This window comes from Pseudomonas sp. BP01, from assembly GCF_022760795.1.
GTDB classification, from domain to species: domain Bacteria; phylum Pseudomonadota; class Gammaproteobacteria; order Pseudomonadales; family Pseudomonadaceae; genus Aquipseudomonas; species Aquipseudomonas putida_Q.
The window spans coordinates 1-55,210 of the sequence record NZ_JAFBKA010000003.1; the positions used below are offsets into that span (position 1 = coordinate 1).

General features: G+C 60.8%; 57 protein-coding genes and 2 pseudogenes (1 of these 59 cut by a window edge). 39 read left to right on the forward strand and 20 right to left on the reverse strand.

Annotated elements, in window-relative coordinates; all coding sequences use genetic code 11:
* Together JOY50_RS03590 and trbK are read left to right on the forward strand one after the other, a co-directional pair.
* On the forward strand, positions 1-109 hold a 109-nt coding region (locus JOY50_RS03590), incomplete at its 5' end, for an IS3 family transposase (protein ID WP_135192744.1).
* Between the two features lie 583 nt (positions 110-692).
* Complete coding sequence (gene trbK, locus JOY50_RS03595) at positions 693-941, forward strand: entry exclusion lipoprotein TrbK (protein WP_138736050.1); 249 nt, start codon at positions 693-695, stop codon at positions 939-941.
* Positions 942-1,056: 115 nt separating this feature from the next.
* On the opposite strand, the gene JOY50_RS03600 is transcribed toward trbK, so the two are convergent.
* Positions 1,057-1,326, reverse strand: coding sequence for a DUF3077 domain-containing protein (locus JOY50_RS03600; protein ID WP_243054787.1), 270 nt, complete (start codon positions 1,324-1,326; stop codon positions 1,057-1,059).
* A gap of 21 nt (positions 1,327-1,347) precedes the next feature.
* Entirely contained in the window at positions 1,348-1,590 is a 243-nt protein-coding gene (locus tag JOY50_RS03605; RefSeq protein ID WP_243054788.1) for a hypothetical protein, read from the reverse strand.
* A gap of 404 nt (positions 1,591-1,994) precedes the next feature.
* On the opposite strand from JOY50_RS03605, the gene arfB reads away from it, so the two are divergent.
* Positions 1,995-2,408: an alternative ribosome rescue aminoacyl-tRNA hydrolase ArfB gene (gene arfB / locus JOY50_RS03610; protein ID WP_060517119.1), complete on the forward strand. Its 414-nt coding sequence runs from the start codon at positions 1,995-1,997 to the stop codon at positions 2,406-2,408.
* 68 nt (positions 2,409-2,476) lie between these two features.
* Here arfB and JOY50_RS03615 read toward each other — a convergent pair.
* Positions 2,477-2,551, reverse strand: a pseudogene (locus tag JOY50_RS03615) (hypothetical protein); the annotation flags it as partial.
* A gap of 135 nt (positions 2,552-2,686) precedes the next feature.
* On the opposite strand from JOY50_RS03615, the gene JOY50_RS03620 reads away from it, so the two are divergent.
* The 4 genes from JOY50_RS03620 (at position 2,687) to JOY50_RS03635 (ending at position 4,022) form a co-directional block, all read left to right on the forward strand.
* Positions 2,687-2,845: a hypothetical protein gene (locus JOY50_RS03620; RefSeq protein WP_243054789.1), complete on the forward strand. Its 159-nt coding sequence runs from the start codon at positions 2,687-2,689 to the stop codon at positions 2,843-2,845.
* Positions 2,846-2,862: 17 nt separating this feature from the next.
* The gene (locus JOY50_RS03625; protein WP_132841750.1) at positions 2,863-3,087 is read left to right on the forward strand and encodes a DUF2188 domain-containing protein; all 225 of its coding nucleotides are present in this window, start codon (positions 2,863-2,865) and stop codon (positions 3,085-3,087) included.
* Positions 3,084-3,512 (forward strand): DNA methylase, encoded by a 429-nt coding sequence (locus JOY50_RS03630; RefSeq protein WP_243054790.1) that lies wholly within the window; start codon positions 3,084-3,086, stop codon positions 3,510-3,512. Before JOY50_RS03625 ends, JOY50_RS03630 begins: the two co-directional genes overlap by 4 nt.
* A gap of 309 nt (positions 3,513-3,821) precedes the next feature.
* Complete coding sequence (locus tag JOY50_RS03635; protein WP_243054791.1) at positions 3,822-4,022, forward strand: hypothetical protein; 201 nt, start codon at positions 3,822-3,824, stop codon at positions 4,020-4,022.
* Positions 4,023-4,049: 27 nt separating this feature from the next.
* Here JOY50_RS03635 and JOY50_RS03640 read toward each other — a convergent pair whose 3' ends face one another.
* The 4 genes from JOY50_RS03640 to JOY50_RS03655 all read right to left on the reverse strand — a co-directional run bounded on the left by JOY50_RS03640 (position 4,050) and on the right by JOY50_RS03655 (position 6,032).
* Positions 4,050-4,286: a hypothetical protein gene (locus JOY50_RS03640; RefSeq protein ID WP_019471971.1), complete on the reverse strand. Its 237-nt coding sequence runs from the start codon at positions 4,284-4,286 to the stop codon at positions 4,050-4,052.
* A complete protein-coding gene (locus JOY50_RS03645) occupies positions 4,261-4,602 on the reverse strand; it encodes a hypothetical protein (protein ID WP_243054792.1) in 342 nt (113 codons plus the stop codon). Before JOY50_RS03645 ends, JOY50_RS03640 begins: the two co-directional genes overlap by 26 nt.
* A gap of 198 nt (positions 4,603-4,800) precedes the next feature.
* The gene (locus JOY50_RS03650) at positions 4,801-5,181 is read right to left on the reverse strand and encodes a helix-turn-helix domain-containing protein (RefSeq protein WP_243054793.1); all 381 of its coding nucleotides are present in this window, start codon (positions 5,179-5,181) and stop codon (positions 4,801-4,803) included.
* A gap of 164 nt (positions 5,182-5,345) precedes the next feature.
* Entirely contained in the window at positions 5,346-6,032 is a 687-nt protein-coding gene (locus JOY50_RS03655) for a hydrolase (protein ID WP_243054794.1), read from the reverse strand.
* Between the two features lie 207 nt (positions 6,033-6,239).
* On the opposite strand from JOY50_RS03655, the gene JOY50_RS03660 reads away from it, so the two are divergent.
* Positions 6,240-6,701: a RidA family protein gene (locus tag JOY50_RS03660; RefSeq protein WP_138736057.1), complete on the forward strand. Its 462-nt coding sequence runs from the start codon at positions 6,240-6,242 to the stop codon at positions 6,699-6,701.
* A gap of 19 nt (positions 6,702-6,720) precedes the next feature.
* Here the strand turns inward: JOY50_RS03660 and JOY50_RS03665 are convergent, their stop codons facing one another.
* On the reverse strand, positions 6,721-7,707 hold the full coding sequence (locus JOY50_RS03665) for a LysR family transcriptional regulator (protein ID WP_243054795.1): 987 nt from the start codon (positions 7,705-7,707) through the stop codon (positions 6,721-6,723).
* A gap of 394 nt (positions 7,708-8,101) precedes the next feature.
* Here JOY50_RS03665 and JOY50_RS03670 point away from each other — a divergent pair, with 394 nt between their 5' ends.
* The 3 genes from JOY50_RS03670 to JOY50_RS03680 all read left to right on the forward strand — a co-directional run bounded on the left by JOY50_RS03670 (position 8,102) and on the right by JOY50_RS03680 (position 9,871).
* Positions 8,102-8,668 (forward strand): TetR/AcrR family transcriptional regulator, encoded by a 567-nt coding sequence (locus JOY50_RS03670; protein WP_207911607.1) that lies wholly within the window; start codon positions 8,102-8,104, stop codon positions 8,666-8,668.
* 53 nt (positions 8,669-8,721) lie between these two features.
* Positions 8,722-9,198, forward strand: a complete 477-nt coding sequence (locus tag JOY50_RS03675) for a nuclear transport factor 2 family protein (RefSeq protein ID WP_132841733.1) — start codon at positions 8,722-8,724, stop codon at positions 9,196-9,198.
* A 196-nt stretch (positions 9,199-9,394) separates the two neighbouring features.
* On the forward strand, positions 9,395-9,871 hold the full coding sequence (locus JOY50_RS03680) for a nuclear transport factor 2 family protein (protein WP_243054796.1): 477 nt from the start codon (positions 9,395-9,397) through the stop codon (positions 9,869-9,871).
* 146 nt (positions 9,872-10,017) lie between these two features.
* Here JOY50_RS03680 and cynR read toward each other — a convergent pair whose 3' ends face one another.
* Positions 10,018-10,905 (reverse strand): transcriptional regulator CynR, encoded by an 888-nt coding sequence (gene cynR / locus JOY50_RS03685; RefSeq protein ID WP_132841729.1) that lies wholly within the window; start codon positions 10,903-10,905, stop codon positions 10,018-10,020.
* A 110-nt stretch (positions 10,906-11,015) separates the two neighbouring features.
* Between cynR and JOY50_RS03690 the strand changes: the two genes are divergently transcribed.
* The 11 genes and pseudogenes from JOY50_RS03690 to JOY50_RS03740 all read left to right on the forward strand — a co-directional run bounded on the left by JOY50_RS03690 (position 11,016) and on the right by JOY50_RS03740 (position 22,909).
* Positions 11,016-11,675, forward strand: coding sequence for a carbonic anhydrase (locus JOY50_RS03690; protein ID WP_132841727.1), 660 nt, complete (start codon positions 11,016-11,018; stop codon positions 11,673-11,675).
* 39 nt (positions 11,676-11,714) lie between these two features.
* Positions 11,715-12,185 carry a cyanase gene (gene cynS, locus JOY50_RS03695; protein WP_019471981.1) on the forward strand — a complete coding sequence of 157 codons (471 nt, stop codon included), beginning with the start codon at positions 11,715-11,717 and terminating at the stop codon, positions 12,183-12,185.
* 110 nt (positions 12,186-12,295) lie between these two features.
* Positions 12,296-12,553: a DUF2790 domain-containing protein gene (locus tag JOY50_RS03700; protein WP_132841725.1), complete on the forward strand. Its 258-nt coding sequence runs from the start codon at positions 12,296-12,298 to the stop codon at positions 12,551-12,553.
* Positions 12,554-12,598: 45 nt separating this feature from the next.
* Complete coding sequence (locus JOY50_RS03705; RefSeq protein WP_243054797.1) at positions 12,599-13,615, forward strand: alpha/beta hydrolase; 1,017 nt, start codon at positions 12,599-12,601, stop codon at positions 13,613-13,615.
* Positions 13,616-13,891: 276 nt separating this feature from the next.
* Positions 13,892-14,322: pseudogene (locus tag JOY50_RS03710) on the forward strand (hypothetical protein).
* A gap of 44 nt (positions 14,323-14,366) precedes the next feature.
* The gene (locus JOY50_RS03715; protein WP_132841721.1) at positions 14,367-15,254 is read left to right on the forward strand and encodes a LysR substrate-binding domain-containing protein; all 888 of its coding nucleotides are present in this window, start codon (positions 14,367-14,369) and stop codon (positions 15,252-15,254) included.
* A gap of 150 nt (positions 15,255-15,404) precedes the next feature.
* Positions 15,405-18,083, forward strand: coding sequence for an aconitate hydratase AcnA (gene acnA, locus JOY50_RS03720; RefSeq protein WP_132841719.1), 2,679 nt, complete (start codon positions 15,405-15,407; stop codon positions 18,081-18,083).
* A gap of 255 nt (positions 18,084-18,338) precedes the next feature.
* A complete protein-coding gene (locus JOY50_RS03725; protein WP_132842079.1) occupies positions 18,339-19,391 on the forward strand; it encodes a lactonase family protein in 1,053 nt (350 codons plus the stop codon).
* Positions 19,392-19,451: 60 nt separating this feature from the next.
* Complete coding sequence (locus JOY50_RS03730) at positions 19,452-20,768, forward strand: MFS transporter (RefSeq protein ID WP_019472011.1); 1,317 nt, start codon at positions 19,452-19,454, stop codon at positions 20,766-20,768.
* Between the two features lie 141 nt (positions 20,769-20,909).
* Entirely contained in the window at positions 20,910-22,163 is a 1,254-nt protein-coding gene (locus tag JOY50_RS03735; RefSeq protein WP_243054798.1) for an OprD family porin, read from the forward strand.
* A gap of 20 nt (positions 22,164-22,183) precedes the next feature.
* The gene (locus JOY50_RS03740; RefSeq protein WP_138736061.1) at positions 22,184-22,909 is read left to right on the forward strand and encodes a transporter substrate-binding domain-containing protein; all 726 of its coding nucleotides are present in this window, start codon (positions 22,184-22,186) and stop codon (positions 22,907-22,909) included.
* A 308-nt stretch (positions 22,910-23,217) separates the two neighbouring features.
* On the opposite strand, the gene JOY50_RS03745 is transcribed toward JOY50_RS03740, so the two are convergent.
* Positions 23,218-23,859: a 3-oxoacid CoA-transferase subunit B gene (locus JOY50_RS03745; RefSeq protein WP_003251131.1), complete on the reverse strand. Its 642-nt coding sequence runs from the start codon at positions 23,857-23,859 to the stop codon at positions 23,218-23,220.
* Between the two features lie 8 nt (positions 23,860-23,867).
* The gene (locus tag JOY50_RS03750; RefSeq protein WP_010954768.1) at positions 23,868-24,563 is read right to left on the reverse strand and encodes a 3-oxoacid CoA-transferase subunit A; all 696 of its coding nucleotides are present in this window, start codon (positions 24,561-24,563) and stop codon (positions 23,868-23,870) included.
* 1,904 nt (positions 24,564-26,467) lie between these two features.
* On the opposite strand from JOY50_RS03750, the gene JOY50_RS29195 reads away from it, so the two are divergent.
* Both JOY50_RS29195 and JOY50_RS03760 read left to right on the forward strand, forming a co-directional pair.
* Positions 26,468-27,118, forward strand: coding sequence for a methyl-accepting chemotaxis protein (locus JOY50_RS29195; RefSeq protein WP_371113225.1), 651 nt, complete (start codon positions 26,468-26,470; stop codon positions 27,116-27,118).
* A gap of 129 nt (positions 27,119-27,247) precedes the next feature.
* Positions 27,248-28,126: a LysR family transcriptional regulator gene (locus JOY50_RS03760; protein ID WP_138736063.1), complete on the forward strand. Its 879-nt coding sequence runs from the start codon at positions 27,248-27,250 to the stop codon at positions 28,124-28,126.
* A 188-nt stretch (positions 28,127-28,314) separates the two neighbouring features.
* Here JOY50_RS03760 and JOY50_RS03765 read toward each other — a convergent pair whose 3' ends face one another.
* On the reverse strand, positions 28,315-29,532 hold the full coding sequence (locus JOY50_RS03765; RefSeq protein WP_138736064.1) for an amidohydrolase family protein: 1,218 nt from the start codon (positions 29,530-29,532) through the stop codon (positions 28,315-28,317).
* Positions 29,533-29,815: 283 nt separating this feature from the next.
* Between JOY50_RS03765 and JOY50_RS03770 the strand changes: the two genes are divergently transcribed.
* Complete coding sequence (locus JOY50_RS03770) at positions 29,816-30,970, forward strand: MFS transporter (RefSeq protein WP_019472017.1); 1,155 nt, start codon at positions 29,816-29,818, stop codon at positions 30,968-30,970.
* Between the two features lie 36 nt (positions 30,971-31,006).
* On the opposite strand, the gene JOY50_RS03775 is transcribed toward JOY50_RS03770, so the two are convergent.
* From JOY50_RS03775 to JOY50_RS03785, 3 genes are all read right to left on the reverse strand, one after another.
* Positions 31,007-31,900: an SMP-30/gluconolactonase/LRE family protein gene (locus tag JOY50_RS03775; protein WP_138736065.1), complete on the reverse strand. Its 894-nt coding sequence runs from the start codon at positions 31,898-31,900 to the stop codon at positions 31,007-31,009.
* Between the two features lie 26 nt (positions 31,901-31,926).
* Entirely contained in the window at positions 31,927-32,745 is an 819-nt protein-coding gene (locus JOY50_RS03780; protein ID WP_132841705.1) for an NAD(P)-dependent oxidoreductase, read from the reverse strand.
* Between the two features lie 74 nt (positions 32,746-32,819).
* Positions 32,820-33,545, reverse strand: a complete 726-nt coding sequence (locus JOY50_RS03785) for an oligogalacturonate-specific porin KdgM family protein (RefSeq protein WP_019472020.1) — start codon at positions 33,543-33,545, stop codon at positions 32,820-32,822.
* A 342-nt stretch (positions 33,546-33,887) separates the two neighbouring features.
* Between JOY50_RS03785 and JOY50_RS03790 the strand changes: the two genes are divergently transcribed.
* From JOY50_RS03790 to JOY50_RS03830, 9 genes are all read left to right on the forward strand, one after another.
* Positions 33,888-35,042 (forward strand): mandelate racemase family protein, encoded by a 1,155-nt coding sequence (locus JOY50_RS03790; RefSeq protein WP_138736066.1) that lies wholly within the window; start codon positions 33,888-33,890, stop codon positions 35,040-35,042.
* A 69-nt stretch (positions 35,043-35,111) separates the two neighbouring features.
* On the forward strand, positions 35,112-36,722 hold the full coding sequence (locus JOY50_RS03795; RefSeq protein WP_019472022.1) for an ABC transporter substrate-binding protein: 1,611 nt from the start codon (positions 35,112-35,114) through the stop codon (positions 36,720-36,722).
* A gap of 66 nt (positions 36,723-36,788) precedes the next feature.
* The gene (locus JOY50_RS03800; RefSeq protein WP_019472023.1) at positions 36,789-37,826 is read left to right on the forward strand and encodes an ABC transporter permease; all 1,038 of its coding nucleotides are present in this window, start codon (positions 36,789-36,791) and stop codon (positions 37,824-37,826) included.
* A 55-nt stretch (positions 37,827-37,881) separates the two neighbouring features.
* Complete coding sequence (locus JOY50_RS03805) at positions 37,882-39,492, forward strand: ABC transporter substrate-binding protein (protein ID WP_243054799.1); 1,611 nt, start codon at positions 37,882-37,884, stop codon at positions 39,490-39,492.
* 62 nt (positions 39,493-39,554) lie between these two features.
* Entirely contained in the window at positions 39,555-40,472 is a 918-nt protein-coding gene (locus tag JOY50_RS03810; protein ID WP_405045963.1) for an ABC transporter permease, read from the forward strand.
* An 11-nt stretch (positions 40,473-40,483) separates the two neighbouring features.
* Positions 40,484-41,323 (forward strand): ABC transporter ATP-binding protein, encoded by an 840-nt coding sequence (locus JOY50_RS03815; protein WP_024717435.1) that lies wholly within the window; start codon positions 40,484-40,486, stop codon positions 41,321-41,323.
* A 10-nt stretch (positions 41,324-41,333) separates the two neighbouring features.
* A complete protein-coding gene (locus JOY50_RS03820; RefSeq protein ID WP_243054800.1) occupies positions 41,334-42,110 on the forward strand; it encodes an ABC transporter ATP-binding protein in 777 nt (258 codons plus the stop codon).
* Between the two features lie 69 nt (positions 42,111-42,179).
* Positions 42,180-42,548: a 5-carboxymethyl-2-hydroxymuconate Delta-isomerase gene (locus JOY50_RS03825; RefSeq protein ID WP_132841695.1), complete on the forward strand. Its 369-nt coding sequence runs from the start codon at positions 42,180-42,182 to the stop codon at positions 42,546-42,548.
* Between the two features lie 63 nt (positions 42,549-42,611).
* Positions 42,612-44,426: a glycosyl hydrolase family 28 protein gene (locus JOY50_RS03830; protein ID WP_243054801.1), complete on the forward strand. Its 1,815-nt coding sequence runs from the start codon at positions 42,612-42,614 to the stop codon at positions 44,424-44,426.
* Positions 44,427-44,431: 5 nt separating this feature from the next.
* Here the strand turns inward: JOY50_RS03830 and JOY50_RS03835 are convergent, their stop codons facing one another.
* Entirely contained in the window at positions 44,432-45,178 is a 747-nt protein-coding gene (locus JOY50_RS03835) for a FadR/GntR family transcriptional regulator (RefSeq protein WP_132841691.1), read from the reverse strand.
* Between the two features lie 96 nt (positions 45,179-45,274).
* On the opposite strand from JOY50_RS03835, the gene JOY50_RS03840 reads away from it, so the two are divergent.
* Both JOY50_RS03840 and JOY50_RS03845 read left to right on the forward strand, forming a co-directional pair.
* Positions 45,275-45,994 carry a FadR/GntR family transcriptional regulator gene (locus JOY50_RS03840; RefSeq protein WP_243054802.1) on the forward strand — a complete coding sequence of 240 codons (720 nt, stop codon included), beginning with the start codon at positions 45,275-45,277 and terminating at the stop codon, positions 45,992-45,994.
* A gap of 170 nt (positions 45,995-46,164) precedes the next feature.
* Positions 46,165-46,803, forward strand: a complete 639-nt coding sequence (locus tag JOY50_RS03845; protein ID WP_016487984.1) for a TetR family transcriptional regulator — start codon at positions 46,165-46,167, stop codon at positions 46,801-46,803.
* 3 nt (positions 46,804-46,806) lie between these two features.
* On the opposite strand, the gene JOY50_RS03850 is transcribed toward JOY50_RS03845, so the two are convergent.
* From JOY50_RS03850 to JOY50_RS03865, 4 genes are all read right to left on the reverse strand, one after another.
* Positions 46,807-50,370 carry a molybdopterin cofactor-binding domain-containing protein gene (locus JOY50_RS03850; protein ID WP_243054803.1) on the reverse strand — a complete coding sequence of 1,188 codons (3,564 nt, stop codon included), beginning with the start codon at positions 50,368-50,370 and terminating at the stop codon, positions 46,807-46,809.
* Complete coding sequence (locus JOY50_RS03855) at positions 50,367-50,840, reverse strand: (2Fe-2S)-binding protein (protein ID WP_019473719.1); 474 nt, start codon at positions 50,838-50,840, stop codon at positions 50,367-50,369. The genes JOY50_RS03850 and JOY50_RS03855 overlap by 4 nt, the downstream gene beginning before the upstream one ends.
* A gap of 133 nt (positions 50,841-50,973) precedes the next feature.
* Complete coding sequence (locus tag JOY50_RS03860) at positions 50,974-51,450, reverse strand: MarR family winged helix-turn-helix transcriptional regulator (protein WP_132841682.1); 477 nt, start codon at positions 51,448-51,450, stop codon at positions 50,974-50,976.
* 70 nt (positions 51,451-51,520) lie between these two features.
* Entirely contained in the window at positions 51,521-52,573 is a 1,053-nt protein-coding gene (locus JOY50_RS03865; protein WP_016498883.1) for a 2,5-dihydroxypyridine 5,6-dioxygenase, read from the reverse strand.
* Between the two features lie 323 nt (positions 52,574-52,896).
* On the opposite strand from JOY50_RS03865, the gene nicC reads away from it, so the two are divergent.
* The 3 genes in view from nicC to JOY50_RS03880 are tightly spaced (at most 13 nt apart) and all read left to right on the forward strand, a layout consistent with a single transcriptional unit that may run on beyond the window.
* On the forward strand, positions 52,897-54,045 hold the full coding sequence (gene nicC / locus JOY50_RS03870) for a 6-hydroxynicotinate 3-monooxygenase (protein WP_028613314.1): 1,149 nt from the start codon (positions 52,897-52,899) through the stop codon (positions 54,043-54,045).
* Positions 54,042-54,848, forward strand: coding sequence for an N-formylmaleamate deformylase (nicD, locus tag JOY50_RS03875; RefSeq protein ID WP_243054804.1), 807 nt, complete (start codon positions 54,042-54,044; stop codon positions 54,846-54,848). The genes nicC and nicD overlap by 4 nt, the downstream gene beginning before the upstream one ends.
* Positions 54,849-54,861: 13 nt before the next feature.
* A protein-coding gene (locus JOY50_RS03880) for a maleate isomerase (RefSeq protein WP_028613312.1) crosses the window boundary here: on the forward strand, positions 54,862-55,210 show its 5' portion. Its footprint extends 404 nt past the window's final position; only the first 349 of its 753 coding nucleotides appear in the window; the start codon lies at positions 54,862-54,864; its stop codon lies off the right edge, out of view.

The following is a 55,210-nucleotide window of genomic DNA, read 5'->3' on the forward strand; positions in this document are numbered from 1 at the left end:
CGATTACATCGAGATGTTCTATAACCCAAAACGTCGACACAGCAGTGCTATGCAGCTGTCTCCAGTAGAGTATGAGAAACGCTATTTCCTGAGCTTGGAGAGTGTCTAGGAAACCAGGGGCGATTCAGTCAGATCCATTCATAAGCCTACAGTGCGAGACTCTAACGGTGGCTCGTCGCTCCTAGGACAGAACTTCGACGTCATGAATTGCCCTGAGGGTAGGCCCAACCATCCTACGGAATAGGGAAAGTGACCACGTCGTTAGGCGCTGCTAGGGATGAGCGCTGGCGATCTTGATCGCAAAGGATTGCCGTGGGGGAATGGCATTATTTGCCCTTTGTCTGTCTACCTAGATCTCGCGCTCCCCATTGAGTCGGACTCACATAACCCGGGGCTTATTGAATTAGGAGAGCGTACTCCTGGCTGGAGCCGATACGGCAAGCGTGCATCTGACTGCATGCTTGCCACGCCAGTGAGCAATTGCGGAAAAGGCCCGGATTTGTTAAACTTAACGGGCATTAGCGGTAAGGGATAAAGGACGCCAAAATCCCTGAAAAGGGGGAGGGCCTTGGATAAGGGTTCGAATCTCTACGCTTCCGCCATATTCAAAGCCCTGATTATTCAGGGCTTTTTGCGTTTTTGGGGCCTGTAAAGCGGGCTTCTGGAGCGGGTCAGTTCAAAGGAGTGAGTGAATGTCCATTGTGCCTTTTGCACGTCTGGTTGCAGCGCTTGGCGTTGCCGTGAGCCTTACAGCCATTGCCGAAGACAGGGTGCCTGAACCCAACGAAGCGAATTGCTCGGGTGAAACCTATGAGCAAATCTTGGCGAGCCTCTCCAAGGAGTGGGACCGCAATGAGTTCATCGCCAACTGCAAAAGCTTCCATGCGGCCAGAAAGATGACCGAGTGGAAGTTCGAAAAGAGCCCACCTGACAGCTTCTGAACCTAGCCAAAGCCCCGGCATTGATGCCGGGGCTTTATGCATTGGGTTGGAGCCGTCGGTGCTTATCGAGCGAACGTCAGGGGCTTTTTGTACCCCGCCTGGCTGGCCAGGCAAATCAGCGGATCATGCCCAGCTCGGCATCATCCATCAGTGCCTTGGCCAGCGCACTCAGATAGTGAGCAGCCCAGATCATCATCGGTTTCTCTTCCATCAATCCGATAATTGTCAGCTCCCGCACGTACCCCATCAACTCCGAAGATTGCTCCCGGGCACTTTTGCAGGGAATCCCGGCTTCGATGCGAAACAGTGGATGGGTCTGGTTTTCACCCAGGTAGAACGTGGTCTTGCCTACAGTGGTTTGTTCGTTCGATTCGTCAGTAGTCATGGGTCCGTCTCCCTGATCGGCTCAGTGCTGCATTTGCAGCTCGTTCGGCACCTGTACCTGAATCAATGCGGACTCAAGTAACGAGCGCAGGGACTCAAGTTCATGGGTCGTCGCCATCATCAGCACCGCTGCAGGTGACTTGGGCTGCATCAGCATCGCTTGTTGCGAAATGGCTAGCGCGCAGACGGCATATTCCGCGGCTTGGATGAGGGTATCTTCGAGGGAGTGGAGCGTGTGGTGTGGGTCGGGGACCATCTTGAGCATTGTTCAATTCCCTATTGGTGCTGCCACCTCTCAGCCGTCAAGCAAAAGGGTGGCAGCTGTACGAGGGTTGACGGACCGGCGGAATTGAGAAACTCCGGCGCACGCAAGCGTGCCCGCACGTACAGCCACCATAAATAGGTGCCATAACTCAAAACCATCGCGGCCCGTCAAAGCCGTGTCGCTGATGAGCAGCGACCGGCCCAGACTAGAGCCCCAACAGGGCACCCGCAACGGAAAATAGGCGGCAACAGTATCTTTGGGAAATGCCCTACAAGAAAGCGAAAAATTCTGATTTTTCAACACAGATAGACATCATCTTGGGTGGGGATAGCAAGAAATCGTGCATTGTTCTATGGGCGCGCGGCCAAGGCTGTGATAATGGCGGCAATGACAAGGGCCATACCATGCTGACCATCTCCAATAACGTGCATCTGCCGGATGCCGAAATCGAACTGACCTATATCCGCGCGCAAGGCGCGGGTGGGCAGAATGTCAACAAGGTGTCCAGCGCCGTACACCTGCGCTTCGACATCCCGGCCTCGTCGTTGCCCGAGTTCTACAAGGAGCGGCTGCTGGCGCTGCGTGACAGTCGCATCACCGGCGACGGTGTGTTGATCATCAAGGCCCAACAATACCGCACCCAAGAGCAGAACCGTGCTGACGCACTGGCGCGTCTTGGCGAGTTGATCATCGCTGCCGGCAAGACCGAGAAGAAACGCCGCCCCACCAAGCCGACCCTTGGCTCAAAAACCCGCCGCCTCGAAGGCAAAGCCAGGCGGAGCACTGTCAAGGCCGGTCGGGGCAAGGTGGATTTCTAGTACTGGTGTCGGACCGTCGCTGGCAAGTCTGAGCATCTGATGATGCCAGCGCGGCTAGTCCAACCCAATCAGCGCATCATGCCCAACTCGGCATCCTCCATCAGTGTCTTGGCCAACGCACTCAGGTAATGCGCCGCCCAGATCTCTCTTCCATGGCCCCGATAATCGTAAGCGTTTTGGGAAGTCACATCCTCGAACGCCCGCCAGAACTCCGGCGCACTACGGCTGAACGCTTACTCATAGCCGGACTCCAAATTTGACCGGTTGGAGGAAATATCATGCAGCTAAAAACCGAAGGACTTGAAGAGCAGGGGCCGAGCGGTGTGCCCTTTATCAACGACCCTGAAAAGCCCAGCTCACCGCCGCTCAATGATGCCGACGCCACAGATGCCGCTGAAGCCGAGGAAGACATCCAGGACGACGCAGAGTCAATATAGACCGGAGGAGCAGCGCTATGGACAACTACCACCTGAGCCCAACCGCTGATGGCTGGGAACTCAAAAAAGCCGGCGCTGAACGTGCGTCTAAGCGAGCGGCCACGAAGCAGGAGCTGGTCGGCTCGCTGGCGGACTTTTTTGACGGCAAAACGGCATCGGTGAAGATTCACAAGGCTGACGGTACCTTCGAAGAAGAGCGCACCTATCCACGTTCCGCCGATCCGAGACGTTCAAAAGGGTGACGCCTATCACTGCAGCCGAGCTTGGTATCGCTTTCAGCCAGCCGACCGGCCACGGGCTTTACAAGTGGCTGCTCGCGAGCTTTCTGATCGGGAAGAGGATTCGTTCCTCTGTCGCGTTTGAAGCGTATCGAAATCTGGTTGATCGCCATGGGTTGGATACGCCTGAAAAATTGGCTGGCTGCGCCCATCGGGATCTCGTCAGGCTCCTGGGCCAGGCAGGTTATGCGCGGTACGACGAATCCACTGCGACCCGATTGCACGAGCTAGGTGTTGGCCTGGCTGCCGAGCTGGAATCTCGAACGAATGCGGTAGAGAGCGGGTCAATGAAGTCAGCTGAGTTTGACGCGTGGCTGCTCAGCTTCAAGGGCATAGGGCCGAAGACATTGGAAATCTTCAAGCGTGAAGCTGTTCTGGGAGAAAAGTAATGCGTGTAGTCGGATGGCTTCTTACCGCGCTTGGCAGCGTTGGACTTTTGGTGGCTATGGGGCTGCTAGCCTTGTCCATGATGGGTGGCCTTAAAAGCCCTGAGCAACAGTTAATGGTGCCCCTGGGCACTGGTGCTTTCGCCGGCATATTAATCTTGGCGGGAAGACATCTCCGGTCTCGAAGTAAGCCACTCCTGCCAATTCTTCTTGCATCCTGACAGTTATCGCTTCAACGTTGCCAGGGCGATATGCCCCTTGGGTCAGCTCAATAACAGGTCTCACGACGAGACACTGGACGACGGTGCGACCATGGACATTCAAGTGCGACTGTCGCGCACGGGCAACACCCAATTGTTCATCGGGGTGTATGCCGGAGCCGGTATGGCACTTCATGAAGAAGCTTTCCTCTCGCGCCCAGGTGAATCGATGACACGGGCCCTGGCGTGGGGTGTGGGACGCGCCCGATGCCTTGCAACCCATCAGCAGCCTGTTGAACGGCAGGTGGCCTAAGCTTCCGGTTGAAGAAGTGGCGGCGACCTAATGGCCGCCACCCAGGTGATTCCACTCGCTATATGCCGACTTCAGCACTTGGGGAAGGCGAGGAAGCTCACGTCTGATTTCGCTCAACGCTTCAGGGCTTCGAATCCACTCCGTCAACCACGCGATCAGCATCGGTCGAGTAGTGGGGCAGGGCGCTACCTGCTGTTCAAGTTCGTCGGCGATCTGGGCAAGGAGCTCCAAGTAGGCATCAAGCTCTGCAATCTGATTTGCCATGGGCAACCACCTGTTTCACTTTCTGATGGGAAATTGCACCACTTCCGTCTGTACCAATTTCAGCCAGGGCGCGTCCTCTGCCTGTCCCCCACACCATCGCCCGCGTAACCGTCTCGCCAGGCCGCTTGGCGTAGGCTTCTTCAATCCGGGCAAGGCCAGAGCGCTCATAAATCCCAATGAACAACTGTGTGTCGCCGGTACGTGAAAGCCTGACTTGGACATCTAGGCGTGCTCCGTCCGCGAGCACTTCTTCATGAGAATGGTGTTGCAGGCTCGGATCGGCCCAAGCCCAAAATACTGCTCCACGATGTCGCATCCTTGCCTCCTATTTCCATCTCCATCTAGACAGCCTAGCCCGTTTCGTTTGTTCCAGGGCTTTCAATCATCTCGGGACATTTCACGGCCAGTTCACCACCAGTTCGGGCGGAGGCGGAGTACGACTGTGCAAGTCGCAATAGCCAGGAAGGTGCTAGCGGTGCTTGCCTAGTAGGATGGGGATAGCACACCGATCTTGCTAAATGGCCTGTTGCTTCCATGCTTGAGGCGTAATCCCTTCGGATCTCATAAACGTCCGACAGAAATGCGGCTGGTCGTAGAAGCCGCACTCCAGGGCAATCTCGGCGAGCATCATCGACGATGCTTCCAGCAGTTCCTTACTCTTCCTGAGCCGTTGCTCACGCAACCATTGCTGCGCAGAAACCTGTGTGGCTTCTTTGAACATTCGCGAGAAATGACTACGTGACAGACCGCATGCTTCGGCAAGTGCGGTGACAGATATACCGGTATCCAGATGATCCAGCATCATCTGCTTGGCCGTTGTGACTTGCCAGGGTTTGAGCCGCCCCGTCGACTGAATCGCGACGGTGGCTATAACGATGCCGTTAGCTCTGTTCATGGGGATCAATTCATCCTGAAAAATCTGAAGATGGTTGATCCGGGCAGCACGGATCGCTGAAACCTCTCCCGACGCTTCAGTACACTCCGTCTCGATTCGCTAGCCCGGATCAGTTCGTGCCAGCCCCGCTTTTGATCCGAAACCAAGGCTGGGCTGATGAGGCCTTAGATCGATGCAGCCACGGGCGCCAAGGTGGGGCCGTGCTGAACGCGCTCAGGTGCTTTGTGCACCATGGTGTACGCGTAGTCGACGCCCATGCCGTAGGCGCCAGAGTGCTCCTTGACGAGTGCCATCACGGCATCATAGGTGTCGCGATTTTTCCAGTCGCGCTGCCATTCCAGGAGCACCTGCTGCCAAGTCACGGGCACAACGCCTGCCTGGATCATGCGCTGCATCGCGTAGTCGTGGGCCTCTTTGGTCGTACCGCCGGAGGCATCGGCAACCATGTAGATCTCATAGCCTGCATCGTGCATGGCGGATAGTGCGAAGGTGGTGTTGCAGACCTCTGTCCACAAGCCCGAGACAATGATCTTGTTCCGACCATTCTTTTTCAGCGTGTCACGAACCTTCTGGTCGTCCCAAGAGTTCATGGACGTGCGCTCGAGCAACGGAGCATCCGGGAAAACCGCGAGCAGTTCGGGGTAGGTATGCCCGGAGAAACTCTCGGTTTCGACCGTGGTGAAGACGGTCGGCACATTGAAGATCTTGGCTGCTTTGGCCAAACCTACGGTGTTGTTCTTCAGCGTCTGCCGGTCAATGCTCTGTACGCCAAAAGCCATTTGCGGTTGCTGATCAATGAAGATCAGTTGGCTGTTGAGCGGGGTCAGGACTTCAGTGTGTGGATTGCTCATTGTTCTTCCCTTTTGCTGAACGGTAGCGAGAGGTTTTCGGCGGGTCGTCGCCGAGTGCCATCACAAGATAGCGAAACACTCACCGAAGTGGTGGCGCACTTTTGCGCCCTTGGAATCGCATTAATGCACCACAGAAGGCGTCCAATCCGGTGCTAGGATCTCGGCCAGTCGGATCACGTCGATCCATTTTTCGCCGAGGAGAAACCAATGGCCGCTTCACGACCTTTCAACGACGACACCGCCTACTGGGGTGTTTCATGGGAAGAGGCCTATGGCTATCCGCAAGCGCGACGAGTTGGGAACGAGATCTTCATCTCGGGACAGTTCAACCATGACGAAGAGGGCAATCTGGTAGCACCGGCGCCACTGGATGCTGACGGTCGTCCGAGCGATTTCTCGTCGATGGGCGAACAGATGCGGGTGTCCTACGACAACATTGCCAAGTTGTTGGCCTTGTATGACGCCACGATGCAGGACGTCGTTGAAGAGACGCTGTATGTATTGGACATGGATGCAGCCTTTGCCGTTGTCGGCAAGGTGCGCAAGGCGGCGTATGGCACCGAGCGCCCGCAGGCGGCCAGCAATATCATCGGCGTATCGCGGCTCGCTCAGCGTCCACAACTGATCGAGATTGTGTGCCGTGCGGTGATCGGTGCCCAGGCCAAGTGACCTGCGCTCCGGGTTTCAGCTATGAAGCCGGGATGGCCTGCTGACCTTCGACCAGCGGTTTGAGGTCGGCCACGGCAGCCGCACAAAATGTCATGAATGCCTTCACCCGCCAGGACTTCCTGATGTCCTGGTGGGTAAGCAGCCAAAGCTCGTCCTGAAGCTCCTGCACCACTGGGCCTGCCCGAACCAACCCAGGGGTCATATCGCCCAGCATGCAGGGGAGGAAACCAAAACCGAGGCCCGCCGCAATTGCAGCGCTCGCTGCTGCGACCGAATCGGTGCGATAAGAGATTTGCTCCGGGGGCACCCGACATTCGACGTAGCTCGTTGCCTTCAAACCGCACAGGCCTCCCGAGTAGGACACCCACGGCTGGCCCTCAGCGAAGGGATCGGCAATTGCCGCCTGCTTGACGCTGCCATATGGCGCCCAGGCGATGTTGGCGAGCTTGCGACCCACAAGGGCATCTGCCGGTTTCTTGGTCGCGCGCACCGCGATGTCCGACTCGTCTCTCGCCAGGCTCAACGTCTGATTGCCGACCAGCACTTCAATCGTGATCCCCTCATTGGCGGCTTTGAAGTCCGCGATGATCGGCGTAAGAAAGTACAGCAGCAGCGAGTCGCTGGTGGTAATTCGCAGTTTCCCCAAGGGGCCTTGGCCGGCACGAGAAACCCTGCGAGTGACACTGACGATGTCCAGCTCAACGCGCTCGGCCAGTGCACGCAGCTCTGCACCTTCGGCGGTTAGCAAATACCCCGCCTTGCGATGATCGAACAGCGCAACCCCCAGCGTCTTCTCAACCTGCGCAACCCGCCGCGAGACGGTGGAGACATTGATGCCGAGCCTCTTGGCGGTAGCGGCGCGATTGCTACAGTCGCTCAGCGTTTTGATGATCCGCAAGTCGTCCCAAGACAGCTGGCTGACAGCTTCACCGACATCCCACTTAGGGCCATTGGCATTTTCAGGGACAGGCTGGGCACTTCCAGGTGACGGCTTCACGTAAATCATTCCGGGTAGGGAGGGCTGATGATACGAGAAGGGGCTTAGCCAACCAAGGTGTAACTTGGGGCATGTCAGGGGGGAAAAAGAAAACCCGTCGCTAGGCCTGTGCGAGCAGCGGATTATCAACCTTGCCCATACCCTCGCGGTGAGATGCCCCGTCGCTTTAATGCCTCCCTACACAAATCATCAGCAGGTTGACTGAGGCACCGCCTAAGACCGGAGCCAGGTAGGGTGCTTCGGCAGCCTCGGTAATCGAGGCTTTCGATCCTCTCGAATGGCGGGCGCACATTGGAGCGCAGGCTCGATTGAAAACCCTTCTCACACGTACAATCAAAAAAATTCAGAAGAGATGCTTGACCAGGTAGAACGACCGTTCTACTCTGGCTACATGGATAAGCCAATGACCGATACACGTGAAAAAATTCTGGCTACTGCCGAAAAGCTGATTTACGAAAATGGGATCCACGCCACTGGCATGGATCTCCTGGTAAAGACCTCTGGCGTAGCGCGTAAAAGTATTTATCGCTATTTCGCGAATAAAGACGATGTCGCAGCAGCGGCACTGAATGCGCGTGATGTACGCTGGATGCAGTGGTTCAGGAGTGAATGTGAAAAGGCGCAAACTCCACAAGAACGCATCCTTAGCATTTTTGATGTCTTAAAGTCCTGGTTTGAGTCTGAAGGTTTTCGCGGCTGTGCTTTTATTAACACTGCCGGAGAAGTGGGCGATGCAGATGACCCTATTCGGCAAATCGCAAAGCTGCATAAACAAAAGCTACTTGACTACACGCTAGAGCTTACTAAAGATTTAGGCGTCAAAGATCCGATTGTTTTGGCTAAGCAGTTTTTCGTGCTTATAGAGGGCACTATAACCGTGGCCCGGGTAATGGGTGATTTCACCGCCCTGGATAGTGCTAAAGAAATCGCTAACATTTTGCTCAAAGAAGTACCGCGCACAAGCGCTTAACGTTCCAGAACCGCTAATTCCACTGAACGATCCAAATGATTGGAGGCACCCTCATGTCCAACGAAACTGCTCGTCCGCCACTTCCTCCGTTCACTCGCGAATCGGCCATTGAAAAAGTCCGACTCGCTGAGGATGGTTGGAATACCCGCGAGCCCGAAAAAATCGCGCTCGCCTACACGCTGGACACCCAATGGCGAAACCGCGCCGAGTTTGCGACCAATCGCGAAGAAGCCCAGGGTTTCCTCACTCGTAAGTGGAAGAAGGAGCTGGACTACCGTCTGATCAAAGAGCTTTGGGCCTTCACCGACAACCGCATCGCCGTCCGTTATGCCTACGAGTGGCACGACGATTCGGGCAACTGGTTCCGCTCCTACGGCAACGAAAACTGGGAGTTTGAGGCAGATGGCTTGATGCATCGCCGCTTCGCCTGCATCAACGACATGCCCATCAAGGAAAGCGAGCGCAAGTTCCACTGGCCACTTGGGCGCCGTCCGGATGATCACCCAGGTCTGACTGAACTGGGTCTGTAATCGCTACACCTGCTTCAATATTGTAATAAGCCATTAGTGCAGGAATGTTATTTCTGATGCTAAGGGTGGTTTTCAGTCGCTCTCTTTTAATTCGTTTCACGTCTTTGAATATCGCTTCAGGCGGGCCTGGCTTCATTGGCCTGATTTAACGTCCTGCAATCAAATTTGTTTATCCACTTAATTTGGAGGCATCACCATGTCCAACGCACAAGCTCGCCCGCCACTTCCTCCTTTTACTCGCGAATCGGCGATTGAAAAAGTCCGGCTCGCTGAAGATGGCTGGAATACCCGCGAGCCTGAAAAAATTGCGCTCGCCTATACCCTGGACACCAAGTGGCGTAACCGCGCCGAGTTCGCAAACAATCGCGAAGAAGCCCAAGGTTTCCTAACTCGCAAATGGAAGAAGGAGCTGGACTACCGTCTGATCAAAGAGCTTTGGGCCTTCACCGACAACCGCATCGCCGTCCGTTACGCCTACGAGTGGCACGACGATTCAGGCAACTGGTTCCGCTCCTATGGCAACGAAAACTGGGAGTTTGAAGCAGATGGTCTGATGCACCGCCGCTTTGCCTGCATCAACGATATGCCTATCAAGGAAAGCGAGCGCAAGTTCCACTGGCCACTGGGTCGCCGGCCAGATGATCACCCAGGTTTGACTGAACTGGGTCTCTGAGCCATGCAGAACGTGATCCTTCACAGCGGAAGGATCAGGTTTTTTGCGTCCCCACGGCGTCGACATGGTAGTCGCGCCGAAACCCACCGCAAGTGCCGTCTCCCTTCCCTGAGCGCCGAGCCGCGCCATCAGCCCGCGTGGCTACTTCACCCATCAAGACCGCTGGACACTTCTTTAGCCAGCTCGATGAAAACCCCCACCGCTGCACTCAGATAAGCTTCCTTTCGCCGTAAAAGAACGCCAGTTCGCTGCAAACGTTCTGGCTCCAGGGTGATGGCCACTAGGTCGTCATGAGCCAACGCAATTCTGGCAGGCAGCAACGTCGAAAGATGCGTTCGTCGAACGATCTCAATCACTGCCCCAAGCGCATTGACCTCCATCTGCACCTGAGGGCGAATCTCGTGTTTGCGGCAGTAGCGGTCGATTTGTTCACGAGTGGCAAACTCTGTACTGAGCAGAACCAGAGACTCAACACTCAGGGCGTGCGATGTTATTGCCCGCTCCCCGGCCAAGCGGTGTTTTCGGTTCACCACTAGAGCGAGCGTTTCGTTCAGCAAGGGGATGGCTTCAATGTCCGGTGTGTTTATTTCATCGAACGCGATCCCTACGTCCAGTTCTCCTGCCAACAGCAATTCCTCGATGCGCTCCTGGGAGATCTCTTTCAGGTTGACGGTGATTTTGGGATGCCTGGAGTGAAATGCCTCGATCAGCGGCCCCACCAGATAGGTCGTGAATGTCGGGGTTACGGCAATGCGCAATGAGCCACGGCTGAGGTCGCTCACGTCATGGATAGCGTTCTTAGCTTCCCGCAACTCCTGATGCGCACGGCGTGCATAGAGAAGGTAGACATCGCCTGCGTCTGTCAGCCGCGTTGTGCGCCCTGAGCGGTCGAACAATTGGGCTCCAAGACTTTCTTCCAACTGCCTTACTTGCTGCGAAAGGGCCGGCTGAGAGACATGCAGAGCCGCTGCAGCTTTCGTGAAACTGAGATGTTCAGCAACCGCCAGGAAATACTGGATGTGTCGAGCGAGCATAAGTTGACCCATAAGATTATCTGATCTACCGCATAATAAATGAGACTTTTACCTTATGTCATGGGTTGCTTAATCTTTGTCTCACACCCAGCGACATTGAGACAGCAACCATGAAAGCGATCATCGACGGTTTTCTGAAATTCCAGAAAAACGCCTTTCCTGAGCGGGTCAAACTGTTCAAGGACTTGGCCAACCAGCAGAGCCCGAAGGCGCTGTTCATCTCCTGCTCAGACAGCCGACTGGTGCCTGAACTGGTCACTCAGCGCGAGCCAGGCGATCTGTTTGTAATTCGTAACGCCGGCAACATCGTGCCGTCGTATGGCCCGGAGCCTGGCGGCGTTTCGGCCTCGGTCGAATACGCGGTGGCCGGACTCAACGTCGCAGACATCGTGATCTGCGGTCACTCGGACTGCGGAGCGATGACCGCTATCGCAACCTGCAAGTGCCTGGATCACATGCCTGCTGTAGCCGGTTGGTTGCGTTACGCCGACTCGGCCAAGGTAGTTAACGAAGCCCGTCAGCACCTCGATAAGCCCAGCAAAGTCGCTTCCATGGTGCGCGAAAACGTCATCGCGCAACTGGCCAACATCCAGACCCACCCATCCGTTCGCCTGGCGCTCGAAGAAGGTCGCGTCACGCTGCATGGCTGGATCTATGACATCGAAACCGGGCGTATCGATGCCTTTGATGGCAGCACCGGCACCTTCGTGTCTCTCGCCGAAAACCCTGAAGTTCACGCCGTGTCCCAACAAGCCAGGCACGTTGCCTGAAACCTATACCTGCACCTTTACCTACCCAGGAGATTCACCATGATCCAGACTCAAGCTACTCGCACCGCTCGCCAGGAACTGACCGAAATCATCATCCTGGCCAAGGCCCGCAAGGATCTTTCCTTCGCCGAAATCGTTGATGGCACCGGCCTGTCCGAAGCCTTCGTCACTGCAGCCCTGCTTGGCCAGCACCCACTGCCTGAAAGCGCCGCCAAGGTCGTAGGTGAAAAGCTCGACCTCGATGCTGATCAAGTCACTCTGCTGCAATCGATGCCAATTCGTGGCAGCTTCTTCGACGGCGTACCGAGCGATCCGACCATCTACCGCTTCTACGAGATGATGTCGGTGTACGGCACCACCCTCAAAGCGCTGGTTCACGAGAAGTTCGGTGACGGCATCATCAGCGCCATCAACTTTAAGCTGGATATCAAGAAAGTCGAAGACCCGGACGGTGGCCACCGCGCTGTGATCACCCTGGACGGCAAGTACCTGCCTACCAAGCCTTTCTGATGCCACTCAGCCCGGCGTCAGAACTGCGCCGGGCTACCCCCAACCCTTTACTCCGACCGAGCGCCGTATGAGTGCGCTGGCCTTCTTACGCCCCAATACAGGTGATTGCTATGAAGCTGTTACTCGTTTTGTTCCTCGGCTGCCTTGGTTCTGTCGCTATGGCCGACGACCAGGTTACTCAGACTGCGCAGCTTACGGTGGAGCCCTATCGCTACGCTCAGCACCTCGATATCGCGCACGTTGTGGCTGTTACCCCGGTACCTAATGTCTGCGATGTGGTGCCAATGCAGCTGACTTACGACGATTCCAAAGGCGACCGTCACATCATGGAGTACCGCGTTATAGGGAATGGTTGTTCCAACAACTAACCCACGACCCAACGACTACCGGCCCATCGCCAAGGAACGTAAACCATGAAGTTGTCACGCACACTCACCGCCGGACTTCTTGCCATTGCCGTTAACGGTGCATTCGCTGCGGGTGGCCCTGGTGTCGAAACCACCACCCAGGCGTTTCTTCAAGCCCTGGAAGCAGGCGGTGGTAAACCGCTGGAAACCCTCTCGCCGAAAAACGCCCGCGCCGTGCTGAGCGGTGCCCAGGCCAGCGTGAAGGTGGATCTCGCGGGTATCCAGGTCGAGCGTCGGAGCATCGAGATAGAGGGCAGAAGCCTGGATATTCGGGTTATACGTCCAGAAGGGGCAGAGGGCGACTTGCCTGTGTTCATGTTCTTCCATGGCGGGGGTTGGGTGCTTGGTGATTATCCCACCCATGAACGCCTGATCCACGACCTGGTAGTAGGGTCTGGTGCGGCAGCGGTTTATGTCGACTACACGCCGTCGCCGGAAGCGAAGTTCCCCACAGCGATCAATCAAGCTTACGGCGCCACACGGTGGGTTGCCGAACACGGTAAGCAGATTGGTGTCGATGGAAGCCGTCTCGCGGTTGTGGGAAATAGTGTCGGTGGGAACATGGCCGCTGTGGTTGCGATCAAGGCCAAAGAGGCCGGCACCCCCAAACTGCGTTTCCAGGCGCTCTTGTGGCCGGTGACGGATGCAGACTTCAGCAGCGGCTCTTACAACCGCTTTGCCGAAGGTCACTTCCTTACTCGTGGCATGATGAAATGGTTCTGGGACAACTACACCACCGATCCGGAACAGCGACGCGACATACACGCCTCACCACTGCGCGCTACCTTGGAGCAGCTGCAAGGCCTACCACCAGCTTTGGTACAGACTGCCGAAATGGATGTACTGCGGGACGAGGGTGAAGCTTACGCCCGTAAACTCAATGCGGCAGGCGTGCCGGTTACTGCCGTTCGATACAACGGCATGATTCACGACTACGGCTTACTCAATGTACTCGCTCAGGTTCCCAGCGTCCGTGATGCGATGAGTCAAGCCGCTCAGGCGATCAAGCAGCACCTGAAGTAATCGCAAAAAAATCAGTCGAAGACAGCCAGTCAGATAGCGAATGCTACTGCTCCGCTTGGCCTCCATGTGTGAACTAGGCAGTAAGCGGAGCGCACCGGCCCCGGAGGGGCGAGAGGCGTGCAGAGGGCCGCAGCCTTGCGGTTCGAAGGCTTCGCGCTTCGAGAACACACTGTTGACCGCTCGATAATTCTCAGAAGAGTGGCAGCCCTTTACGATGGCTCACGCATCCTAGATGCAACCCAAATGGACAAACGTTATGAATAATGGAGCGCCCCAATGCTCAACTTCAACGCGCACCTAGGTTTTCAGTTCACTGAGCTACCTTTTCTCCAGCGCTTCGCTGCAGCCTCCCTAGTAGGCTCCAAAGCGGTAGAGTTTCCTTCCCCTTATGCCTACGACGCTTCGGTGCTAGGCGATCTCCTTCAAGAGCACAAGTTGAAGCTTGTTCAGTTCGCAGCCCCCGCTGGTGAGACGAAGGGCCTTGCAGCCGCTCCGGGGAAAGAAGACGAGTTTCGTCATGGCCTGAAGGTTATCTGCACAGAAACTGCGCTAGGTTACTTCTTTTCGGATTTCCACAAGGCGCAGGACGCTCTTGAGCGTTTTTGCAACAGCTTGACTATAGCGGCTGGGTGGGCTGCGAGTACCATCCTTCTGGTGTGACTACGGACACGCTTGGATGGATGAGTCGATTCAAGAGCGATCTGTGACCGCCTTCGCGGAGCTTGAAAAGCTACCTACCAGGAATTGACCATTGCGCTACGACCTTACCAGCCTTGACCTTTTCATCACTGTTGCCCAGGAGCGGAACCTCACGCGTGCCGGTCGAATCAAGCATGTCGCAGTTTCGGCCATCAGCAAAAGGATCACTGAGCTCGAGGCGCAGATCGGCTCCCCGCTACTGCTGCGTAATGCTAGAGGGGTAGAGCTGACCCCAGCAGGTCAATCCCTGTTGTTTTACGCCAGGCAACTCAAGCAAACCATGGCCCAGCTCGACACCGAATTGAGTGGGTATGCCAGCGGGGTCAAGGGGCATATCCGCATCCACGCCATCACTTCCGCGCTGTCCCAATTCTTGCCACAGGACGTTGACGGCTTTGCCCAGCTGTACCCACAGATCAAGTTTGATATCGAGGAACGAGTGGGTTCTGCGGTGATTCGAGCAGTGGCCGATGGGCGAGCTGATCTTGGGATCATTGCAGCACAAACAGCCTCAGAGGGGCTTGAGGCGCTGACCTACAGGCATGATGAGTTGACCTTGGTGGTCCCCAGTGGTCATGAGCTAGCCACGCGTAAGGTCATCAAATTCAAGGAGGTGCTGGAGCATGAATTCGTTGGCCCTCACCTTGAAAGCTCGATGCACACCTTGCTGACAGCGGAGGCCGCCAAGCTGGGTATGAGCCTCAAGTTACGTATTCGGATTAGCAGCTTCGACTGCATGTGCAGGATGGTGTCTGCCGGGCTGGGTATCGCTGTGCTGCCTCGTAGTGTCATCAACCAGTATCTGCGCAGCCACAAGCTCAAGGCTGTGACCCTGGATGAGCCATGGGCACACCGCACGCTGTTACTGGTGGTCAGAAAGTACGAAGCCGCATCCCCCACGCTCAAAACGTTCATCGATCACCTGAAGCTACCAGAGTAGAGCAGTCCGTCAGCGTTCTCGTTTGGAGAACGCTGTTGTGGTAATTGACCAATTTTCATCCCCGCAGACTGCTCTTAGTATCGGCTCAACCGCCCAAGGCATGGCTCCGTGCATGCCTGCTAGCACTATAAGAAGCCGAGCGAAATGAGCATGACCGAGACTGCCTGCGACCTCTTTACTCCCCTGACAATCAACGATGATTCGTTCACGATTGTCGATCTGCGCAAGATGCTTGATCACAGCCAGCTGGCAGAGCTGCCGTATTCCATTCGTATCCTGCTGGAGAACGTTGCACGCTGCTCTCCGGAAGCCTTGCCGTCAGTGTTGGCGAGAGCTATCGGGCAGGGCCCGGACTGCGAAGTACCTTTCCAGCCCAACCGCCTGATGTTCCATGACACCACCTGCCTGCCTGCTTTGGCCGATTTCGCCGGCATGCGTGATGTTGTCGCCGAGCTGGGTGGCGATCCACAGGCGATGAACCCGCTCATCCCCGCTGTACTGACTATCGACCACTCGGTGATCGTCGAGCGCTACGCCGAGTCGAACGCGGTCGAGCAGAACCTGGACATCGACTTCCGCCGCAACAGCGAGCGCTACCGTTTCATCAAATGGGCTCAGAAGAGCCTGGACAACTTCGGTGTGATCCCACCGGGTACCGGCATCATTCACCAGATGAACATGGAGGCGTTGGCCCAGGTCGTTTGGGAAAGTCGCGCAGCGAACGGGGAGCGCCTGCTCCACCCTGACGACATGGTCGCCACCGACAGCCACACGCCGATGATCAATGCCATTGGTGTGCTGGGCTGGGGCGTTGGTGGGCTGGAAGGGCAGGCCGCCATGGTGGGTGAACCGGTACCGATCAGCTTCCCGAAAGTGATCGGTATCCGCGTGACCAATGCCATGCGCCCAGGTGTAACAGCCACCGATTTGTCCCTGCATGTGGCAGAAATTCTGCGCAAGCGCTCGGTCGTGGGCAAGTTCGTGGAGTTCACTGGGCCAGGCCTCTCCACGCTTAGCTGGGCAGCACGTGGCACAGTCTCCAACATGGCGCCCGAGTACGGGGCGACGGTTGTGTTCTTCCCGTTCGACAACGAGACGTTGGCCTACCTGGAGCTCAGCGGTCGTTCGGCCAAGTTGCGCGAGCAAGTCATCGCCTACATGAGCGCCCAGCCGCTGTGGCGCCGTGACGAATTGGCCGAGCCGGAATTCGACGAGCTCATCGAGCTTGATCTGGCGAGCATCGAGCCGAGTGTTGCAGGCCCGCACCAACCGCACCAACGTCAGCCACTTTCCAAAGCCGCAGCGTCGTTCCAGGATGAAGTGCTGGGCGGCGGCAAGCTGATCACAGCCCCGCAAGAGCAGCGCTTCTTCGAGCCTTCTTTTGGTGAGTCGATCACTCACGGCGCTGTGGTGATGTCGGCTATTACCAGCTGTACCAACACCGCAAACCCGGCGCAGATGATCCAGGCGGGTTTGCTGGCCCGTAAGGCCCGGAGCCTGGGCCTTCAGCGTAAGCCGTGGGTCAAGACGTCGCTCTCGCCTGGCTCGCAGGTGGTCGCAGACTACTTGGCTGAAGCCAACCTGCTGGAAGACTTTTCTGCATTGGGCTTCGATCTGGCGGGCTTCGGTTGCATGACATGCATCGGCAACTCGGGGAAGCTCCAAGAGCACGTTGAGCATTTCGCCGATCAGGGCCTCAAAGGCGTGGTCGTGTTGTCCGGCAACCGAAATTTCGAAGGCCGGGTGAACCCTAAAGTACCGGCAGGCTATCTGGCATCCCCGGCGTTGTGCGTTGCCTACGCCATCGCCGGTACCATCGATATCGACCTGACTTCGCAGCCGCTTGCCACGGATGCTGAGGGCCAGCCGGTATTCTTGCAGGATCTGATGCCAAGCGATGCTGACATTGCCGATGAGGTCGCCAAGGTGGTCAAGCCGGAGTTCTTCCAGCATCGCCTGGCAACTGTCTGGGAGGGTACGCACCATTGGCAGGCGCTTTCTGCCGAGGGTAGTGTCCAGTTTCCCTGGAGGCCCGAGTCTACCTACCTGCGTCGTCCGCAATACCTGGCGGATATCCAGGCGCAGCCCAAACCGTCCCTGGCTATCAATGGTGCTCGGGCGCTGATGGTGCTTGGCGACAATGTCACCACTGACCACATCTCGCCAGCAGGCGCGATCCCTGCCAATAGCTTGGCCGGGCAGTGGTTGCTCGAACGTGGTGAGGATCCACAGGACCTCAACCAGTATTCCACGCGTCGCAGTAACCATGAAGTGATGCTGCGTGGTGCCTTCACCAACAAATCAGTTAAGAACCGTCTCCTTGGCGATCAGCAGCCAGGGCTTGGCGCCTGGGCGTGGAATGCTGACCACAGCGAATGCTTACCGCTGTACGAGGCCGCCAAAAGCTATGCCCTGCAAAAGACACCGATGGTGGTTTTTGCAGGTATCAACTACGGCGCTGGCTCCAGCCGTGACTGGGCCGCGAAGGCACAGGCCCTGCTTGGGGTGAAGGCGGTGGTTGCGCAAAGCATCGAGCGTATTCACCGCAGCAATCTGATCGGCATGGGCGTACTGCCTCTGGTCTTCAAACCTGGCCAAAGCGTTGACGACCTTCGTTTGGATGGCAGCGAGCAGTTCGATTTCCTGGGCCTTGATGAGCTGGTTGTAGGCGAGAACCTGATCAAGCTGATCGTTCATCGCGCCGATGGCCGTCGTGATGAAGCCGAGGTTATTGCGCGTGTGGATTCGCAGCAGGAAGTGCGCTACCTGGCCAACGGTGGTGTGCTCCCGTTCGTGATCCGCAAGGTTGTTGCCCGCACTCGGGCTTGATGTTTAAAGGCCCCATGCGGGGGCCTACTTGGCCAAAACAATAAGAAGGACTCGTCCATGGATCGCGAACAATCCAACGTTGTTGCGCCTGACCTCGCGAGCGTCACGCACGCAGGGTTATGCCGTCGCACGCTGATCAAGCACTTAGGTGCAGCCACCGGCCTCGGTATCCTGGGCTCATTGCTACCTGCAGGGTTGGTCAGCGCCGCGAGTGCCATGTCTTCAAACAATTCTGCAAGCGGGAGTAATACCCCAATGTTCGCATATGTCGGATCGCGCACAACCCGGGAGCGCAATGCCCGTGGTGATGGCATCACGGTCTATCGGTTGAATCAAGACGCCGGCACGCTGGAGCAGGTGCAGTTGGTCGACGACTTGGTGAATCCCTCGTTTCTTGCCCTCAATCGCGCCGGTGATCGCCTCTACAGTGTTCATGGCGACCGCAGTGAGGTCAGTGCCTTCAGCGTCGACAAGGCAAGTGGGAAGCTGACATTCCTCAACCGCCAAAGCTGTGAAGGAAAGAATCCGGTGCATTTGGCGCTGGATCCGAGCGAGCGGTTCCTGGTGGTTTCCAACCATATTACCGGCACCTTGGCAGTGCTCAATGTGGAAGAAAATGGCGCCTTGGGCGGTATCAATCAATTGCTCAAGCTTGAAGGCCCCACTGGCCCTCATCGGGTTGAGCAGCCATTCGCCAAGCCGCATTTCAACCCGTTTGATGCAACAGGGAACTACGTTCTGGTACCGGATAAAGGCCTGGATCGAGTGTTCAGCTTCCGCTTTGACAACGGCAAGCTGCACCCTGCCGACCAGCCATTCGCTGTTGCCCGGGAGGGTTCTGGCCCGCGTCATATCGCAATGCACCCCAAAGCCGGTTTCGCCTATGTGATCAACGAGCTGGACTCAACCGTTACCAGCTACCGTTTCGACTCGCGCAGTGGTGCCCTGCAACCGTTCCAGGTATTGCCGTCGCTGCCGGCGAGCTATACCGGCAACAGCCGCGCGTCCGAGATCGAAGTGGACCGCAGCGGGCGTTTCCTCTATGCCTCCAATCGCGGTTACGACAGCATCGCTGTGTTCAAGATTGATCAAGGAAGTGGCCTGCTGAGCCCTGTCGACTTCGTGCCTAGCGAAGGGAAAACGCCGCGTTTCTTCAGCCTGACGCCAAATCAGCGTTTCCTGTTTGCACTCAATGAGGACAGCGACAGCATCGTGTCATTTGCTGTCGATCCGCATACCGGTGGTTTGAGCAAGACAGATTTTTCGATTTCGACCGGCAGCCCGGTCTGCATGATCTTTTCCGCCTGATACCTGCTGCAACGATAACAATTAAAGGGCGAGCTACGGTTCGCCCTAGATGAGGTCTCTATGAACAACAACAAAACTGTCGATGAGCAGGCTGTCGTTCGCAAGGTTACCTTGCGGATCATCCCGTTCATGTTCTTGCTGTACATCGTCTCCTACCTGGACCGCGCCAATATTGGTTATGCCGCGCTGGAGATGAACAAGGAACTCGCCCTGACCAGCGAGGCGTTCGGTTTCATTTCCGGGATCTTCTTCATCGGCTATTTCCTGTTCGAAGTGCCGAGCAACGTGATGCTCAACAAATACGGTGCGCGGGTCTGGATAGCCCGAATCCTGGTGACCTGGGGCCTGATTGCTGCCGCTACCGCCTTCGCCCAGACCGCCAACCAGCTTTACGTGCTGCGCTTTTTCCTGGGCGTGGCCGAGGCGGGCTTCTTTCCGGGCGTGATCGTCTACCTGACCTACTGGTTCCGCTCGAAGGAGCTGGCCACGACCGTCGCGCTGTTCACGGCGGCAATCCCGGTCAGCTACATCATAGGCGCGCCGCTTTCGACCTGGATCATGGACAACATCAAGTGGCTCGACTGGAGCGGCTGGCGTTGGATGCTGTTCCTCGAAGGCGTCCCGGCCGTGTTCCTTGGCATAGCCTGCTTCTTGTTCCTGACTGACAAACCGGAGCAGGCCAAATGGCTTACCCAGCAGGAGAAAGACTGGCTGCTCGCCGAGCTCGAGCGTGATCGCCAGAGCCGCAAGAACGTCAAGCGACTGGGTGTGTTCAAGACCATGGTCAACAAGAAGGTGCTGTACCTGGCCTTCATCTATTTCGTGTACCAGTGCGGCAGCCTGGGTGTGGGTTACTGGATGCCGCAGATCATCAAAGGCTTCTCCAGCGAGCTCACGCACACGCAAATCGGTTTGATCGCAATGCTGCCCTATATCGTTGCGACGGTAGCGATGGTTATTTGGTCGCGAAGCTCTGATCGACGAAACGAGCGCAAGATGCATTCTGCGATCCCCCTTGCAGTGGCGGCCTTGGGCCTGGTGGGGGCGGGCATGTTGTCCAGTCCTGTGGCCTCGATGGCGATGATCTGTGTGGCATTGTCGGGTCTCTACAGCTTCAAATCCCCGTTCTGGGCACTGCCCACCCTGTTCCTTGATCGTGCTACCGCAGCGGTATCCATCGCGGTAATCAACTCCATCGGCAACCTGGGTGGCTTCGTTGGCCCATCAATGATTGGCGTGGTTAAAGGCAACAGCCAGAGCGCCGCTACCGGCCTGCTGTTCCTCAGCGCACTGCTGCTCATCGCGTTCCTGATGACTGCACTGATGCGTGTGACCAACAAAGAGCCCGATCAGCCAGTAGCCGCTTCAGCCCACTGACCTGCTGACAGAGTCGCTCTTACAGGGCATTCCAATCTTTGTAAGGGCGGTTCCAGACCGCGTAGCAATCCCCGTAACGAATAATTTCTTCCTGGCCCGTTCCGGGTCGGGCAGCGTCATGCCAAAAAATGGAATCGCCAGATGCACAACAACAAAAACATCCTGCGCACCCTGATCACTCTGTCCCCGTGCCTGGTCGTCGGTACCGCCGGTGCAGAAGGTTTTGCCGAGGACAGCAAGGCAAGCCTGCAACTGCAAAACTACTACTTCAATCGCGATTTTCGCGAGGGTGCCGGCCAGTCCAAACGGGAAGAATGGGCCCAGGGATTCCTCTTCGATTTCCGCTCTGGTTACACCCCAGGCACTGTGGGCTTTGGCCTTGATGCGTTGGGAATGCTGGGTATCAAGCTGGATTCAAGCCCTGACCGAGCCGGTTCCGGCCTGCTGCCGGTGCATGATGATGGGCGCGCTGCCGATGAGTTCAGTCGTCTCGGCCTGACCGCCAAGGTGAAGGTTTCCGAAAGCGAGCTCAGGTACGGAACACTCATCCCCAAGCTGCCGACCGTGCAGGCCAATACCGGGCGGATACTGCCGCAGACCTTCGAAGGTGGCTTGATGACCAGTAACGAAATCGAGGGCTTCACGCTGACGGGTGCACGCTTCAATCGCGTGACTGATCGTGACTCGACCGACGCTCAGAAAATCACCCTGAACAACAAGAACCGCAGGTTTACCGGTGCTGTGGAAGGTGATGATTACTGGGTGGGCGGATTTGATTACGCGGTTAACAAAGGGCTGACACTTAGCTACCAGTACGCCGAACTGCAGGACGTGTACCGACAAAACTTTTTGGGTATCAATAACACGTGGAGCATTGGCCCCGGTAAGCTCAAAAGCGATTTGCGCTACATGCTGAGCGACGACGCTGGCAACGCGAATGCTGGCGCCATCGACAGTGGTGCGCTCAGTGGGTTGTTCACTTATAGCCTGGGCGGCCATGCATTTGGCCTAGGGCTACAGAAAATGAACGGTGACACTTCGATGCCATTTCTCAATGGCACGGATCCGTACCTCACCAACTATATCCAGATCAACGATTTCGCCGAGCCTGGCGAACGCTCCTGGCAGCTGCGTTACGACTACAACTTCGCCGCCATCGGCATCCCTGGGCTGACGTTCATGAGTCGCTATGTCAAAGGCGATCACGCTGATGCAGCTACCCATGCCGGGGAAGGCCGTGAGTGGGAGCGCAATACTGATATTGCATACGTATTCCAGTCCGGGGCATTGAAAAATGTTGGTATCCGTTGGCGCAATGCGGCCTACCGCGCGAACCTTGCGCGTGGCGCGGATGAGAATCGCTTGATCGTTTCGTATACCTTGCCAATCTGGTAAACCCTTTTCAGGAGATCCCTATGACCACCATCACCCCCGCGGTACTCGATGACTTGGCTCCAGGTGGCGTCATGCACGCTGCCATCAATTTTGGTAACCCCGTGCTCGCTCAGCGTGGCCCGAATGGCGAGCCACAAGGCGTATCCGTTGCACTTGCCAAAGCCCTTGCGCAAGAACTGGGGGTGAAGCTGGAAATGCGCACTTTCGATGCCGCAGGCAAAGTCTTTGCCGCTTTGGACGAGGGGGTATGGAGCCTGGCGTTTCTGGCTATCGAGCCGGTGCGTGAGGCGCAGATCTCGTTCAGCGAACCCTACGTCATTATTGAAGGCACGTACCTCGTTGAGCGCGATTCCCCCTTCCAGTCGGTGGTGGATCTGGACCAAGCCGGGCTGAAGCTGGCAGTGGGCAAGGGGGCTGCCTACGATCTGTTTCTGACCCGTACCCTGAAGAACGCCGAGCTTGAACGCGCGGACACGTCCGCAGGGGCGGTTGATCTGTTCCTTGAGCAAAAACTCGATGCGGCTGCGGGCGTGCGCCAACCCTTGCAGAAGGTAGCTGATCTCGACCCGCGCTATCGCGTGCTGGATGATGCCTTCACCTCAATCCGCCAGGCAATGGCGGTGCCACGTGGACGGGATGCTGGCGCGGCATACGTAAGGGCATTCGTTGAGCGAAAAAAAGCTGAAGGTTTCATTCATGCAGCTCTGGCTCAGAGCGGCCAGGCGGACGTGACCGTCGCACCTTGAATCGTGCCAGGAAAGCGATAGTCTCGGGCTGAAGTGGGGTGATGCCTGGGATAGTGGCTGTTGGTCGGGGCCATGGGGGCTGCTGTGCAGCCCATCGCAGGCAAGCCAGCTCCTACAGGTATTGCACAGCTTTCGAGGCTGGTGCATCAACTTGTAGGAGCGGCCTTGTGTCGCGAAAGGGCCGCAAAGCGGCCCCCGGATTTTGGCGTTACATCAACTGGTGCTGGGGCTGCTTTGCAGCCCTTTCGCGGCACAAGGCCGCTCCTACAAAGGTCCGCGTAAGGCAACAGACTGTGTAAGCCGGAAGATCACTTTATCAGCGGCACACCGCTCAGCTTCTGCAACTCGTCAAAGTCGATATCTGCACAAATCTCGACCACTTTCAGCCCTTCAGGCGTCACTTCCAGTACGGCCAGGTCGGTGTAGATGCGGCTGACGCACGCAATGCCGGTCAGCGGGTAGGTGCACTCGGGCACCAGCTTGCTTTCGCCGGTCTTGGTCAGGTGGTCCATCATCACGAACACCTGGCGGGCGCCGGTGGCCAGGTCCATCGCGCCGCCTACGGCCGGGATCGAACCTTCGGCGCCGGTGTGCCAGTTGGCCAGGTCGCCCTTGACCGAGACCTGGAAGGCGCCCAGTACGGCGATGTCCAGGTGGCCGCCACGCATCATCGAGAACGAGTCGGCATGGTGGAAGAAGGCACCACCGGTCAGCAGGGTGACGTGCTGTTTGCCGGCGTTGATCAGGTCATCGTCTTCCTCGCCCGGCGCAGGGCTTGGGCCCATGCCCAGCAGGCCGTTCTCGCTGTGCAGGAACACTTCCTTGTCGCCCAGGTAATTGGCCACCAGGGTCGGTGCGCCAATGCCCAGGTTCACGTACGCGCCTTCCTGGATGTCTGCGGCCACGCGCTGGGCCATCTCGGTGCGGGAGAGCTTTTTGGTGATGGTCATGGCAGGCCTCAGACAGCTTTGGCGATCGAAGAAGCGGCAGCGCCGGTGACGGCAACCACGCGCTGGACGAAGATACCCGGGGTGATGATGTGCTCCGGGTCCAGTTCACCGAGTTCGACAACCTGGTCGACCTGGGCGATGGCGGTCTTGGCGGCCATGGCCATGATCGGGCCGAAGTTGCGCGCGGCCTTGCGGTAGGTCAGGTTGCCCCAACGGTCACCCTTGTGCGCCTTGATCAGCGCAAAGTCGGCGTGCAGCGGCATTTCCAGCACGTACATGCGGCCGTCGATTTCACGGGTTTCCTTGCCTTCGGCCAGCAGGGTGCCGTAGCCGGTCGGCGAGAAGAACGCACCAATGCCCGAACCCGCTGCGCGGATGCGCTCGGCCAGGTTGCCTTGCGGCACCACTTCCAGCTCGATCTTGCCGGCGCGGTACAGTTCGTCGAACACGTAGGAGTCGGACTGGCGCGGGAACGAGCACACCACCTTGCGCACGCTGCCCGCCATGAGCAGGGCGGCCAGGCCGATCTCGCCGTTGCCGGCGTTGTTGCTGATAATGGTCAGGTCGCGGGCACCGGTTGCGATCAGGCCATCGATCAGCTCGGACGGCATGCCGGCTGTGCCGAAGCCACCGACCATGATGGTCGAACCGTCGGTGATCCCTTCCACCGCGCTGGCGATGGACTCGTACGTTTTATTGATCAAGGCGAGCTCCTGGTTGTTCCTGGAGTATGGTTGTCGGGCTGGCCGGCGCGTTTAAGCGATGAGGCCTGTCAGCGCTTGAAATTGTTTGCTGACTTTCGCTATAGCGTGCCGCAAGATAGGGCAACAGTAGAGGGGGTTTAGCGGAATTTGTGCGATTATCGAACTGTTGTGCGATGTGCGAGCAGTTCTGGCTGCTATTTGTCACATTCCGGATGAGGGCCTGATTTCATCTGGTTTGCGCCTCGTTGGTGCATTCAGGGCCTGCCCATAACCTTTCTTGCACAAGTGCTGTGCATTCAACGACTTGAATTCCCCATTTATCACCGCTCCCGCCGTTGGCGTGCGACTTGCTATCAGATTGCCATCCGATGTCGCGTATGGTGAAGATAATGTCGCTTTCCAGTGGTTCCATGGAGTTGTCATCGAGCGAGAAGGGCTGGCTGCCCTGGCTGGGTAAAACCGGAAAGCTCAGGATGGGCTGGGCATGTCACCTTAACCGGGCGAATTACCCGCAGATCGAGCAAACTTTCGAAGCCATTGCCCAGACCCGCGTGCGGTTGTTGCATGATTGGGCGTGCGAGCACTGGGAGCACTTGGCGGAACTAGCGGAACAACTCGCGCAAGGGTTCGCTCAACCCGACAGCACGCTGCTGCGGGACAAGCTGGCGCAGGCCGAAGACTTTTCCGAGTTGTTTGTCGTCGATGCTGCCGGCAGCATCATCGCCTCCACCTGGCCACAACTTGGTACGCCGCGTATCGAGCAGACTGCAGCGCTGGCCCAAGGGCTGAAGGCGCCGTTCCTCCATGGCCCCTACAGCGACCCGCTGACCCTGCGCATTGGCCCGTCGTCCTCACGCTTCCACGATGAAGTAACGCTGATGTTCTACCAGCCGGTGAAGGCCGGTGGCAAAGTGCTCGGCTGCCTGTGCGGCCGGGTGCCCAACGATGTGCTGGGTGACCTGATCCAGCGCGAGGCCGGGCATATTTTCGCCGAGTCGGGCGACAACTACCTGTTCATGGCGCAGTCGCGCTTCGACCCGGCGATCCAGCCCGGCACGGCGCTGTCGCGCTCGCGCTTCGAGGACGGCACCTTTACCCACGGCGAAAACCTCAAAAGTGGTGTGCACACGCCCTGGACCACCGTGCAGGTCCAGCGCCATACCGAGCTGGAACTGCGCTTCACCGACCCCTCCACGCGCGAACTTCACCCCGGGGTGAGGGAAACCATCAGGCGTGGTGCCAACCTGTTCGTGACCTACCCAGGTTACTCGGACTACCGCCACGTGCCGGTGGTCGGCAAGGGCGTGACGTTCCAGTTGCCGGGCTCACCCGACCGCTGGGGCATGATGTGCGAGGCCGACCTGGAGGAGGTCTACCGACGCCGCTCGCTGAGCTATGGGTTGATGAAACCCTATGTGGCGACCATGGCCGGGTTGTTCGGCTGCAACTACCTGGTGCAGCACTATGCCGGCCTGCCGCAAGGGCTGAATGACGTGATTCTGGCCGTGAGCATGCTCGGCGCCACGCTGGTATTCGGCGTGTTCGGGCCCAAGCGCCTGGCAGCCAGGTTGAATGGCATGAGCGGCGTACTGCGCACCATTGCCGAGGGTGAAGGCAACCTGCGTCAGCGCCTGGACACCAGCACCCTGGGCAACGATGAGAGCGGCGACATGGCGCGCTGGATCAACAGCTTCATCGACCGCCTGGACGCTGTAGTGGGGCAGGTTGTGAAGGCCAGCCGCACGGTCGGCAGCACCAACCAGATGATGCTCGGGCGCAGCCAGGAGGCTAGTGTGAGCTCTGCCGATGTGGCGGACGCCGTGCACCACATGATGATCATCATGGAGGAGCAGCTTGGTGAACTGCAGCAGGCCTCGGTCAGCGCCGAGCAGATGAAGCAGGCGATGGACGAGGTGGTCAGCCGTGCCCGCGAGCAGTTTCTGGCGGTGCAGGCAGGCACCCAGTCGATTCGCGATGTGGTGGCGCGTTCGTCCTCCAGTGTGCAGCGGCTCGACAGCCGCATGGTCGAGATCGACAATATCACCGGGTTGATCAGCGACATCACCAACCAGACCAACCTGCTGGCGCTCAATGCTGCCATCGAGGCGGCGCGTGCCGGCGAGCATGGCCGTGGCTTTGCGGTGGTGGCCGACGAGGTGCGCAGCCTGGCCGCGCGAACCGCGCGCGCCGCCGAAGACATCCGCCACATGGTCGAGAGCCTTCAGGGCGAAACCCGCCAGGCCGTCAGCTTCATGGAGCAGGGCGTACAGGACGTCGACAACAGCCTGCGCCTTGCCGAAGACGCCTCGTCCGAGAACGTGCAACTGCACCAGGCCGTGGAAGGCATGTTCGCGATAATCCAGCAGCTCAACCGGCGTAGCGTGGAATACGGCAAGACCATCGACCAGGTCAACCAGTCCTCCAGCGAGATGCGCCAGACGGCGGTGGTGCTGCAGAGCAGCGCGCAGAAGGTGCGGGTGGATGCCGGCAAGTTGCAGAAGCTGGTGGGGCAGTTCGAGGTCAGTGGCGAGGGGAAGGGGGCCGCTGCAGCTTGAGCAAAAGACTGCATCCGCGAAAGGGTTCGTGCATGCGTACAAGGCATGCCTTGCCCTCTGGCATTGCATCATGCACGCCAGCTTCAGGCATCATGTACCCAGCCCCATCCACTAAAGCTGAACCCGCAGATGCCTGACTCCATCAAACCCAACCGTGCCATCTATGACCTGGACATGCTCCGCACCGTGGTCATGGTGGCCGACTGCGGCAGTTTCACCACCGCTGCCGCGCGCCTGCACTCCACCCAGTCCACGGTCAGCCAGAAGGTGCGCCGGCTGGAGGAAATGGTCGGCCAGCAACTGCTCGACCGCAGTAACCGCGAGGTGCATCCGACCGATGCGGGGGAAATACTGTTGGGGTATGCGCGGCACCTGCTGGCGGTGAGCAGCCAGCTGACCGAGGCCATGTCGGGCGGGGTGACGGTGACCGTGCGCATCGGCCTGCCGGACGATTTTGTCGCGGGCAAGACGATGCAGGCGCTGGCGGCGTTCAACCGGCGTAATCCGACGGTGAAGCTGGAGATTACCGGTGGGCTTAGCCGGGACTTGATGAGCACCTACGACCGTGGCGAGCTGGACCTGGTGTTGATCAAGCAGCGGCGCCATAGCCGGGAGGCCAATGCGTGCCAGCCGGAGCGCATCGAATGGATCGACAGCGCCCAGTACCCGTGTTTCGCCCAGGACCCGATTCCCTTGGTGACCTTTCCGCCGCGGGGGTTGTACCGGGATGACATGATCGGTGCAGTCGAGGCAATGGGGCGCAGTTGGCGGATCGCTTTTACCAGTTCGAGCCTGGCGGGGATTCAGGAAGCGGTGGCCAATGGGTTGGGGGTAAGCCTGTTGCCGTCGCGGGTGGTGACGGGTGGGCATCTTGTGCTCGGGGCGGAGCAGGGGTTCAAGCCTATCAAGGTGTTTGAGGCGGCGATTTTTCATCGGCCTACGGCGGACCCTATGGTCATGGCGCTGGCTGAAATTCTGATCGGGATCTTGCGGGCTGAGGCGGAATGAGCCTGCGCAGCCCATTGGCTGCGCCTTCGCTCAGCGTACAAAGCTCGAAACCGTGCCGCGTACCCTGTGGGAGCGGGTTTACCCGCGAAGAAGACAACGCGGTGTATGGCACCGGCGCTGCCGGTGTTCGCGGGTGAACCCGCTCCCACAGGGGCCGAGCAGGGCTGAGATCTGAACTTCGCCTGCGGTTAACGGCGCAGTTCGGTAGCAAACTGCGCAGCTTTCAACTGCAACTGCGCAGGCCCGCCCCAGAAAGCGCCGTGGCGCACGATCACCCGTTCATGAATGGCCGCCGCCACCGCCGCAGCAGCATTGGGAGCCTTGAACAGCACGAAGCTGGCTTCGTTACCAACCTTCAAGCCGTAATCCTGTTTGCCCATCACCCCGGCACTGGCTTCGGTCGCCATTTCCAGCGCAACTCGCAGCTCCTCATCGGTATTGAAGCCTGAGCGGTAGCTGACCAGCATCGCCCGCTGCAGCATGTCGCCATTGCCGTAGGGCCACCAGGCGTCCTGGATGTTGTCGTTGCCGGTAAATACCCGCACGCCGCCGTTACGCAGGCGCAGCACGGGAGGGAACGCATGTTCGCCGGGGGCGTTGGTCATGATGGAGATGCCTGCGCCGGCCAGCACTTCGGCGGTGCGGTCTACTACTGCATCGGATACGTCGCCCAGGCCATAGGCGTGGCTGACCGCCACCAGGCCTTGCATGCCCAGTGCCTGGGTGCGTGCCGCAATGCGCTCGAGCTGGGCGATGCAGATATCGCCCGGCTCGTGCAGGTGAACGTCGACCTTCACGCCATGCCGTTCGGCGATGCCGAAGACAATGTCCAGCTGGGCGTCGGCGTCGCCGTCCAGGGTGGTCGGGTCGATGCCGCCGACCACCTGCACGCCTTCGCGGATGGCCGCTTCCATCACTTCAGCCGTACCGGGGCAGGTCACCACACCGGCCTGGGGGAAGGCCACCAGCTCGATGTCGAGCAGGTCTTTCCACTTGTCCCGGGCTTCGAGCATGGCGTGCAGATTGGTCAGGCCGGTGGTGGCGTCCACGTCCACGTGGCAGCGCATCGCCAGGGTGCCGAACGAGGCGGCTTGGCGCATCAGCGCATCGGCGCGCTCGACGATGGGTGGAGCACTGGCCAGTTCGCGTTTTTCCACGGCCAGGCGCTCGCGCAGGCTGGCCACGGGTTGGTGCGGTCGCCAGCGGTCGCCGACAAAACTTTTGTCCAGGTGGATATGGCCGTCGACAAAGCCCGGCAGCACCAGCAGGCCTTCGAGGTCGATGGTTTCACGGGCTGGGGTGCTGGCGCGTTGCGGGCCGATGTGGGTGATGCGGCCGTTGGTTGCGGCAATGTGCAGGGGCAGGCCATCGGCGTCGATGGCGTTGATGAACTCACGGTCGTTCATGATCGGGCCTTTTCTACTGAGGCTTGGGTGACGTACCACGGTAGGGGGGATGCGGGTATGTCTCCAATTAATTATCAGGATCGGGTTCAGTGCATTTATGGATGCAGGCCAAGGCAGTTTGGCCTGCATTAAAAAGCCCACTGATATCGATGCCGATAATTAACTTTCAAAGCCTTCGATCTCGGCCCACGATTGCCCACCAGACCCGCCCAGCCGCCAGCTACGGCGCCTTCCAGGGCAGGTCGCCACACACAATAAAAACAAATGCCGTGTCGGGGTCCCCATGACGCAAGATTCCAAGCTGCTGCGTGCCGCGCTGATTTTCATTGCCTGTACTTCCTTCATCGTCTGTGGCGTGCAACCCATCTTCATGGGTTTGGTCACAGAGCAACTGAGCCTGTCACTCGATCAGCAGGGCTGGGTGGTGTCGGTCGAGATGATCGGCATGACCCTGGGCACCTTACTGTGCCCGGTGCTGATGAAGCGCCATGGCGGGCGCAGCCTGTGCCTGATCGTGGGCGCACTGTGCGTGGCCTTGAGTATCGCGACCGCCTTTGCCACCACCAACACCCTGCTGCTGATCGTGCGCCTGGCGGCCGGCACCTGTGCGGGGTTGGTGTATGCCTATGCGGTGTCCACGCTTGGCCGCTTGCCCAACCAGGACCGTTCGTTCGGGTTGATGCTGTTGCTGCAAACGCCCGAGTACTCGCTGTTTTCGGCAGCGTTGCCGCTGCTGGCCGCGCAAAGTGGCACGGTGACCGCCTTGTGCGCGTTCGGCCTGTGGTACTTGCTCATCTGTGGCGCCAGCCTGGTGCTGCCGCGTCGCCCGGCGGCGTTGCTGGCCAGTGGCGAAGCCTCGCCTGCCCAGGGTGGTTCGGCGCGCACGGGGCGCACTGCGTTGGTGGGCATGCTGTTCATGCAGATCGCCATCTACTGCGTGTGGGGCTTCATCGACCAGTTGGCGCGAGACCAAGGTATCAGCGGGGTGGATATCGGCTGGGCGTTCGGCCTGTCGGCCCTTGGTGGTTTGCCGGGTGCGGGGCTGCCTAGCCTGCTGGGTGCGCGGGTCAATCGCCAGTTGATGATCGCCGTGGGGCTGGTGGCGGTGTTCATTTCCATCGCCATGCTCACGGGCCATACCCGCACGCCAATGCAGCTGTTCGTCGCGTTGTTGCTGATCAACTTTGGCTGGGTGCTGTCTTTGTCGTACTACATGGCGCTGATTACCACCAACGACCCGACTGGCAAGCTGACGCCTTTGGTCAGCATTACCTTGATGGGGGCTGCAGCGGTGACGCCGGCACTGATTGCCATGCTGGTGGAGGGCTCCAACCAGCAGCTGATTTTCCTGTTGGGTACCGGGGCGTTGGTGATTGCCTTTGCGGTCACTTGCCTTGGGGCAGGTCGCAGGGGGATGTCCAGCAAGGCTGCTTACTGAACATACCCTTGGTGGCAGCTATTGCCGGCCCAGGCTTCAGCCCCCGGCAATCGGCTCCGCCAAGCCTTTTACGCCGGGGTTGAGCGCGAACACGCCGCCGGCCAGTGGCTGGTCGCTCAGGTCGATGCCTTGTGGGCGAATCGACGTCACGAACAGCGTATCCAGCTGCGGGCCGCCGAATGCGCACATGGTCGGTTTCTTTACCGGTAGCGGCAGGGCGCGGTCCAGCTTCCCTTCAGGGGTAAAGCGCAGTACCTGGCCGGCATCGATCGCGCAAATCCAGTAGCAACCTTCGGCATCTACCGCAGCCCCGTCCGGTCGGCCGGGGTGCTGGTTCATGTCGACGAATATTCGGCGGTTGTGCGGTGTGCCGCTGTCGATGTCGTAGTCGAAGGCCCAGATCAGCTGAACGCTGGGGTGCGAGTCGGAGACATACAGTGTTTTGCCGTCCGGGCTGAACGCCATGCCGTTGGGCACGATCAGCTTGTCCAGTCGTGCTTGCATTGGCTTTACCGTTGCGTCCGCCGTCGCGTCATATCGGTAAAGCGCACCCACCGGCTCGGCGCCCATGTTTGTTTGCATCGTACCGGCCCAGAACCGTCCTTGGCGGTCGCAACGCCCGTCGTTGAATCGCATGCCGGGCCTCGCGTGTTCGACGCTGGCGCGCTTGTCGGCAACCAGGCGACCGTCAGCCTGGGGGGTGAGGTGGAAGACCCCGCTCTCCAGGGCCCCAAGCCAGTTGCCTTGCTGGCTACGGACGATGCAGCCGAGCATTTCGTCTGCGGCCCAGTGCTGGGTCTGGCCGTCTGGTTGCCAGCGGTGCAGGCGGCCTGCCGGTATATCCACCCAGTACAAGGCATTTTCCTGCGGGTGCCAGACCGGGCTTTCGCCTGTGGCATTGCGTGCATCGGTAATCAGTTCGGCTGTCATGGAAAAATTGCGCGCTCCATCAGGGTTTAGTCGCCAAAAGGGCCGGCAGCGGTGAAGGCGCCACCTTGCAGGTGGGCCGTCGGGTCATCTGTAGCGGGCTTTGGCTGCTGCTCCAGGGCCGGGCGGAAGCGCTCGGCACTGTCCTTCGGATTGAAGTCCAGGTGTGCGGCGTGGCGGTTGCTCCACCAGAGGTCGCGGTTGGCCGAGACGCCGTATACCACGGTATGGCCGACGTTTTCGGCAAGCAATGCGCGCTCCACCAGATGCGCCAGGTCGCCGTAGCTGAGCCAGGTGGACAGCATGCGCACATTGCGTGGTTCGGGGAACGAAGAGCCGATGCGCAGGCTGACGGTTTCGATGCCGTAGCGGTGGAAGTAGAACGAGGCCAGGTCTTCGCCGTAGGCCTTCGACAGCCCGTAGTAGCAGTCTGGTCGGCGCGGCGAATGCGCATCTACCTGTTCGCCTTGAGGGTAAAAGCCGGTGACATGGTTCGAGCTGGCGAACACCACGCGCTTGATGCCGTGCTTTCGGGCGGCCTCATAGATGTGGAAGGTACCGACGATGTTGGCTTGCAGAATCTCTTCGAAGGCACGCTCGGTGGAGATGCCGCCCAGGTGCACGATGGCGTCCACATCCTGGGCCAGGGCCAATACGCCGGCCTTGTCGGCCAGGTCGCAGTTGATGACTTGCTCATGCTCGCCTGCAGCCGCTGCCATGGGGCTGATGTCTGATACGCGCACGATGTTGGCGTGTGCTTGCAGTGCTTCGCGAAGCACTTGCCCGAGCCCGCCGGCGGCGCCGGTGAGCAGCAGGCGGTTGAAGGGTTTGCGGGTGGTCGTGGTCATTGTCGGATGCCTTTTGCTGAAACTGCATGAGGGTGCCGTGGTGCAACGACACCGGCATGGTCGGGCGGTTGCCCTTACAGGAAGTTGTACTGGATACCCAGGCGCCAACGGGCCTGGCGATCGTCCGTGTAGCTGTTGACCTTGATGTCACCCACTTCCATAAATGGCGCCCACTGTTTGTTGAGCTTGTACTTGATGATCAGGTTCTGCTCGTAGTCGCGCTTCTTGTTGTCGTAGCGGATGTAGTCGGTGGTGAAGTGGATGTACTGGTATTCGAATGCCCACGGGCCGCTGGGGGTGTAGCCGAGCCAGCCTTCAAGGCGGGTGGTGTTCTGGTTGTCCTTGGCGCGGTCCGCCTTGCTGTGGTCGATCTGGTCGCGGTCGAGGCTGCGTGCGTCGTGGCGTACGCGCGTGGCGACGTACCAGGTGTCGCTGAGCTTGTAGTTGTACTTCAGGCCGAACTTGTAGGTGGTGGCGTCCTTGGAGCTGTCCATCTGGAAGGCGGGGGTCCAGGTCGACTTGGGGCTCATCTTGTAGTTGTAGTCCACGGTGAACTCATGGCCGTTGTTGACCATGTTGTCGTAGGCGACGTCTTCGCGGTCGCCGGCAGTCTTGTATTTGATTTCTGCGGCAAACCCCAGGCCGCTGTCCTTGCGGTAACTCAGCTTTATCCGGTCGGAGTGAATGCTGTCGTCTTCGGTGTACCCATGCCGGTAGTTGATGCTGGCGGAGTCCGCGCAGGCGTAGAACGACAAGCCGAGGGTACTGGCGGCGATAAGGCGGCGAAGTGTGTTGTTCATGCGATCTCTTTTTTTGTTTTTGTTGAGGACGTGATGAGGCGTGTGAGCAAGGTGGGTGAGGTGGTGAGCGCTCCGTGATTTTTAAAATAAGTTATCGTACGACTGTGGGGCTGTCTACGAATTATTGAAATGTTGTCTGATCACATTGGCTGAAGGCTCTAATGCGGTAGTTGTGGCTTTTCGTGTGTTTTGTGACGGGGATCACAGGGCGGGGTTTAGCAGGCTATTCACGACTATTTCGTCGGTTTGAAGAGGTGCTTTCCAAATGTTGTATGATGACGTAGGATTGCCTCCAGAGCGTGACTCACCCGCCACAAATCCAATAAGAAGGCTCAGACGTCCATGATCATTACTGCTGTAAACGTCCAGGTGTTTTCCTACCCCACGCGCCGCGCTGTAGACAGCGCCGGCCATGCCCATCCGGGCGACGTGACCCAGGCCAAGATGGCCTTGCTACGTATCAAGACTGAGTGCGGCAACGAAGGCTTCGCCTTCGGCGCTCCCGAGCTGATCCGCCCGTATGTGCTGGATAACTTCGTGCGCAAGGTGCTGGTCGGCGCCAATGCCTTCGACCGTGAAAAGATCTGGCACGACCTCGCCCACTGGCAGCGCGGCAGCGCAAGCCAGCTCACCGACCGCGCCCTGGCACTGGTCGAACAGGCCCTGTGGGACTGGGCCGGGCGCAAGCTCAAGGTGCCGGTGCACAAGCTCATCGGTGGCTACCGCGACAAGGTCCCGGCTTACGGTTCGACCATGTGCGGTGACGAGCTACCGGGCGGCCTGTCGACCCCTGAAGAGTACGGCCGCTTCGCCGAGACCCTGGTCAAGCGCGGCTACAAGGCGATCAAGCTGCACACCTGGATGCCGCCGGTGTCGTTCGCGCCGAGCGTGAGCATGGACATCAAGGCCTGCGCCGCCGTACGTGAAGCGGTCGGCCCCGACATCGCGCTGATGATCGACGGCTATCACTGGTACAGCCGCACCGAAGCGCTGACCGTCGGCCGTGCCCTGGAGAAGCTGAATTTCGCCTGGTTCGAAGAGCCGATGATGGAAGACTCGGCCGAGTCCTACGCGTGGCTGGCCGCCCAGTTGGACATCCCCGTGCTGGGCCCGGAAAGCCTCGGTGGCAAACACCTGAGCCGCGCCAGTTGGGTCAAGAACGATGTCTGTGACATCCTGCGTGCCGGTGTTGCCGGGGTCGGCGGTATCGCCCCGTGCCTGAAGGTCGCGCACATGGCCGAAGCGTTTGGCATGGATTGCGAGATCCACGGCAACGGCGCGGCCAACCTGGCGGTGGTCGGCGCGATCAAGAACTGCACCTGGTACGAGCGCGGCCTGCTGCACCCGTTCCTCAACTATGACGAAGTACCGGCCTATCTCAAGCGCCTGGTCGACCCGATGGATGAAGACGGCTTCGTGCACCTCTCCGACCTGCCTGGCCTGGGGGAGGAGATCGACTTCGACTACGTCGAGACCAACACGCTGCAGAGTTTCTGATTCGTGCATGGCGGCACGCCTCGGTGCGTGCCGCCCGAGAGTCCAATAACTATAAAAAGGCTATCTCACATGAGCGTTCTCCCCAAATTCTGGGCGGGGGTCCTGGCCGCATCGCTGGCGATGACGTCGGTACCTGCCGCTTTCGCCAAGACCCCCGCCGACCAGTTGATCGTCGGCATGAGCATGATCAACCTGCTGTCGCTCGACCCGGCCGCCGCCACCGGCCTGGATGTCTCCGAGGTCAATGCCAACCTCTACGACATGCTGCTGGTGCAGGACGTCAAGCAGCCGGACCAACTGGTACCGGCCCTGGCGCAAAGCTGGCAGGTCAGCGACGACCGCAAGACCCTGACCTTCACGCTGCGCCCCGGCGTGACCTTCCAGTCGGGCAACCCGCTGACTGCCGAAGACGTCGCCTGGTCGTTGCAGCGCGTGCTCAAGCTCAATCTGGCCCTGGCCTCGACATGGAAGGCTTACGGCTTCACCGCCGGCAACGCCGCCCAGTACCTGCGCGCCGCCGACGAGCACACCTTTGTCCTCGAGCTGCCGCGGCCAACCGACCCGATGTTGGTGCTCAATACCCTGGCGACCTCGCCCAGTGCCTTTATCCTCGACCGCAAAGTGGTTCAGCAACACCAGAAGGGCGACGACATGGGCGGCGCCTGGCTGACTACCCACGCCGCCGGCAGCGGCCCATTCATCCTCAATGACTGGCGCGCCAACGATGTGATCCTGATGAGCCGCTACGACGGTTACTGGGGTGGCCCGGCCAAGCTCAAGCGCATCGTCATGCGCAACATGACCGAGTCGCAGTCGCTGCGCCTGATGGTCGAGCGCGGTGACCTGGACCTGGCCAAGGGCATGTCCGCACCCGACATCGAAGCCCTGGAGAAGTCCGACAAGGTGCGCACCCAGACCGTGCAGCGCGGGACCCTCTACTACGTTGCCCTGAGCGTCAAGAACAAGCCCTACGATGACGCCCGTGTGCGCCGCGCGGTGCGTTCGCTGATCGACTATCAAGGCATCAACCAGACCGTCATGCCGCACTACGGCCAGCTCAACCAGCGCCCATTACCGCTCGGCCTGCCGGCACGGCTGGACGATCCGGGCTACACCCTGAACGTCGCCGAGGCGAAAAAACTGCTGACCGAAGCCGGTTACCCGAATGGCTTCAAAACCACCATCCGCGTGCTCACCGAGCCGCCATTCATCAACATCGCCTCCAGCCTGCAGGCGACCCTGGCCCAGGCCGGCATCCAGGCGACCATCGTCACCGGCACCGGCAACCAGATCTACGGCGCCATGCGCGAACGCAGCTTCGACATCCTGGTCGGCCGCGGCGGTGGCGGGGCCGAGCGTCATCCGCATTCGAGCCTGCGGACCCTGGTGTACAACCCGGACAACCGCGACGAAGCCAAGCTGAGCAACTTCCAGGGCTGGCGCACGTCGTTCTACAGCCCCGAGTTGAACGCGCTGATCGAGCAGGCCGAAGTCGAGCCTGACAAGACCAGGCAACTGGCCCAGTACCAGCAGATCCAGAAGACCCTGGACGCGCAGGTCGGGGCGATCCTGCCGGTGTCGCAGATGACCGACACCGTGGTGGTCTACCACGATGTTCAGGATTACCAGACCCACAGTGCGGCCACCACCCGCTACAAAGACGTCTACAAGTCGCGATGAGCGGGAGCGGGGCGTGCGCGCCCCGAACGCCTCGGTGTTGGCTGAACGCATTTTCAGGAGCCTGTTATGTTAGTTTCGACTGCCTCTGTGCTGGGCACGCGCGTGTCTGGCACTGCCCGACGGGCCAGCACGGTCCTGGTGACCCTGCTCGGTCTGTTGGCGCTGACCTTCTTCATTGGTCGGGTGATGCCGCTGGACCCGGTGCTGGCCGTGGTCGGTCCGGACGCCGACAGCTCTACCTACGACCAGGTGTACCGGGCGATGGGCCTGGACCAGCCGATCTGGGTGCAGTTCGGGCTGTACCTCAACGACCTGCTCCACGGTGATTTCGGCAACGCCCTGCTGACCGGCCACCCGGTGCTGGAAGACATCAAGCGGGTGTTCCCGGCGACCATCGAGTTGGCCACCCTGGCAATCCTCTTCGGCATCGTCATCGGCTTGCCACTGGGCGTGGTCGCGGCCAGTAACCAGGGCCGCCTTGGCGACCATGTGGCACGGGTGATCACCCTGTTCGGTTACTCCACACCGATCTTCTGGGTCGGCATGATGGGCCTGCTGGTGTTCTACGCCTGGCTCGGCTGGGCCGGTGGGGCAGGGCGCATCGACCTCGCCTACGACGGCATGGTGCCGGACATCACCGGCCTGCTGCTGATCGACACGGCCCTGGCCGGGGATTGGGAAGCCTTCACCAGCGCGCTGCGGCACATCGTCCTGCCGGGGCTGATCCTGGGCCTCAACTCGGTCGCCTACATCAGCCGCATGACCCGCAGCTTCATGCTCGAACAGCTGTCCCAGGAATACATCATCACCGCCCGGGTCAAGGGCCTGTCGCGCCGCCAGGTGGTCTGGGGCCATGCGTTTCGCAACATCCTCGTGCAGCTGCTGACGGTGGTCGCTTTGGCCTACGGCTCGCTGCTCGAAGGCGCGGTACTGATCGAAACGGTGTTTGCCTGGCCCGGTTTCGGCCAGTACCTGACCAGCAGCCTGATGCTCGGTGACATGAACGCGGTGATGGGCTGTGTGCTCGTGATCGGGCTGATCTTCGTCGCCCTGAACCTGATCAGCGATGCCCTGTACAAGGTGTTCGACCCAAGGACCCGTTAAGCCCCGCGCGGCCAGCGCGAACACAGTGCATGACTATAAAAACAAGGACAGCCACATGAAAACTGTACTTCCGATCCTGCGCCTGAGCCTGCTGGGTGCGATGCTGGCACTGGGGCCGATGGCCGCCGTGCAGGCCAAGACCCCCGCCGACCAGTTGATCGTCGGCATGAGCATGGTCAACCTGTTTTCCATCGACCCGGCCAACGCCCCGGGCCTGGATGCCTCCGGGGTCAACGCCAACCTGTATGACACGCTGGTCAAGCGCGACCAGGGCAACCCGGAAAAACACCTGCCACAGTTGGCCGAACGCTGGGAGATCAGCGAAGACGGCAAGCAGGTCACCTTCCACCTGCGCAGCGACGTCAAGTTCCATTCCGGCAACCCGCTGACCGCCGAAGACGTGGCCTGGTCGCTGTACCGCGTGATGAAACTCAACTTCGGTCTGGCCACCACCTGGAAGGCCTACGGCTATAGCGTCGACAACATTCAGGGGCTGATCCGCGCCACTGACCCGCACACCCTGGTGGTCGAGCTGCCGCAGCCCGCCGACCCGCTGCTGCTGATCGACTCGCTGGCGATCTCGCCCAGCGCGGTCATCGTCGACCGCCAGGAAGCCTTGAAGCACGAGAAGGACGGCGACCTGGGCGCCGCCTGGCTGGTCACCAACGAGGCCGGCAGCGGCCCGTTCACCCTGACCAAGTGGAGCGCCAACGACGCCTTGGTGATGACCCGCTTCGACGGCTACTGGGCGGGCCCTGCAAAAATGAAGCGGGTGCTGGTGCGGCACATGACCGAGTCGCAATCACTACGGCTGATGCTCGAGCGCGGTGACCTCGACCTGGTCTACGGCATGGCCGCGCCAGACATCAAGGCCATCGAGCGCTCGCCCCAGCTGCAGGTGCAACCGCTGCAGCGCGGCACCATGTACTACGTGGCGATGAGCATGAAGCAGCCCGAATTCGCCAACCAGAAAGTCCGCGAAGCGGTGCGCAACCTGATCGACTACAAAGGCATCGACGAGCAGGTCATGCCGCACTACGGCATGCTCAACCAGCAGCCGATGCAGCTTGGCCTCGACGCCCGCCTGCCGGACCCAGGCTACAAGATGGATGTCGCCAAGGCCAAGGCGTTGCTGGCCGAAGCCGGCTACCCGCAAGGCTTCACCACCACCATCCGGACCTTGTCCGAGCCGCCGTTCATCGACATCGCCGCGCGCATGCAGTCGACGCTCGCCGAAGGCGGGATCAAGGCCAGCATCGTCACCGGCACCGGCAACCAGGTGTATGGCGCGATGCGCGCGCGCAACTTCGAAATGATCGTGGCGCGCGGTGCCGAACGCTACCCGCACCCGTACTTCAGCCTGCGCACCTTTGTCTACAACCCGGACAACAGCGACAGCGCGGGCCTGCCCAACTTCCAGGGCTGGCGCGCGTCGTTCTTCGATCAACAGCTCAATGCGCTGATCGACCAGGCGGGCGTCGAGCGTGACGCCACCAAGCGCGTGAGCCTGTACCACCAGGCCCAGCAGCGCTACGACCAGCAGGTCGGGCCGATCATGATGCTCTCGCAGATGACCGACACCGCGGTGAGCGCGGTGGACGTCAAGGGCTTTACCGGCGATGACGCCGAGGCGACCCGTTACCTGGGCGTCTACAAGCAACGCTGAACCTGTCCGCGGGCGCCAGCGGGCGCTCCGGGCGGCCATGATTTCACACCGAGAACATGCCGATGATTGCCAACATGTCTTCTACCCAAGCAAGCGCCAAGCCGCAGGCCGACACTACGCCGGCTTCCAGCCTCGACGCCTTTTACAAAAGCAGCCTGCGGGTGCTGCGCCACCTGTTGCGCAACCCCATGACCCTGGCCGGGCTGCTGGTGGCCGTGCTGCTGATCGTGGTCGCCACCTTTGCGCCGTGGATCGCCACCCATGACCCGGTGGTGCAGAACCTCGCCAACGCCCTGCAGGCCCCTAGTGCCGCGCACTGGTTCGGCACCGACGAATACGGCCGCGACATCTTCAGCCGGTTGGTCTACGGCTCACGCATCACCCTCTACATCATTACCCTGGTGACCGTTATCGTCGGACCGATCGGGCTGTTCATCGGCACTGTGTCGGGCTACTACGGTGGCATCGTCGACACGGTGTTCATGCGCATCACCGACATCTTCATCTCGTTCCCCAGCCTGGTCCTGGCACTGGCGTTCATCGCTGCCCTTGGCCCTGGCCTGGAGCATGCCGTGGTCGCCATCGCGCTGACCTCGTGGCCACCGATCGCACGGCTGGCAAGGGCTGAAACCCTGTCGCTGCGCAAGGCCGACTTCGTTGTCGCGGTCGAGCTGCAGGGCGCCTCGTCGACGCGCATCATCCTGCGTCACATCGTGCCGATGTGCCTGTCGTCGGTGATCATCCGCCTGACCATGAACATGGCCGGGATCATCCTCACTGCCGCGGCGCTGGGCTTCCTCGGCCTTGGCGCACAGGCGCCGCTGCCGGAGTGGGGCGCGATGATCTCCACCGGTCGACGCTACATGCTCGAATGCTGGTGGCTGGTGGCGGTACCGGGTGCGGCGATCATGCTGGTGAGCCTGGCGTTCAACCTGCTGGGCGATGGCCTGCGGGACATTCTCGACCCGCGTAGCGAGTAACTGGAGGCTTTATGTCGTCGCTCAAACTCAACGTCGAAGCGCTCAACGTACGCTTCGTCAACGGCAAGAAAGAAATGCACGCGGTGCGCGATGTGTCGTTCACCCTTGGCCGGGAAAAACTGGCCATCGTCGGCGAGTCCGGCTCGGGCAAGTCGACGGTGGGGCGCAGCTTGCTCAAGCTGCACCCCGGCAGCACGCAGATCACCGCCAAGGCCCTGCAGTTCGGCGATGTCGACCTGCTCAGCGCCAGCGAAAAGGCCATGCAGAAGATTCGTGGCCAGCGCATCTCGATGATCATGCAAGACCCCAAGTACTCGCTCAACCCGGTGGTCAAGGTTGGCGACCAGATCGCCGAGGCGTACCTGGCGCACCACAAGGCCAGCCGCAGCGAGGCACGCGAGCGGGTCATGCTGATGCTGGAAAAGGTCCATATCCGCGACCCGAAACGCGTCTACAACCTGTACCCGCATGAAGTCAGCGGCGGCATGGGCCAGCGCATCATGATCGCCATGATGGTCATCACCAACCCGGAGGTGATCATCGCCGACGAGCCGACCTCGGCACTCGACGTGTCGGTGCGCCAGCAGGTGCTCAACGTGCTCGAAGAGCTGGTGGTCGAGCAGCAGATGGGGCTGATCTTCGTCAGCCACGACCTCAACCTGGTGCGCAACTACTGTGACCGGGTGTTGGTGATGTACGCCGGGCGGGTGGTCGAGTCGCTCGCCGCGTGCGACCTGCAGTATGCCGAACACCCGTATACCCGTGGCCTGCTGGCGGCCTTGCCGAGCATGGACAACCGCCGCCCGCGCTTGCCGGTGCTGCAACGCGATCCGCTCTGGCTCACCTGCTGAGGTAACTGACATGTCCATGATCCAAGCACAATCGCTGAACCTGAGCTTCGGCGTTGGCGCCACCCTCAATCAGGTGCTGCACGACGTCGACCTGACCGTCGAGGACGGCGAGTCGTTCGGCCTGGTCGGCGAGTCGGGCTCCGGCAAGACCACCGTGCTGCGCTGCCTGGCCGGCCAGTACCGGCACTGGAGCGGGGCGCTGAGCATTGCCGGCGGTGTGTTGCAGCACAAGTTGCCCAAGGAGCACTTTCGCAAGGTGCAGATGGTCTTCCAGGACCCCTACGGCTCGTTGCACCCGCGGCACACTATCGACACCGCCTTGCGCGAGCCGCTGACCATTCACGGCATGGCTGATCGCGACGACCGGATCAACGACATCCTGGTCAAGGTCGGCCTCAATGACAGCTTCCGCTACCGCTATCCGCACCAGTTGTCGGGCGGGCAGCGCCAGCGAGTGGCGATTGCCCGCGCGCTGATCCTCGAGCCGCGTGTGTTGCTGCTGGATGAGCCGACCTCGGCGCTGGATGTCTCGGTGCAGGCGGAGATCCTCAACCTGCTGGCAGACCTGCGCCAGCGCGAGAAGCTCACCTACCTGATGGTGACCCACGACCTGGGGGTGGTCAGCCACCTGTGCGACAAGGTCGCGGTGATGCAGCAAGGGCGCATTGTCGAGCGCCTCGACAGCCAAGCGTTGAGCCAGGACCTCGCCCGTCATGACTACACCCGCATGCTGGTCCAGGCCAGCCGCGACTTCAGCGCCGAATCGCCGCGTGCCGTCTCTGCCTGAACCTCTCCCAAGCCTTGCGCCTGAGCCTGCGGGGCAGGGCGCACAGGGCTGCCGATCAAGGAATCCACCATGCCTCATTGCATTATCGATTGCCCGGCCAGCTTGGCTGAGCGGGTTGGCGAGCAGACGCTGCTGGCCGCCGTGCACGACGCCATCGATGCCAGCGGGCTGTTCAAGCCCGGCGACATCAAGGCGCGGCTGAACACCTTCAGCCATTACCGCTGCGGCGCCGGGCAGGATGATTTCGTGCATGTTGCACTGTACCTGTTCGCCGGGCGCAGCGCCGAGCAGCGGCGCAGCCTCGCCTCGGCGGGGGTGGCGGCGCTGCTCGGCCTGCTGCCCGAGGTCGAGGCGCTATCAATGGATGTGAGGGAAATGGCCCGGGAGACCTTCGTCAACCGCAGCCAGTACCTCGAGCAAGCCGCGTTGACGGCCTGAGCCACGCGGCTCGGCCGCTCAAGCGTGGCGTTATCAATGGCAAAAACAAGGAAGATAAAAACCATGCCGTATGCACACCTTGCTGTCGCTGCACGCAAACACCCACTGGCGGGTGCACTGCTGAGTGCCCTGGCCATGGGCTGCAGCCTGCCGCTCTGGGCGCTGGACGCGCCCGCCAAACTCCAGGTGCCGACGCTGGCCTACGATGAGCAACAGATCATCCTGGTCTGGGAGAAGCCGGCCGACCACGCCGAGATCGTCGATTACCATATCTATGCCAATGGCAAGCTGCTCGGTGGCAGCAACGTCAACAACGACCAGGTCTCACCGGCCAAGCCTTACATCGACCACTTCTACGAGCAGGACACGCAGAACTTCCATCACCGCATCGCCATTCACAGCTTCACTGCCCAAGGGCTTGCGCCCGATACTGAATACCGCTTCACCGTGCGTTCGGTTGATCGCAACGGCAAGGAGTCGGCCGACAGCCCTGTGGTGGTGCAGCGAACCACGGCCGTCCCGGCACTGTTTGACGTGCAGCAGTACGGTGCCAAGGGTGATGGCAAAGCGCTCGACACGGCCGCCATCCAGCGTGCCATCGACGCTTGCAGCAAGGGCTGCAAGGTGCTGCTGCCTGCCGGCACATACAAGAGCGGGGCGCTCTACCTCAAGAGCAACATGACCCTGGAAATCGCCGAGGGCGCTACCCTGTTGGGCTCCGAGCGTGCCGAGGACTACCCGCGCGAAGGCTATATCCAGTACCCGTATTCCACCACCGTGCGCCCGGCCTCGCTGATCAACGCGTTGCCGCGCGACCCGCAGGCGCATCAGGCCTTCGAGAACATCCGCATCGTTGGCAAGGGCACGATCGACGGCAATGGCTGGAAGCGTAACCCGGATGTGCTCGACGAGCGCGGGCGAGCCTTGCCCTTCTACCTGCCCAGCGACAACACCCGCTACATGCACGACGGCGTGCTGGCCAAGGCGCAAGTAGAGCGGGCGGTTGCCGAGGGCATGAATGTCAAGGACGCGTACGGCCAGATGCGCTCGTCGCTGATTACCCTGCGCAATGTGACAAACGTGTTCTATGGCGGCTTCACGGTGGTCAACCCGGCCTACCACGGCATCATGAACCTGGAGACGCAGAATGTGGTGCTGGCCAACACCACGCACCGTACCTACGACGCCAACAACGGCGACGGTATCGAGTTTGCCAACAGCCGCGGCGCGATGGTGTTCAACAACTTCTTCGACACCGGTGACGACTGCGTCAACTTCGCCGCTGGCACCGGTGCGGGTGCGGTCCATCAAAAGCCGCAGGAAGATGCCTGGATCTTCAACAACTATTTCCGCAAAGGCCATGGAATGATCGTGGCGGGCAGCCACACCGGCGCCTGGATCCAGAACATCCTGGCCGAAGACAACGTTTCGGACGGCACAGATACCGGCTTGCGCATGAAAAGCACCAACTTCATGGGCGGTGGCGCACGCCACGTGACCTTCCGTGATTCAGCCATTCGCAATACCGCAAAACAGGCCTTCATCTTCACCCTGGATTACAACGACCCGAATGCCAAGCTCGACTACAAGCGCTCGACGGTGGCGGGGCAGTTCCGTGACATCACGGTCAGCGACGTGAGCGTGGAAAACGCCAGCACCGCTGCCATCGAGGTGAAGGGTGATAGCAGCCATGGCGCCTGGCATCAGGGGCTGGTGTTCGAGCGTGTACGTTTCAGCGGGCCGGCCCCGGTCAAGATCGATGGCCTGAAAGATTCGCGGTTCGTCGGGCTTCGCTTCACCCACACCGGGGGCGGCAACCCTTGGCAGGTACAGGGCAGCCAAGGGCTGGCCTTCACGGATGTGGAGCCTGCGCCTTAGCTTCTTCAGGCCTCGCTGTAAAAAGCCTGTAGCCGTTGCGCCTCACGCAGGCGCGTACGGCTGTTGCTCAGGTGCAGGTACATGGCAGCGCGCGCCGCATCAACCTGGCGGCTGGCGATGGCATCGTAGATCTGCTGATGTTCGGCGTTGATACCGGCCAGGTAGGTGCTGCGGTTGCTTTGGCCGGTGTAGGCAGAGTTCATGCGCGTGCGGGGGATCATCTTGGTGCCCAGATGCTTCATGATATCGATCAGGTACTGGTTGCCTGCGGCCTTGGCAATTTTCAGGTGGAACTGGAAATCGGCGTTTGTCGTGCTGCCGGATTTTTCCGGGCCCTGCATCAAGGCTTCAAGTGCTTGATGCAGTTCTTCCAGCGCTTGCGGTGTGGCCCGTTCGGCGGCCATGCCGGCGGCTTGCACTTCAAGGCTGAGGCGGTATTCCAGCAGGTCGAGCACATCGGACAACAGGCTGATGGTTGCCGGCCCCACGTTGAAGCTCTCCGGCGCCGGCATGTCCAGCACGAAGGTGCCCACACCGTGGCGGGTCTCGACCAGGCCCGCGGCCTGCATGCGCGACAACGCTTCGCGTACTACCGAGCGGCTGACACCTTCGGTTTCGATCAGTGTGGCTTCGGTCGGCAGCTTGTCACCCCGCTTGAGCGTGCCCTCGCGCATGCGTTCGGCAAAGCGCTCGACCAGTGCTTCGGCCAGGCGGCGGGGCTGTTGAGGGGGGCTGGAGGCAGGGTTCGGCATTGCTGTGCTCTTGTGTTGGCAGCAGCCAGTATAGTGCGTTTTGGCCCTGGGCAGCGGGTATACTCCGGGATCTTCCGCTTAGCAAAGGTTCGCCCAATGGGTTCTGCCCCCCCGGAAAAACGCCTGAATCTCGCCCAGCAACTGGTGCATGACCTGTCGCAGCAGATTCGCTCGGGTGAGTTGCCAGCGGGTAGCAAATTGCCCACCGAAGAAGCTGTGACCAAAGCGCGAGGCGTAAGCCGTACCGTGGTGCGTGAAGCCATTTCTCGGTTGCAGGCCGAAGGCCTGGTCGAAACCCGCCGTGGTATCGGCACCTTCGTTGTAGACGCCATCCCGGCAGGTGACTTCCAGAGTACCAGCCCTGGAATGGGCGATGCTTACAACGAGGTGGCGATCATCGAGCTGCGGCTTTGCCTGGAGATCGAGGCGGCTGCCATTGCTGCCCAGCGTGCTACCGCAGGGCAACTGGCTGCCATGCGGGCGGCGCTGGATGAGGCCGTTGATACGCAGTCAGCGCCCTGCATGCGAACCGACTTCGAGTTTCACCTGCGCATAGCCCAATGCACGGGCAACAGCTTTTTCATCGACACCATGACCCATCTCGGGCGTACCTTGTTGGCTGCGGCCCAGCAAGCCGTGCCCGGGGGCGATGCCCAGCAGCGGGCACTGGAGGCGCTGGAGCGCGAGCAAGTGCATGCTGCGATCACCCGCAAGGATGCCGGTGCTGCCCGTGCTGCCATGCGGCTGCACCTGGTCAACTGCCTGACACGCGCCCAGCGAAGCATCACCCAAGACGAACGGGGTGCCGAGCCGTAGGCGCCAGCACGGTGCACAGCAACACCGTATCCCCGGCCCTGGCCCATTGCCGTGCCTTGTCGTGTGTTCAGCTCCCCCGCGTTTATCGTGTCAGCCCAGCCGAAAAAGCCGCGCAATGGCTCAATGTCTGTGGCAGTGTTGGGCATCTGGCCAGCCCCACAGGGACCGACATGCAAACTCGCAAAACCGGTGTTCGCGCCCAACAGGCCGACCGCACCCGGGACAACATTCTCAAGGCTGCGGTGAAGGTCTTCAGCAAGGAAGGCTTCACCGGTGGGCGCATCGAGCAGATCTCCACGCTGGCCAAGTCCAACGACCGGATGATCTATTACTACTTTGGCAGCAAGGAAAAGCTGTTCATCAGCGTGCTGGAGCACATCTATGCCAGCTTCAACCAGGCCGAAGCCAAGCTGCGCATCGACCTCGGCGACCCGGAACAGGCCCTGCGTGAGCTGGTGGCTTTCATCTGGGACTACTACGTGCGCCACCCCGAATTCGTCACCATCCTCGCCACCGAAAACCTTCACCAGGGCCAGCACGCGCGCAAGTCGCAGAACCTCAAGGCGCTGTCCGGCGAAGCGGTGGGCGTGCTGCGGCCGATCATTGAAGCAGGCCAGGCCAAGGGCCTGTTCCGCGATGACATCGACATCACCCACGCCTACCTGATGATTGCCTCGCTCTGCTATTTCTATAATTCCAACCGGCATACCCTCAGCTCGTTTCTGGCCGTAGACCTGGCCGACAAGCAGGCCAAGGCCGACTGGCTGGTGTTTATCAGCGACCTTGCCCTGCGTGGCCTGCGTCGTTGACCCTCAGTGGCTGCCGGGGTTGGCGCGCACCTGCGCGGCCTTGGCCGCCAGCCCTTGCCAGGCCGGCTTGTCGGCAGCGAAGCGCTGGCGCAGGTAAGCTGCCAGGTCAGCGACCTGGCGGTCCGACAGGCTGTCCTTGAAGCCGGGCATGTAGCCCAGGTCACGGGTGGCCGGGGTGGCAATGCCGTGCAGCACCACGCGCAGCAGGTTGTCCGGCAGGGCGCTGTGGACGTTGCTGTTGACCGCCATCGACGGGCTAACGCCAAACAGCTTCGGCCCCAGCCCGTCGCTGTGGCAGGCCATGCATGCGCCTTTGAATACCCGCTCGCCGTTGCTCAGCGACACCTGCGTGTCCACCTGGGGCGCGGCCTTGGCGGCCACTGCCTGCGGCTCGCCGTCGAGTGAACCGAGGTAGTGGGCAATGGCACGCACGTCGCTCTTTGGCAGGGTGGCCAGTTCGCTGACCACCGGGCCCATGGGGCCGGCCGCCACACCGTGCTTTTCGGAGAAGCCGGTGCTTAGGTAGTTGAACAGTTCGTCTTCGCTCCACGGCGTGGATGATTTGCCCAGCGCATTCAGGGCCGGGGCTTCCCAGCCATCGACCATGCCGCCGGCCAGGTAGCTGCTGCCGCCTTTTTCCGCGCCCATCAGGTTGCGCGGCGAGTGGCAGGCAGTGCAGTGGCCCAGGCCGTCGACCAAGTAGGCGCCGCGGTTCCACTGGGCACTGCGCTGCGGGTCGGGCTGGTATTCGCCGCGTTGCAGAAACATCGCATTCCAGCCGGCCATCAGTGGCCGCTGGTTGAACGGGAAGCGCATCTGGTTGGCGGGTGCTTGCTGGCGTACCGGGGTTTGCGACATCAGGTAGGCATACAGCGCCTGCATGTCGGCGTCGTTGATGTTGCGAAACGAGGTGTAGGGAAACGCCGGGTACAGGTGCCGACCGTCGCGGCTGATGCCCTCGCGCATGGCCCGCTCGAAGGCGCCGAACGACCAGCGGCCGATGCCGGTTTCCGGGTCGGGCGTGATGTTGGTGCTGTACAGCGTGCCAAACGGTGTGTCCATTGCCAGCCCGCCTGTATTGACCTTGCCGCCGCTGACCGTATGGCACACGGCGCAGTCACCGGCCGCCGCCACCTGGCGCCCACGCTCGAGCATCGCTGCGCTCCAGCTGCCGGCGCCTGGCGGGGTTACCGGGGCGATTTCGGCGCGCCAGGGCAGGGCTGTGGCGAGTACACCCAATGCAGCGCCGAATACCCCGGCCAGCGAGCCGAACCACCACTTCGAACGCTTGGTGGTCGGCTGCGCTGGCGCGGGCGCGTCAGGGCCCTGAGCTTGGCCATCAAGGGCGGCACGTACCCGTTCTGCCGTGATCGGCAGCTCGCGAAAACGAATGCCGGTCGCGTCGAAAATGGCATTGGCGATGGCCGCCGCGCTCGGTACCGAGGCCGACTCGCCACTGCCCATCGGCGCTTCGTGCTGACGCGGCAGCATCATCACGTCGATGGCCGGCAGTTCGGGGAAGGTCAGGATCGGATAGCCGCCCCATTCCTTGCTGGCCACGGTCGACTCTTCGAAGCTGACCTGTTCCTTGAGCACCCGGCTGGTGGACTGGATGACGTTACCGTGGATCTGGTGGCGCACGCCCTCGGGGTTGACCATCATCCCGGCATCGTGGCCGATCACCACGCGGGTGACGGCCACTTCACCGGTGCGCCGGTCCACCGCGACATCGGCCACCCATGCCGCCCAGGCCGCGCCGAAACCGGGGAACTTGCTGTGGATGTAGCGTGCATAGGCAAAGCCCCTGCCGCGCAGTACATCGCCTTCGGCCTGCGCCTGCATGGGCCGGGTATGCGGCTGCCATTCGGCGCGTTCGGCAGTGGCCTTGACCAGGTCGATGGCGCGCGGGTCGGACAGGTGCCTGAGGCGATATTCGACCGGGTCGACGCCAGCGGCAAAGGCCAGCTCATCGATGTACGACTCGTGGGCGAAGCTGTTGGGCATGGCCGACACACCCCGCATCCACGAGGCACGTACCAGTGGCGTCATGTCGTTGATGGTGACGCGCATGTGTTGGTAGTCATAGGGCGGTATCGAAGTGCGGTCGCCCATCTCGAACAGGGCCGGCACCGGCTCCACGGCGCCGGTCAGCAGCAGGGCCAGGGTAGGTGCGCCATTGGACGGGTAGCTGGTCTGGAAGTCGTAGGCGGCCACGCTGCCGTCGGCGTTCAGGCCACCGTCGATTTCCATCAGCTGCGCGGTGCCCTTGGGCTCCCACACATGCTCCTGCTCGCGGGTCAGCTGTACCCGCACCGGGCGCTGTACCGCGCGCGACAGCAGCACCGCATCGGCGCACACGTCATCGGCACAGTTGCGGCCGTAGCAACCGGCGGCCTCCATGCGAATGATCTCGATGCGCTCCTCTGTGCACTCCAGCAGCCAGGCGAGGTCGGCGCGCAGCAGGTGCGGGTTCTGCGTGCCGGACCACACGCGGATTGGCCCATCGGTGAAATCGGCCAGCGCGCACGACGGGCCGATTGATGCGTGCAGCTGGTAGGGCCATAGGTAGCTGCGGCTCAGGCGCTGGCTGGCATTGGCGATGCCGCCGTCGACATCGCCCTGGTCCAGCACAGTGCGCTGTACCCGCGGGTTGTCGCGGATGGCCTGGGCGACATCGCTGAGGTCGGGCAGCTTGCCTGTGAATGGCTTCCAGCTGATTTTCAGCGCCTGGGCGGCGCGGATCGCTTGTTCTTCGCGCTCGGCCACCACGCCGACGAAGTCGCGGATGACGACCACGGCCACCACGCCGGGCAAATGGGCGATGGACGATTCATCTACCGCCAGCAGGCTGTTGCCGACGAAGTCGCCGCTGTCATGACCGGCGTAGGGCGGGCGGATCACCCGGCCGTGAAGCATGTCGGGCAGGCGCATGTCATGCACATAGGTCAACTCGCCGGTGGCCTTGCCGGGGATGTCTACCCGTGCAGCGCTGCGGCCGACCAGGCGGTAGTCGTCGATGGCCTTGAGCGGGGCATCGTCGGCAATGTGCAGCTGGTGGTTTTCGCCCTGGACCAGTTCGGCAAAACTCAGCGTGCTGCCGTTGCTGGCGATGATCGCGCCGTCTTCGATGCGCAGCACTTCGGGCGCGCAGCCAAGGCGTTGCGCGGCCTGTTGCAACAGGTGGCGCCGCGCGGTGGCGGCCGCCTTGCGCAGGGGCACGGCGGAAATCTGCAGGGTGGCGCTGGCGATGGTCGCGCCCTGGTTGGGGGCTCGCTCAGTATCGCCCAGTACCATGTGTACCTGGTCCATGCGCAGGTCCAGCTCTTCGGCGACGATTTGCGCCAGCGAGGTGCGGATGCCGGTGCCCAGGTCGACGTGGCCGTTGAAGGCGTAGACCATGCCGTCGTCGCTGACAGCGATGAACAACGCCAACTCGCGTGCCTTGACCGCAGGCGTCACACCCTTGGCCACGGGCCCCGAGGGTGGGGTGATCTGGTCGACGATCAGCAACACGCCAGTCTTGGCCAGCAGCTGGTCGCGGCTGGGCACCTGTTGTGAGTGGTTCATGCTTTTCTCCGGGTCTCGGCGGCGCGGCGCACAGCGCGCAGGATTTCGACGTGTGTACCGCAGCGGCACAGGTTGCCGGAGAGTTCCTGGCGAATCTGTGCGTCGCTGGGGTCGGGAATACGGTCGAGCAGGGCCTTGGTGGTCATGATCATGCCGTTCATGCAGTAGCCGCACTGGGCTGCCTGTTCGTCGATGAACGCCTGTTGCACCGGATGTGGTGCAGCCTTGCTGCCCAGCCCTTCGAGGGTGGTGATGTCGCGGCCCGCAGCGCCGGCCAGGGGGATGACGCACGAGCGTGCGGCCACGCCGTCGATGATCACCGTGCACGCCCCGCATTCGCCCAGGCCGCAGCCGTATTTGGGGCCGTTCAGGCACAGGTCGTTGCGCAGGATCAGCAGCAGCGGGGTGTCGGGCATGGCGCTGACTTCGACAGGCTGGCCGTTGACCCGCAGGGAGATGGTTGTTTGCATTGTTGGCTCATCTCTGGAGGTTGCTTGCGCTACCAAAGGACTCACATGACGCGAGAGTTTCGGTAAGTACTCACTACATGAAATGAGCGAGCAAGAAGCAGGCCAGAGATGGTTTGCCGGGTACGTCAGCTTGTCAGCCGGGGGTTTCGTCGCTGTCGATCATCTTGCGCAGCAGGTACAAAATGGCCACGCGTTCGCCGGCATTCAGGCTGCCCATGCTCAATTCGCTGATCTGCCGGGCGCAGGGGATCATTGCGTCGAGCAATGCCGCGCCGCTGTCGGTGAGTTCGACAATGACCTTGCGCCGGTCGCCCGGGTCTGGTGACAGCTGCACCAGCTCGCGGGTTTTCAGGCGCTCGACGATGCCGCGGATGGTTGCCTGGTCCACCGCGGTGGCCTTGATCAGTTCGGCCTGGGAGCTGGGGCCGTGGTCGCGCAGGGCACACAGGGTAACGAACTGGATCGAGGTAAGCTGCGGGTCGCAGGCCTGCTGCTGGAAGATCGCCGTGTGCCGTTGGTAAGCCTTGCGCAGCAGGTGGCCGACCTGTTCGGTGACGTCATAGGGGGTGGTGTCGAGCGGGGCGCTGCTGGGTGTGGTTTTCTTTGGCATGGGATGGCTTGGGCTGGGTGGAAAGGTGCTGGCCGGCCGCCAATAGCGGAGCGCCCGGCCAGTATAACCACTATCGCGCCCGCGATTCCTCTGGTGCGACCACGTCGCCGGCCAGCACCACGGCCTTGTCATCCAGGTAGATATCGCAGTTGCGCAGCGGGATGTCCAGGTGGCAGGGGGTCTTGCGCTTGCCGCCGACCTCGGTGTTCGGGCCGGTGGAGAACAGGAAGTTGCCGTAGAACGCGCGGGCGTCCATGCACATGCCGTCGTTGCGGTCGTGCAAGCCCATGGCCGTCCACTGCGCGCGCGGCTGCAGGCCCCAGCCGATGTGTGAGATGCCGTAGACCTCGGGGTCGTTGAAGTACTTCATGTAGTCGCGCAGGTACTCGGCCTCGAAGCCGCCGTGGATGCCGGTGATAAAGCCTTTTTCAATCTCCAGGGTGATGCGCTCGCGGCAATAGTTTTTGAACGGCAGGATGATGTCGCCCACATCCAGCACCAGCGTGCCCTCGGCACTGTCCTCGTTGGGCCAGGTGAACAGGAAACCGCTGGGCCAGTGGTCCCAGCGCCCCGGTTCGTCGGCATAGCCGTACTCGGTCACGGCCGGGTACTGGCCGAGCGGGGCGTGGAAGTCGCTGCCGGCCTTGGACCGCACATGCATGCTGCGCGCCTGTTTCAGCAAGGTTTCGGCGGCCAGCACCCGGCGTTTGTCGTCTTCGCTTGGCAGCATGCGCGCCAGCACTTCAGGTGGCTCCACGGCCAGCAGGATGCGCGTGCCGGTCTTGAGGATCTGCTCCTGCTCGGGCGAGTGCAGCAGCATCATGGTATCGACGACCAGGTCGGCTGCTTCCAGCGCCCGCTGCGCCGCCAGGTTGCCGGTCAGTGCGGTGTCTCCGCAGTAGGCAGTCATGTCGTTACCCATGGCGGTCGGGTGGTTGAACGCCGGCAGCTCTACCGCATACACCTTGGCCTTCAGGCGCTGCGCGGCCTCCATCGCGGCGTTGACCGTGCGCGGGTCGGAGTAGTGGCTCTTGAGTACGGCCACGCTCTGCGTCTCGTCCACGCGGGACAGCTTCAGTACATGCTCGAACATCTGGGTCAGTTGTGCATTGCTCACCGGCATCGGGGTTCTCCTGGGTGGCGTTGGCAGGGGGTGCACCATGGCAGTGCCTGGCGCTTCATCTCGGTGCAAAATAATAGTGTGTACACCCTACTTTTGCAGATGAAAGCGCATCCGGACGGCGAGCGCAAGTTATCTATCAAACGTTACCTATTCACACAAATAACCAATGTTTACGGTAACAGGTGACCTGTATTGGTTTTCGATCAGGTGTTTGAAAAATATTTTACTGGGCCTCTATCCAAAGTTCATTTGCAGCGTATACGCTCTAAATCGTCAGGCGGTCGAACCGCTGGCCACATATCAGAACAAGAGGAGAGATACCCATGCGTGGTAGGCAGAAAATCGCAATCGTCGGTGCGGGTCTGGGTGGGGCGGCCGCCGCCACGTTGCTGCAGCAGGCCGGGTTCGATGTCGAGGTGTTCGAGCAGGCGCCGGAGTTCACCCGCCTGGGGGCGGGCATCCATATTGGCCCTAACGTGATGAAGATCTTCCGCCGCATGGGGCTGGAGCAGAAGCTGGAACTGATGGGCTCGCACCCGGACTTCTGGTTCAGCCGCGATGGCAATAGCGGTGACTACCTGGCGCGCATCCCGCTGGGCGAGTTTGCCCGCCGCGAGTATGGCGCGGCCTACATCACCATCCACCGTGGCGACCTGCACGCCCTGCAGATCGAGGCGATCAAGCCGGGTACCGTGCACTTTGGCAAGCGCCTGCAAAAGATCGTCGACGAAGGCGAACAGGTGCGCCTGGACTTCGCCGACGGCACCCACACCGTGGCCGACATCGTCATCGGTGCCGACGGCATCCACTCCAGGATTCGTGAAGAGCTGCTGGGCGCTGAAGCGCCGATCTACAGCGGTTGGGTCGCCCACCGTGCGCTGATCCGCGGGGTAAACCTGGCGCAGCATGCCGATGTGTTCGAGCCCTGCGTCAAGTGGTGGTCCGAAGACCGCCACATGATGGTCTACTACACCACCGGCAAGCGCGACGAGTACTACTTCGTCACCGGCGTACCGCACGCGGCTTGGGACTTCCAGGGGGCGTACGTCGACAGCAGCCAGGAGGAAATGCGCGCTGCCTTCGAGGGTTACCACCCCACCGTGCAAAAGCTGATCGACGCCACCGAATCGATCACCAAATGGCCGCTGCGCAACCGCAACCCGCTGCCGCTGTGGAGCCGTGGCCGCCTGGTGCTGCTGGGTGATGCCTGCCACCCAATGAAGCCACACATGGCCCAGGGCGCGTGCATGGCCATCGAGGATGCGGCCATGCTGACCCGCTGCCTGCAGGAGACCGGGCTTTCCGACCACCGCACCGCGTTCGCGCTGTACGAGGCCAATCGCAAGGAGCGGGCATCCCGGGTGCAGGCGGTATCGAACGCCAACACCTTCCTCTACAGCCAGGAGGACCCGGCCTGGGTCTACGGCTATGACCTGTACGGCCAGGCGCTGAAAAGCGGGGAGGCGGCATGAGCACGTTCGTCGCCGGCGGCAACGTCTGCGCAAATGGCATCCGCCAACATTACCTGCGCTATGGCGGCAAGGGCCATGCGCTGATCCTGGTGCCCGGCATCACCAGCCCGGCGATCACCTGGGGCTTCGTCGCCGAGCGCCTTGGGTTGTACTTCGACACCTACGTGCTGGATGTGCGCGGCCGCGGCTTGTCTTCAAGCGGCCCCGAACTGGACTACGGCACCGACGCCTGTGCTGCGGACATTCCGGCCTTTGCCACAGCGCTGGGCCTGGACAGCTACCACCTGGTCGGGCACTCGATGGGCGCGCGCTTTGCCATTCGCGCGGCTGCCCAGGGAGCACCGGGGCTGCAGCGGCTGGTACTGGTCGACCCGCCGGTGTCCGGGCCAGGCCGCCGTGCCTACCCGAGCAAGCTGCCGTGGTATGTGGATTCGATCCGCCAGGCCACGGTGGGCATGAGCGGCGACGACATGCGCGCATTCTGCGCCACCTGGAGCGACGAGCAGCTGGCGCTGCGAGCCGAATGGCTGCACACCTGCTACGAGCCAGCGATCGTGCGGGCGTTTGATGATTTTCACAACGTGGATATCCACCAGTATCTGCCCGCGGTGCGCCAGCCGACATTGCTGATGGTGGCCGGGCGAGGTGGGGTGATCGAGCCCCGTGACATCGCTGAAATACGCGAACTCAAGCCGGATATCCAGGTCGCGCATGTCGACAACGCCGGCCACATGATCCCATGGGACGACCTGGACGGCTTCTTCACCGCCTTTGGCGACTTCCTCGACCAACCCCTCGTCTGACGGAGCACGAGACATGACCAAGCTATACCGCATCGGCCAGATCGTGCCGAGCTCGAACACCACGATGGAAACCGAAATCCCGGCGATGCTCAACGCGCGCCAGGCGATCCGCCCCGAGCGCTTCACCTTCCATTCCAGCCGCATGCGCATGAAGCAGGTAAAAAAGGAAGAGCTGGCCGCCATGGACGCCGAGTCCGACCGCTGCGCCATGGAGCTGTCTGACGCCAAGGTGGATGTGCTGGGCTACGCCTGCCTGGTGGCGATCATGGCCATGGGCCTGGGCTATCACCGGCAATCGGAAAAGCGCTTGCAGCAGGCCACCGCCGACAACGACGCGCTGGCCCCGGTAATCACCAGCGCCG

What these genes read in the sequence shown, in the direction of transcription:
- cynS (WP_019471981.1), top strand. Translation starts at nt 11,715, where the DNA reads ATGATCCAGACTCAAGCTACTCGCACCGCTCGCCAGGAACTGACCGAA.
- JOY50_RS03780 (WP_132841705.1), bottom strand. Translation starts at nt 32,745, where the DNA reads ATGACCACGACCACCCGCAAACCCTTCAACCGCCTGCTGCTCACCGGC.
- JOY50_RS03825 (WP_132841695.1), top strand. Translation starts at nt 42,180, where the DNA reads ATGCCTCATTGCATTATCGATTGCCCGGCCAGCTTGGCTGAGCGGGTT.
- JOY50_RS03650 (WP_243054793.1), bottom strand. Translation starts at nt 5,181, where the DNA reads ATGAACAGAGCTAACGGCATCGTTATAGCCACCGTCGCGATTCAGTCG.
- JOY50_RS03745 (WP_003251131.1), bottom strand. Translation starts at nt 23,859, where the DNA reads ATGACCATCACCAAAAAGCTCTCCCGCACCGAGATGGCCCAGCGCGTG.
- JOY50_RS03820 (WP_243054800.1), top strand. Translation starts at nt 41,334, where the DNA reads ATGTCCATGATCCAAGCACAATCGCTGAACCTGAGCTTCGGCGTTGGC.
- JOY50_RS03805 (WP_243054799.1), top strand. Translation starts at nt 37,882, where the DNA reads ATGAAAACTGTACTTCCGATCCTGCGCCTGAGCCTGCTGGGTGCGATG.
- JOY50_RS03635 (WP_243054791.1), top strand. Translation starts at nt 3,822, where the DNA reads ATGGACATTCAAGTGCGACTGTCGCGCACGGGCAACACCCAATTGTTC.
- JOY50_RS03840 (WP_243054802.1), top strand. Translation starts at nt 45,275, where the DNA reads ATGGGTTCTGCCCCCCCGGAAAAACGCCTGAATCTCGCCCAGCAACTG.
- trbK (WP_138736050.1), top strand. Translation starts at nt 693, where the DNA reads ATGTCCATTGTGCCTTTTGCACGTCTGGTTGCAGCGCTTGGCGTTGCC.
- JOY50_RS03605 (WP_243054788.1), bottom strand. Translation starts at nt 1,590, where the DNA reads ATGCTCAAGATGGTCCCCGACCCACACCACACGCTCCACTCCCTCGAA.
- JOY50_RS03690 (WP_132841727.1), top strand. Translation starts at nt 11,016, where the DNA reads ATGAAAGCGATCATCGACGGTTTTCTGAAATTCCAGAAAAACGCCTTT.
- JOY50_RS03850 (WP_243054803.1), bottom strand. Translation starts at nt 50,370, where the DNA reads ATGAACCACTCACAACAGGTGCCCAGCCGCGACCAGCTGCTGGCCAAG.
- JOY50_RS03655 (WP_243054794.1), bottom strand. Translation starts at nt 6,032, where the DNA reads ATGAGCAATCCACACACTGAAGTCCTGACCCCGCTCAACAGCCAACTG.
- JOY50_RS03620 (WP_243054789.1), top strand. Translation starts at nt 2,687, where the DNA reads ATGCAGCTAAAAACCGAAGGACTTGAAGAGCAGGGGCCGAGCGGTGTG.
- JOY50_RS03845 (WP_016487984.1), top strand. Translation starts at nt 46,165, where the DNA reads ATGCAAACTCGCAAAACCGGTGTTCGCGCCCAACAGGCCGACCGCACC.
- JOY50_RS29195 (WP_371113225.1), top strand. Translation starts at nt 26,468, where the DNA reads ATGGACGAGGTGGTCAGCCGTGCCCGCGAGCAGTTTCTGGCGGTGCAG.
- JOY50_RS03855 (WP_019473719.1), bottom strand. Translation starts at nt 50,840, where the DNA reads ATGCAAACAACCATCTCCCTGCGGGTCAACGGCCAGCCTGTCGAAGTC.
- cynR (WP_132841729.1), bottom strand. Translation starts at nt 10,905, where the DNA reads ATGCTCGCTCGACACATCCAGTATTTCCTGGCGGTTGCTGAACATCTC.
- JOY50_RS03700 (WP_132841725.1), top strand. Translation starts at nt 12,296, where the DNA reads ATGAAGCTGTTACTCGTTTTGTTCCTCGGCTGCCTTGGTTCTGTCGCT.
- JOY50_RS03670 (WP_207911607.1), top strand. Translation starts at nt 8,102, where the DNA reads ATGACCGATACACGTGAAAAAATTCTGGCTACTGCCGAAAAGCTGATT.
- JOY50_RS03785 (WP_019472020.1), bottom strand. Translation starts at nt 33,545, where the DNA reads ATGAACAACACACTTCGCCGCCTTATCGCCGCCAGTACCCTCGGCTTG.
- JOY50_RS03660 (WP_138736057.1), top strand. Translation starts at nt 6,240, where the DNA reads ATGGCCGCTTCACGACCTTTCAACGACGACACCGCCTACTGGGGTGTT.
- JOY50_RS03645 (WP_243054792.1), bottom strand. Translation starts at nt 4,602, where the DNA reads ATGCGACATCGTGGAGCAGTATTTTGGGCTTGGGCCGATCCGAGCCTG.
- JOY50_RS03795 (WP_019472022.1), top strand. Translation starts at nt 35,112, where the DNA reads ATGAGCGTTCTCCCCAAATTCTGGGCGGGGGTCCTGGCCGCATCGCTG.
- nicD (WP_243054804.1), top strand. Translation starts at nt 54,042, where the DNA reads ATGAGCACGTTCGTCGCCGGCGGCAACGTCTGCGCAAATGGCATCCGC.
- JOY50_RS03760 (WP_138736063.1), top strand. Translation starts at nt 27,248, where the DNA reads ATGCCTGACTCCATCAAACCCAACCGTGCCATCTATGACCTGGACATG.
- JOY50_RS03800 (WP_019472023.1), top strand. Translation starts at nt 36,789, where the DNA reads ATGTTAGTTTCGACTGCCTCTGTGCTGGGCACGCGCGTGTCTGGCACT.
- JOY50_RS03730 (WP_019472011.1), top strand. Translation starts at nt 19,452, where the DNA reads ATGAACAACAACAAAACTGTCGATGAGCAGGCTGTCGTTCGCAAGGTT.
- JOY50_RS03680 (WP_243054796.1), top strand. Translation starts at nt 9,395, where the DNA reads ATGTCCAACGCACAAGCTCGCCCGCCACTTCCTCCTTTTACTCGCGAA.
- JOY50_RS03860 (WP_132841682.1), bottom strand. Translation starts at nt 51,450, where the DNA reads ATGCCAAAGAAAACCACACCCAGCAGCGCCCCGCTCGACACCACCCCC.
- JOY50_RS03705 (WP_243054797.1), top strand. Translation starts at nt 12,599, where the DNA reads ATGAAGTTGTCACGCACACTCACCGCCGGACTTCTTGCCATTGCCGTT.
- JOY50_RS03735 (WP_243054798.1), top strand. Translation starts at nt 20,910, where the DNA reads ATGCACAACAACAAAAACATCCTGCGCACCCTGATCACTCTGTCCCCG.
- JOY50_RS03815 (WP_024717435.1), top strand. Translation starts at nt 40,484, where the DNA reads ATGTCGTCGCTCAAACTCAACGTCGAAGCGCTCAACGTACGCTTCGTC.
- JOY50_RS03665 (WP_243054795.1), bottom strand. Translation starts at nt 7,707, where the DNA reads ATGATTTACGTGAAGCCGTCACCTGGAAGTGCCCAGCCTGTCCCTGAA.
- JOY50_RS03640 (WP_019471971.1), bottom strand. Translation starts at nt 4,286, where the DNA reads ATGGCAAATCAGATTGCAGAGCTTGATGCCTACTTGGAGCTCCTTGCC.
- JOY50_RS03765 (WP_138736064.1), bottom strand. Translation starts at nt 29,532, where the DNA reads ATGAACGACCGTGAGTTCATCAACGCCATCGACGCCGATGGCCTGCCC.
- JOY50_RS03835 (WP_132841691.1), bottom strand. Translation starts at nt 45,178, where the DNA reads ATGCCGAACCCTGCCTCCAGCCCCCCTCAACAGCCCCGCCGCCTGGCC.
- JOY50_RS03830 (WP_243054801.1), top strand. Translation starts at nt 42,612, where the DNA reads ATGCCGTATGCACACCTTGCTGTCGCTGCACGCAAACACCCACTGGCG.
- JOY50_RS03865 (WP_016498883.1), bottom strand. Translation starts at nt 52,573, where the DNA reads ATGCCGGTGAGCAATGCACAACTGACCCAGATGTTCGAGCATGTACTG.
- JOY50_RS03740 (WP_138736061.1), top strand. Translation starts at nt 22,184, where the DNA reads ATGACCACCATCACCCCCGCGGTACTCGATGACTTGGCTCCAGGTGGC.
- arfB (WP_060517119.1), top strand. Translation starts at nt 1,995, where the DNA reads ATGCTGACCATCTCCAATAACGTGCATCTGCCGGATGCCGAAATCGAA.
- JOY50_RS03625 (WP_132841750.1), top strand. Translation starts at nt 2,863, where the DNA reads ATGGACAACTACCACCTGAGCCCAACCGCTGATGGCTGGGAACTCAAA.
- nicC (WP_028613314.1), top strand. Translation starts at nt 52,897, where the DNA reads ATGCGTGGTAGGCAGAAAATCGCAATCGTCGGTGCGGGTCTGGGTGGG.
- JOY50_RS03600 (WP_243054787.1), bottom strand. Translation starts at nt 1,326, where the DNA reads ATGACTACTGACGAATCGAACGAACAAACCACTGTAGGCAAGACCACG.
- JOY50_RS03790 (WP_138736066.1), top strand. Translation starts at nt 33,888, where the DNA reads ATGATCATTACTGCTGTAAACGTCCAGGTGTTTTCCTACCCCACGCGC.
- JOY50_RS03810 (WP_405045963.1), top strand. Translation starts at nt 39,555, where the DNA reads ATGATTGCCAACATGTCTTCTACCCAAGCAAGCGCCAAGCCGCAGGCC.
- JOY50_RS03775 (WP_138736065.1), bottom strand. Translation starts at nt 31,900, where the DNA reads ATGACAGCCGAACTGATTACCGATGCACGCAATGCCACAGGCGAAAGC.
- JOY50_RS03770 (WP_019472017.1), top strand. Translation starts at nt 29,816, where the DNA reads ATGACGCAAGATTCCAAGCTGCTGCGTGCCGCGCTGATTTTCATTGCC.
- JOY50_RS03675 (WP_132841733.1), top strand. Translation starts at nt 8,722, where the DNA reads ATGTCCAACGAAACTGCTCGTCCGCCACTTCCTCCGTTCACTCGCGAA.
- JOY50_RS03725 (WP_132842079.1), top strand. Translation starts at nt 18,339, where the DNA reads ATGTTCGCATATGTCGGATCGCGCACAACCCGGGAGCGCAATGCCCGT.
- acnA (WP_132841719.1), top strand. Translation starts at nt 15,405, where the DNA reads ATGACCGAGACTGCCTGCGACCTCTTTACTCCCCTGACAATCAACGAT.